We start from the raw sequence: 56218 nt of genomic DNA, 5'->3' as shown, positions 1-56218 counted from the left end.
CCTGAACATCAAGGAGCTGGTGGTCTCCTCCGAGAACGACGAGCCCGTCGTGATGTACCTGCGCAAGCAGGGCCCCGGCACCGTCTCGGCCGCCGACATCACCCCGCCGTCCGGCGTCGAGGTCCACAACCCCGACCTGCACATCGCCACGCTGAACGGCAAGGGCAAGCTCGAGATCGAGCTCACCGTCGAGCGTGGTCGTGGCTACGTCTCCGCGCAGCAGAACAAGTCCTACGACGCCGAGATCGGCCGTGTGCCGGTCGACTCGATCTACTCGCCGGTGCTCAAGGTGACGTACAAGGTCGAGGCGACGCGTGTCGAGCAGCGGACCGACTTCGACAAGCTGATCGTGGACGTCGAGACCAAGCACGCCATCTCGCCGCGTGACGCCCTCGCCTCGGCCGGCAAGACGCTGGTCGAGCTGTTCGGGCTGGCCCGCGAGCTCAACGTCGAGGCCGAGGGCATCGAGATCGGCCCGTCCCCGACGGACGCCGCGCTCGCCGCCGACCTGGCGCTGCCGATCGAGGAGCTGCAGCTCACGATCCGCTCGTACAACTGCCTCAAGCGTGAGGGCATCCACTCGGTGGGCGAGCTCGTCGCCCGCAGCGAGGCTGACCTCCTGGACATCCGCAACTTCGGCGCGAAGTCCATCACCGAGGTCAAGGAGAAGCTCGTCGGGCTCGGTCTGTCCCTCAAGGACAGCCCCGTCGACTTCGACCCGACCGCTGCCGCCGGCTACTACGACGACGGCGACTTCACCGAGGACGAGCTGTCCTGACGCCGGCCCGGACCGGCAGGCGAACGAACGCCGGTCCACTGATCTTCGAGAACTGAGGAGTACAGACCATGCCTACGCCCACCAAGGGTCCGCGGCTCGGAGGCGGACCGGCGCACGAGCGGCACATCCTCGCCAACCTGGCGACGGCCCTGTTCGAGCACAAGCGCATCACCACCACCGAGACCAAGGCCAAGCGGCTCCGTCCGCTGGCCGAGCGTCTCATCACCTTCGCCAAGCGCGGGGACCTGCATGCGCGTCGCCGCGTCATGACGGTCGTCAAGGACAAGGGCGTCGTGCACGAGCTCTTCGCCGAGATCGCGCCGAAGATGGCCGAGCGCCAGGGTGGCTACACGCGTATCACCAAGATCGGCCCGCGCAAGGGCGACAACGCCCCCATGGCGGTCATCGAGCTCGTCCTGGAGCCGGTCAGCCCCAAGCAGGCGACGGTCCGCGAGGCGGAGAAGGCGACGAAGAAGGCCTCGACGCCCAAGAAGGCCCCCGCCGCGGCGAAGGCCCCTGCCGACGAGAAGCCGGTCGCGGCTGACGAGTCGGCCGAGGTCGCTGCCGAGTCCACCGAGGTCTCGGAGCAGGACGCCGACAAGGCCTGAGGTTCGCTCGTACCGCAGGGCCCGGACCGGGGACGGTCCGGGCCCTGCGGCGTTCCGGCCGGCTCACACCATGTCCTGGATGGTTCACGCCATGGCGGTGGTGCCGGCCGCGCCGATGGGTACCGTGGAGGGATGGCGCACGCGGAGGGTCCTGGCCGGGTCCCGGTGGTGTTCGTGCACGGCGCGAGAGCCTCGAGAACCATGTGGCGGCCCCAGGTCGAGGCGGTCCGGCGGACGGGTCGTCCGGCGCTGGCGATCGACCTGCCCGGGCACGGCAGACGGCTCGACGAGCAGTTCGGCGTCGAGGCGGGGCTCGAGGCGATCGACGAGGCCGTGGATCGCGTCGGGGGTCGCGCTGCGGTCGTGGGCATGTCGTTGGGCGGCTACCTCGGGATCGCCTACACGGCGCGGCACCCCGCTCGGGTCGCGGTCCTGCTCGCCTCCGGCTGCAGCACGACACCCAACCGCCGCCTCACCGACGCCTGGCGGGTGCTCGCCGGTCTGATCGGCCGGCTCCCGGACAAGGGCGAGCGGCTCAACCAGGGTCTGGTCGACCGGGCGCTGCCCCCCGAAGGGGCTGCGGCCCTCGCCGAGGGAGGGTTCGCGCTCGACGTGATGGTCGACCTGCTCGCCGCGATGCGTCGGATCGACCCCTTGGCCGACCTCGCCCGCATCACCTGCCCGGTGTGGGTGGTCAACGGCCGCTGGGACCACTTCCGCACGCAGGAGCGGGCCTACGTACGGGCCTGCCCCACGGCGCGCCTGGTGACCGTGCCCCGGGCCACCCACCTGGCCAACCTCGTGCAGCCGGTCGCCTTCACGCGCGTGCTGCTCACCGCCCTGGACGAGGTGGACCCCCCGGTGGTGGTCCCGCACACGCCCGATGCGCACGGCCGGGTCGCCTGAGCAGGCTCAGCCGGGACCGGCCGGCCCGAAGCCGCCCGCGGTCCCGCGCAGGCTCCACGCCCGCACACCCCCGACGATCCCCGCCGAGTTCGGGACGACCACGACGTCGTCGCCCAGGGCCTCCAGAGCGGCCGGTCGGATGCGACGCGAGTTGCCGCCGCCCAGGTAGAGCCGGTCCCAGCGGAAGACCGGGCGCAGCCCGTCGACAGCACGCCGGACCCGGCGGGACCAGGCCCCGTCCCCGAGCCGACGGCGCTCGTGCTCGCCGAGGTAGGAGTCGTAGGTGACGCCACGGCGGACAGGTGCGTGGGAGAGCTCGAGGTGAGGCGCCAGGACGCCGCCGTCGAACAGTGCCGACCCGAGCCCGGTCCCGAGGGTCAGCACGAGCTCGAGCCCGCTCCCCGCGATCACCCCGGCGCCGTGGACCTCCGCGTCGTTCAGGACGAGGGTGGGGTAACCGAGGGCGGCGGTCAGCGCGGCCGACATGTCGGCTCCCGCCCACGCGGTGACCAGGGCCGGGTCCACCCGTGAGCGTGGCCCGGCGACGGTGACGTAGTGGGGCGTGGCGATGACGACGCCGTGGCGGATCATGCCGGGGACCCCGACCGTGGCGCGATCCGCAGGGGGCAGCCGGGCGGCGATGTCGGCCACGGTCTGCACCAGCCGGGACGGTGGCAGCGGGTACGGCGTCGGGACCCGCAGCGCCGGTACGTGCAGGGTCCCCGCGGCGTCCAGGACCGAGGCCTTGATCCCGCCCCCTCCGCAGTCCACCGCCAGGGTGCGCGATCCCGGGGCGGACGCACCGGGGGAGGCCGCCGTCGGCTCGAGCGGGGGTGCGGTCACCCGCGCGACGATAGGCCCGCGGGCGCGCCGTCCGCCAGCAGGGTCGGTGCGGCCCGGATCCCCGGTCGATGACGTCGAGCACCGGCGATGCCGCGCCGCGGCCGCCGGATCGGTACCGTGCACCCTCGTGAGCACGACTTCCGGCACCGGCACGCTGCGGGTGCGCCTCGACCTGTCCTACGACGGCACCGACTTCGCGGGATGGGCGAGCCAGCCCGCGCTGCGTACCGTGCAGAGCACCCTGGAGGGGGCGCTGGGCACGGTGCTCCGGTGCGCCCCGCCCCGGTTGACGGTGGCCGGCCGGACCGACGCGGGTGTCCACGCGCGTGGGCAGGTCGCCCACCTCGAGGTCGAGCCCGAGCTCTGGCACGCCGTGCAGGGTCGGCTCGCGGCTCCACCCGGCCACGCGCTGGTCCGCCGGCTCGCGGGAGTGCTGCCCCGCGACGTCGTCGTGCGACGCGCCTCGGTCGCACCCCCGGGCTTCGACGCACGCTTCTCCGCTATGCACCGGCGATACGCCTACCGCCTGGCCGACGACCTGGCGCTGGTCGACCCGCTCCGTCGCGCCCACGTGGTGCGCAACAGGCTCCCGCTGGATGTCGAGGCGATGGCCGCCGCAGCCGCGTCCCTCGTGGGGGTCCACGACTTCGCCGCGTTCTGCCGTCCGCGACCCGGCGCGACGACGATCCGGGAGCTGCAGGTCCTCGAGGTCGTCCGGCCCACGACCGGCGCCGACGAGGGGCTGGTGGTCGCCACGGTGCAGGCCGACGCGTTCTGCCACTCCATGGTGCGCTCGCTCGTGGGCACGCTCCTCGCGGTGGGGGAGGCACGTCGTCCACCGGGGTGGCCCGTCGAGATGCTCGAGAGCCGGCGCCGCACGGGAGCTAGCCTGGTGGCACCCGCGAGCGGTCTGACGCTCGAGGAGGTCGTCTACCCGACCCCCGACCAGATGGCCGAACGCGCGGTCGAGACACGAGCCCGTCGGACCGCGGCGGACGGGATGGTCGAGCAGGGAAGGCTGGATCGATGAGCACCTCACCGACGGCAGGCGGGCGCAGCGCCGACCGGATCGCCCTGGCCGGTGTCTTCGTCGAGCTCGCGTCGACCCTGGCAGCCCCTTACGTGGTGAGCGACCTCGCCCAGCGCCTCGTCGACGGCTGCGTCGAGCTGATCGACGTCTGGGCGGCCGGTCTGCTCCTGGTGGACCCGGGCTCGACCCCCAAGCTCCTGGCCGCGAGCACCCACGAGGCGCAGGTCCTCGAGCTGGTCCAGGTGCGGTCGGGTCAGGGGCCCTGCCTGGCCGCGATGGAGCGCGACGACCTGGTCGTCGTGGGGGACGTCGACCTGGTCCAGGAGGAGTGGCCGCTGTGGACGCAGGGTGCCCGGATGCTGGGCGTCAAGCAGGCCTACGGGATCCCGTTGCGCACCGACGGCCAGACGATCGGAGCACTCAACCTGTTCCTGAAGACCTCGGGCCCTCTGCCGCCCGAGGACCTCGCCGTGGCGCGGGCGCTCGCGGACGTCGCGAGCGTGGGGATCATCCAGCACCGTGCCCTCGACCACGCGACGACGGTCTCGACGCAGCTGCAGAGCGCCCTGGACTCCCGCGTCGTGATCGAGCAGGCCAAGGGGCGGATCGCCGAGCGTGAGGGCATCACCGTCGCCGAGGCCTTCACGCGTCTGCGTCAGCGTGCGCGTTCCACCTCGCGGCCGCTCAGCGAGATGGCCCGGGAGGTCGTCGACGGCTCCTGAGCGAGGTCGGCCGACGTGCGGCTACAGGCGCTCGGGGTCCTCGTCCTCGTCGATGAGGTGGACGGCGGCCTCCTCCGCGCCTGCACCCCCACCCGCGATGCCCATGTCCTGGGCCATCAGGCTGGTCGCGGTCTCACCTCCCGCCTCGGACTCGGCAGCCGCCAGACGGCCCGCGCGGTCCGCCTCGCGCGCACCGGCGTCCGGCCCTGGGGTGGTCTCCCAGACCTCGGGCTGCTCCTGGGCGAGGCGGTCGTCCAGCGCCTCGCCCTGGTACTGCTCGAGCTGTGTCTCCAGGCGGTGGCCCGGGCGGTGCTCGGGCGGTGAGTACCCCTCGTCCAGGACGCTGTCGACGCCGCGGTCCAGGAGCGTGTCCTCCTGCTCCAGCTGGTTGGTGTCGCCCTCCGCCACCGACTCCGGGTCGGGGGTCGTGGCGGGCGTGTCACCGTAGCTCTGGCTGTCACTGGTCATGTCCCTACGGTGGCACCGGCCGCCGGTGCGCGCATCCGGGGTCCGGCGACCCGGCAGACTAGGGACGTGGGACACGTAGACATCAGTGACGTCGGGTACGTGCTGCCCGACGGTCGGCCTCTGCTGGCGGGGATCGACCTCCGGGTCGCCGACGGGGCCAAGGTGGCCCTGGTCGGGCCGAACGGGGCGGGCAAGACGACCCTGCTGCGGTTGGTCGCCGGTGACGAGCAGCCGCATGCCGGGCGCGTGGTGCGCAGCGGGGGGCTGGGTGTGATGCGTCAGTTCGTCGGGCGGATCGACGACGAGCGGTCGGTGCGTGACCTTCTCGCCTCGCTGGCCCCCGCTGCGGTGCGGGAGGCCGCCGCCGAGCTCTCCCTGGCCGAGACGGCGATCATGGAGATCGATGACACCCCTGCTCAGATGCGCTACGCCCAGGCCCTGGCGGACTGGGCCGACGTCGGCGGGTACGACGCCGAGACCGGCTGGGACCGGGTGACCGACGCGGTGCTCTCGGTCCCTTTCGAGCGAGCGCAGCACCGTGAGGTGCGCACGCTGTCGGGCGGTGAGCAGAAGCGGCTCGTCCTCGAGGCCCTCCTGCGGGGCACCGACGAGGTCCTGCTGCTCGACGAGCCCGACAACTACCTCGACGTGCCGGCCAAGCGCTGGCTCGAGGGCAGGCTCGCGGAGTCGACCAAGACGGTGCTGTTCGTCAGCCACGACCGGGAGCTGCTGTCGCGGTCCGCGACACGGGTCGCGAGCCTCGAGCCGACGGCGGTGGGTTCGACCCTGTGGGTGCACGGTGGTGGGTTCGCCACCTTCGGGAAGGCACGGGAGGACCGACGCTCGCGGCTCGAGGAGCTCACCCGTCGTTGGGAGGAGGAGCACGCCAAGCTCCGTGACCTGGTCAACACCCTCAAGACCAAGTCGGCCTTCAACGACGGGCTCGCCTCGCGCTACCAGGCCGCGCAGACGCGGTTGCGCAAGTTCGAGGAGGCCGGGCCCCCTCAGGTGATGGCGCGCGAGCAGGACGTGCGGGTACGGCTGACCGGCGGGCGGACGGCCAAGCGGGCGGTCGTGGCGCAGGGCCTGGGCCTGACCGGGCTGATGGAGCCGTTCGACCTCGAGGTGTGGTTCGGGGAGCGGGTCGCGGTGCTGGGCTCCAACGGCTCGGGCAAGTCGCACTTCCTGCGGCTGCTCGCGGCAGGGGGCTCCGACCCGGGTCCTGAGCACGCGCCGGTGGACAGCCACCGGGTGGACCCCGTGCGCCACACCGGGTCGGTCGTGCTCGGGTCGCGGGTGCGGCCCGGGTGGTTCGCGCAGAACGACACGCACCCTGAGCTCACCGGCCGCACCCTGCTGGAGATCCTGCACCGGGGGGAGGGCAGCCGTGACGGGATGGGTCGGGAGCCGGCGAGCAAGGCGCTGGACCGCTACGAGCTGGTGGCCGCGGCCGAGCAGCGGTACGAGACGTTGTCCGGCGGGCAGCAGGCCCGGTTCCAGATCCTGCTGCTCGAGCTCGGCGGTGCGACCCTGCTGCTGCTCGACGAGCCCACCGACAACCTCGACCTGCACTCCGCGGAGGCGCTCGAGCGCGGTCTCGCCGCCTTCGAGGGCACGGTCATGGCGGTGACCCACGACCGGTGGTTCGCGCGCACCTTCGACCGCTTCCTGGTCTTCGGCGCCGACGGACGGGTCGTGGAGACCCCGGAGGCGGTGTGGGACACGGGTCGGGTCGACCGGGTCCGCTGACCTGGTCCGGGACGGCTCTCTGGACCCTGTTTTGACCCTCCCCGCCGGGTACGGGTACTCTGGCGTGTCGTTGTGCGTCCCGGTGGTCCTATCCGGCTGAGTGCTCCCACTCGCTCGCCAGGTACCTCCGAAGATGCCGACGCCTGACCTCATCGGCGCACCCGACACGGGAGCGGCCGCTGCGAACTCATTCAGCTACACGAAACGAAGGCTACGACCGTGCGCACGTACACCCCGAAGCCCGGCGACGTCGAGCGGACCTGGCATGTCATCGACGCCACCGACGTCGTCCTCGGCCGGCTCGCCTCCCAGGTCGCCACGCTGCTGCGTGGCAAGCACAAGGCGACGTTCGCGCCGCACGTCGACAACGGTGACTTCGTCATCGTGATCAACGCCGAGAAGGTTGCCCTGACCGGCAACAAGCGCGAGCAGAAGCTGGCCTACCGCCACTCCGGCTACCCGGGCGGCCTGCGTGCCGTCCCGTACTCGGAGCTGCTGTCCAAGCGCCCCGACCGCGCCGTGGAGAAGGCCGTGCGCGGCATGCTCCCCAAGAACTCGCTCGCGAGCAGCCAGCTGAGCAAGCTCAAGGTCTACACCGGCCCCGAGCACCCGCACTCCGCTCAGCAGCCCAAGCCCTTCGAGATCACCCAGATCGCTCAGTAGGCTCCGGCCCGCTGTCACCAGACATCACACAGGACGCGAGGACACCACCAGTGGCCGAGACCACCGTCGACATCGACGTTGAGGGCGATGACACGCCCACCAGCTACACCTCCGAGACCGTTGCGCCCACGGGTCGTGGCCAGAGCCTGACGGCTCCGGCGACGGCGCTGGGCCGGCGCAAGGAGGCCGTTGCACGGGTCCGCCTGGTCCCGGGCACGGGCCAGTGGAAGGTCAACGGGCGCACGCTCGAGGACTACTTCCCCAACAAGGTCCACCAGCAGCTGGTCAACAGCCCGCTCAAGCTCGTGGACGTCGAGGGTCGTTTCGACGTCGTCGCGCGCATCCATGGCGGTGGCGTGAGCGGCCAGGCCGGCGCACTGCGGCTGGGCATCGCCCGTGCCCTCAACGCGATCGACGAGGAGCACAACCGCGCGGCCCTCAAGAAGGCCGGCTTCCTGTCCCGCGACGCCCGCGTCGTCGAGCGCAAGAAGGCCGGGCTCAAGAAGGCCCGGAAGGCGCCCCAGTACTCCAAGCGCTGAGCACCACCCTCTGATCCACGGCCCCGATGGTCTCCATCGGGGCCGTCGGTCTGCCTGGCGAGGGTCGCACCCGCGACCCGGCGGGTGTGCGACAGTCGGTCACGACGAGGAGGCTTCACATGGCACGGTTGTTCGGAACCGACGGGGTCCGGGGCATGGCCAACCGGGACGTCACCGCAGAGCTCGCGCTGGACGTGTCCGTCGCTGCTGCGCACGTGCTCGGCGCCTCAGGAGCGTTCGAGGGTCACCGACCCCGGGCCGTGATCGGGCGGGACCCCCGCGCCTCGGGGGAGTTCCTGTCGGCAGCCGTGGCCGCCGGGCTCGCCAGCGCCGGGGTCGACGTCGTGAACGTCGGGGTGCTCCCCACGCCGGGGGTGGCCTACGTCACCAACGCGCTCGACGTCGACCTGGGTGTGATGCTCTCGGCCTCGCACAACCCGATGCCCGACAACGGCATCAAGTTCTTCACCCGCGGTGGGCACAAGCTGCCCGACGACGTCGAGGACGCCATCGAGGCGCGGATGCGCGAGCCGTGGGAGCGGCCCACCGGTGCCGACGTCGGCCGCATCACCCAGGACACCGGCGAGGCCGAGAACCGGTACGTCGACCACCTGGTGGCGACGCTCCCGGTGCGGCTCGACGGTCTGCGGATCGCGGTCGACTGCGCCAACGGCGCGGCCAGCACGGTCGGCCCGAGCGCGCTCCGTGCCGCGGGCGCGGACGTCGTGGTGATCAACGCCTCACCCGACGGGCGGAACATCAACGAGAAGTGCGGATCGACCCACCCCGAGCAGCTGCAGGCGGTGACCGTCGCCTCGGACGCCCACTTCGGCGTGGCCTTCGACGGTGACGCCGACCGCTGCCTGGCCGTGGATCACACCGGTGCCCTGGTCGACGGCGACCAGATCATGGGGATCCTGGCCGTCGCGCTCAAGGAGCGCGGTGAGCTCTCCCGGGACACCCTGGTGACCACGGTGATGAGCAACCTCGGTCTGCAGCTCGCGATGGCCGACGCGGGCGTGCGCACCGTCCAGACCGGTGTCGGCGACCGGTACGTGCTCGAGGAGATGCGCTCGGGCGGCTACACCCTGGGTGGCGAGCAGTCGGGGCACCTCATCATGTCGAGCCACGCGACCACCGGAGACGGCACCCTGACCGCCCTGCACCTCGCGGCACGCGTCGCGGGCAGCGGTCGCACGCTCGCGGACCTCGCCGGCGCGGTGGTCCGCCTCCCCCAGGTGCTGGTCAACGTGCACGGCGTCGATCGTGGCCGGGCATCCACCGACGAGGGGGTGCTCTCGGCCGTGGCGAGCGCCGAGGAGGGTCTGGGGCGCACCGGGAGGGTGCTGCTGCGGCCCTCGGGCACCGAGCCGGTAGTTCGCGTGATGGTCGAGGCCGCTGCGCAGGACGAGGCCGAGCGGGTCGCCGCCGAGCTGGCCGACGTGGTGCGGGACCGGCTCGCGCTGTGAGGCGGGAGCCGGCGTGAGTGAGACGGACGGCGCGGGTCGGCCGGGTGGCTCCTGGCCCGGTCCGACGGCCGCGGCGCTGCGGGCCCAGGTCGAGCTGCTCCTCGAGGGTCCTCGTCCCCTGCCGATCGTCCAGGCGGGGGAGACGGTGCTGCGCCGACCAGCCCCGCCGTACCGCGGGGAGCTCGACGGCCGACTGCTGGACGAGCTCGTCGAGGCGATGCGCGAGACGATGCGCGCGGCGCCCGGTGTCGGCCTGGCGGCCCCGCAGATCGGGCTCGGCCTGGCCCTCGCGGTGATCGAGGACGCCTGGCCCGTGCAGGACGACCTGGCGCTGGCCCGCGAGCGTGAGCCGGTGCCCTTCAGGGTGCTGGTCAACCCGCGGTACGAACCGGTCGGCGAGCAGCGGGTCGGGTTCTACGAGGGCTGCCTGAGCGTCTCGGGCTGGCAGGCCGTCACCCCACGGTGGCGGAGCGTGCGGCTGACCGGTCGGGACCATGCCGGCGACCTGCTCGACGAGGTGCTGCACGGCTGGCCCGCACGGATCGTCCAGCACGAGACCGATCACCTCGCCGGTCGCCTCTACGTCGACATCGCCGAGATGCGGTCGTTGTGCGCCCCGGGCCACGGCCTGCGGTGGAGCGCCGAGGCCACCCCGCGTGCCGCGGCGCAGGAGCTGGGCTTCTCGCTTCCCTGACCCGCTCGGTCTGCAGGTAGTCCGCCCGGCGGAGGCGCCGCTCGTCGATGTCATCCGAGCGGTGGACGACCTGTGCGGGGACGGTGGCGGACGATCGAGGAGAGGCACGGTCGGGGTCGGCTCAGGGTCTGTTGGGGGTGATAACCCATGGCCCTCACCTGCATGGCCGACCTACCGTGGATCGACCGCACATGATCGTCCGACACGACCCGGGAGCTGAGGCATGGTGCTCGAGGACTGGGTCCTTGCCCTGACCGGCTCGCCATGGGTGCTCCTCGCGCTGTACGCGTTCGCGACCATCGACGGCTTCTTCCCCCCCGTCCCGAGCGAGTCCGTGCTGATCGCCCTGGCAGCCCTCGCGGTCAGCACCGGCGAGCCGAACCTCTGGCTCCTGGTCGCGGTCGGGTCGGCGGGGGCGTTCACCGGCGACCAGATCGCCTACTCGATCGGCCGGCGCATCCCGGTGCACCGACACCCCGCCCTCCAGGGGCCTCGCACGCAACGCACGCTGCGATGGGCCGAGCACGCCCTCTCCAGCCGCGGTGCCTCGTTCATCATCGCCGCCCGGTACGTCCCGGTCGGGCGCGTCGCGGTGAACATGACCGCGGGGTCGGTGGGTTTCGACCGCCGCCGGTTCTCGGTGCTCACGGCGATCGCCGCGGTCACCTGGTCGCTCTACTCGGTGCTCCTCGGGGTGGGTGCCGGGGTCTGGTTCAGGGACAACCCGCTCCTGGCGATCGTGGCCGGGGTCATCGGCGGCGTGCTGCTCGGCCTGCTGATCGAACCGATGATCAAGCACATCGGGCGACGCTCGGCGAGGTGGCCGTTCCGCGGCGCCCGGTCACGCTCAGGCGTCACGGCGGGCGCAGCGGCGCCCGAGAGCGACCCGTCGGGTACGGGGCCGGACGGCGACCGTGCGGGGGAGTCCGGACTCGCGCCCGACGGTTGCCCGGCGTCCTCGGAGATGAGCCGACGCTAGGTGCGCGTCGGCTCGCGGGGTGGACCGGCTGTCAGAGCTTGCGGAGCCGGACGCGCTCGACCGAGTGGTCCGGGCCCTTGCGCAGCACGAGCGTCGCACGTCCGCGCGTCGGCAGGATGTTGCGCTCGAGGTTGGGTGCGTTGATGGTGTCCCAGATCTGCTCGGCGCGATCGATCGCCTCGTCGTCGGACAGCGACGCGAACCGGTGGAAGAAGGAGCGCGGCTGCGCGAAGGCCGTCTGCCGCAGCGACAGGAAGCGGTCCACGTACCACTGGCGCACGTCGGAGGTCCGCGCGTCGACGTAGATCGAGAAGTCGAAGAAGTCGCTGACCGCGAGGCTCGACTGACCGACCGCGGTGGCCCGGGCGGGTTGGAGGACGTTGAGGCCCTCGACCACCAGGACGTCCGGGCGCCGGACCACGACGTGCTCGCCCGGCACGATGTCGTAGCTGAGGTGGGAGTACACGGGGGCCCTGACCTCGGGGCGGCCGGCCTTGATGGAGGACAGGAAGCGCAGCAGCGCACGCCGGTCGTAGGACTCGGGGAACCCCTTGCGCTCCATCAGTCCGCGTCGCTCGAGCTCGGCGTTGGGGTAGAGGAAGCCGTCGGTGGTGATGAGCTCGACCCGGGGGGTCTCGGGCCACCGGGCGAGCAGCTCGCGCAGGATCCGTGCGGTCGTGGACTTGCCGACCGCGACCGAACCGGCGACGCCGATCACGTAGGGGGTGCGCGCCGCGCCCTCCTGGAGGAAGGTCGAGGTCGCGGAGTGCAGGCCACCCGTCGCGTTGACGTACAGCGTCAGCAGCCGGGAGATGGGCCGGTAGACGGCGTCGACCTCGGCCAGGTCGATCGGGTCGCCGAGACCTCGCAGGTGGGCGACGTCGGCGTCGGTCAGCGGCAGGGGCGTCGAGGCGGACAGCCGGCTCCACGCGTCGCGACCGAGGTCCACGTACGGCGTGGCGGGGGTGATCTCACCGGCGGGCACGGGGAGCAGTCTGCCGGATCGCGGCCCGCGCCGGGCGCTCAGCGGGGCTCAGCGGGCCACTAGACTTCCCGCCATGTGCGGAATCGTGGGATACGTCGGTGCTCAGGAGGCCAACGGGCGGCCCCTCGAGGTCGCGATGGGTGGCCTGGCCCGGCTCGAGTACCGCGGGTACGACTCCGCAGGTGTCGCGCTGGTCACGGCCGACCGCTCGCGGCTGGTCACGGCCAAGAAGGCCGGCAAGCTGGTCAACCTGTCCGAGGCGCTCGCGGCCCAGCCCCTTCCGCTGGCGACCGCGTCGATCGGGCACACCCGCTGGGCGACGCACGGGGCGCCGAACGACCTCAACGCGCACCCGCACCTGTCGGCCGACGGATCGATCGCCGTGATCCACAACGGGATCGTCGAGAACTTCGCCGTGCTGCGCGCCGAGCTCGCGTCACGTGGTGTGACGCTCGTCTCCGAGACGGACACCGAGGTCGTCGCGCACCTGCTCGCCGAGACCTACGCGCAGACACCTGACCTGGCCGAGGCGCTGCGGCTCGTCGCCCGTCGGTTGCACGGCACGTTCACCCTGCTCGCGGTGCACGTCGACTCGCCCTCGCTCGTGGTCGGCGCACGGCACGACTCACCGCTGGTCGTGGGGCTGGGCGAGGGGGAGAACTTCCTCGGTTCGGACGTCGCCGCGTTCATCGCGCACACCCGCGAGGCGATGGAGCTGGGTCAGGACCAGGTCGTGTCCATCACTCCCGACGAGGTGCGGGTGATGGACTTCGACGGCAACCAGGTCGAGCCCCGGCGCTTCACCGTGGACTGGGACGCGGCCGCGGCCGAGAAGGGTGGCTTCGCCTCCTTCATGGACAAGGAGATCCACGACCAGCCCCAGGCCGTTGCCGACACGCTGCTGGGTCGTACCGACGCGGCCGGACACCTGGTGCTCGACGACCTGCGGGTCGACGAGGCCGTGCTGCGGCAGGTCGACAAGATCATCGTGGTCGCGTGCGGGACAGCCGCCTACGCGGGGCAGGTCGCCAAGTACGCCATCGAGCACTGGTGCCGGATCCCGGTCGAGGTCGAGCTCGCGCACGAGTTCCGCTACCGCGACCCGGTGGTCGACTCCCGGACCCTGGTGGTGGCGGTCTCGCAGTCGGGCGAGACGATGGACACGCTGATGGCCGTGCGCCACGCCCGTGAGCAGGGAGCCAAGGTCCTGGCGATCGTCAACACCCACGGGTCGACGATCCCGCGGGAGTCCGACGCCGTCCTGTACACCCACGCCGGACCCGAGGTGGCGGTCGCGTCGACCAAGGCCTTCCTCGCGCAGATCACCGCGGCGTACCTGCTGGGCCTGTACCTGGCCCAGCTGCGTGGCACGAAGTTCACCGACGAGGTCACGACGATCCTCGACGAGCTGCGGGCCGTGCCCGAGAAGATCCAGAAGGTCCTGGACGGGGCGGAGACGATCCGCGAGACCGCTCGCGCGATGGCCAGCACGACGTCGGTGCTGTTCCTCGGTCGTCACGTGGGCTACCCGGTGGCGATGGAGGGGGCGCTCAAGCTCAAGGAGCTCGCCTACATCCACGCCGAGGGCTTCGCCGCGGGTGAGCTCAAGCATGGCCCGATCGCGCTGATCGAGGAGGGCCAGCCGGTCTTCGTGGTCGTGCCCTCACCGCGGGGCAGGGACTCCCTGCACAGCAAGGTGATCTCGAGCATCCAGGAGATCCGGGCCCGGGGGGCGCACACGCTGGTGATCGCCGAGGAGGGTGACGACGCGGTGCTCCCGTTCGCCGACGAGGTGTTCTTCGTGCCGCAGACCCCTGTGCTGCTGGCCCCGCTGGTGTCGGTGGTGCCGCTGCAGATCTTCGCCTGCGAGCTCGCGACGGCCAAGGGTCTTGACGTCGACCAGCCGCGCAACCTGGCGAAGTCCGTCACCGTCGAGTGACCGGGCGCGGGTGGTCCCGGTGATCATCGGGGTCGGGATCGACGTGGTCGACATCTCGCGCTTCCTCGCCACCCTCGAGCGGACGCCGGGGCTCGCGGAGCGGTTGTTCACCGAGGAGGAGCGGCAGATGCCGCCGACGTCGCTCGCGGCGCGTTTCGCGGCGAAGGAGGCGATCGCCAAGGCGATGGGTGCCCCGGGGGGGATGTCGTGGCAGGACGCGACCGTGCGCCGCATCGCCGGTGGGCCGCCCGAGGTCGAGCTGCGCGGAACGGTGCTCGCCGCCTCCCGCGAGCGAGGCATCGACCGTTGGCACCTGTCGATCTCCCATGACGCGGGGATCGCGTCCGCTGTGGCGATCGCCGAGCGCGACCCGGGGTGAGCGCCCTCACCGTGTGACGAGCGGTCAGGCGGCCGCGGGTCAGCCGAGCAGTGCCGGCGCGACCTCGCGCTCGAAGAGCTCGATGCCCGAGCGGTCGTAGGCGGCCTCGGCGAAGTAGGTGATCGCGTACGTCATGCCGAGGGCACGTAGCTCGAGCAGCTTCTCGATCAGCTGCTCAGGTGTCCCCACGAGCGGGCCGGTGCGGAACTGCTCGACCGTCTCGTCGGCGCGTGCCGGGACCGTCGTGCGGTAGTGGTCGTCGATCCAGGCGAGACGGTCCTGCACCTCGGCGTCGGTCGAGCCGATCACGACGTTGTAGTTGGCCGAGCGGGTGATCTCGGCGTAGTCGCGGCCCAGGTCGCGGCAGTGGGACTCGAGCACGGTCGACTTGTGCGCGAAGCCCTCGGGCGTGCCGTCGAAGTTGGTGTACTGGGCGTACCGGGCAGCGGTCCGCAGGGTCTTCTTCTCACCGCCACCGGCGATCCAGAACGGGATGCCTCCGGCCTGCAAGGGCTGCGGGTGCACGCGTGCGCCGTCGACCTGGTAGTGGGTGCCCGCCAGGGTCGCCGACCCGGTGTCCCAGGCCTGCTTCATGATCTGCACACCCTCGTCGAGGGCTGCCAGGCGTGCACCTGCGCCTGGGAAGCCGTAGCCGTAGGCGAGCCACTCGTGCTCGTACCACCCGGCGCCGATGCCCATCTCGGTGCGGCCGCCCGAGATGATGTCGACGGTCGCAGCGACCTTCGCCAGGTAGGCAGGGTTGCGGTAGGCCATGCACGTGCACATCTGCCCCAGGCGTACCCGCTGGGTGCTCGCCGCGAACGCCGCCATCAGGGTCCACGCCTCGTGGGTCGCCTCGGTGGTGGGCTCCGGCACGGTGTGGAAGTGGTCGTACACCCAGATCGACTCCCAGGTCTCCCCGGAGTCGGCGTGTGCGGCCAGGCCGTTCATGGTGGCCCACTGGTCCGCGGGGTCGATGCCGGTCAGGTCGAGCCGCCAGCCCTGGGGGATGAAGAGTCCGAAGCGCATCGCCCCAACCTAGTACCGGGGGAGGGCCACAGCACCACGGGTGGCCGCCGACCACGGCCGATGGTGCGGTGGTGAGACGCCGGGCCGCGTGCAGGGGCAGGATGGGCGGATGATCGACGCGCGCACCGCTGCCGACGTCCGGGCGGCCGAGGGGCCGCTGCTCGCCCGCGAGCGCGGCTTCGGTGGAGGGTTGATGGAGCGTGCCTCCTTCGCCCTCGCCACGGCCGTCCTCGGTGAGCTCGCGGCCCTCCGAGGCGACCGCGGGCGCGGGCGGGGCGGGGTGAGCGGGGCACGGGTCGTCGGACTCATCGGTCCGGGCAGCAACGGTGGTGACGCCCTGCACGCGATGGCGTTCCTCGCCCGCCGCGGGGTGGAGGTCCTGGCGGTGCTGACCGCTGGCCGTGCGCACGCCGGTGGTCTGGCGGCGGTACGGGCTGCCGGCGGCAGGGTCGTGAGCGTGGCCGGGGTCGGGGCGCCGGGATCGGACCCCGAGGTGTGGATCGGTGACGCGGTCGTCGAGGCGCTCGGTGCCGACGTGGTGCTGGACGGTCTGCTGGGGATCGGGTCCCGCGGCGGTCTCACCGGGGAGGCCGCCCAGCTGGTCCTGCTGCTCGCCGAGCTCCGGGCGCAGACCGCCGCCGGCCCGGGCACGAGCCCACCGGGTACCCGCGGCGCACCGGTCGTGGTCGCGGTCGACCTGCCGAGCGGGATCGGGGTCGACGACGGGCGCGTGGAGGGTCCGGTGCTCGCCGCGGACCTCACGGTGACCTTCGGCTGCGCCAAGCCCGGACTGCTTCTCCCCCCTGCTGCTCATGCCACCGGGCGGCTCACGGTGGTGGACCTCGGCCTGGGGCCGGTCCTGGAGGAGCAGGGTTCACGGCCGGCGGTCGTGCGGCTCGGTGTGCGCGAGGCGGCAGGGATGTGGCCGGTGCCCCCTGAGACCGCGCACAAGTACCAGCGGGGCGTGGTGGGGGTGGTCGCCGGGGCCGCGGCCTACCCGGGCGCTGCGGTCCTGACGGTGCGGGGTGCCCTGGGAGCCGGGGTCGGCATGGTCCGCTACCTAGGGCCGCCTGACGTGGAGCGGGCCGTCCTGGCCGCCCATCCCGAGGCCGTGGCCGGGGTCGGGAGGGTGCAGTCGTGGGTGCTCGGCCCGGGCATCGACCCGACCGACGCGACCAAGGCGGTCAAGATCACCGGCGCGCTGCAGCAGGCGCTCGCGGACGGGCACCCAGCGGTGGTCGACGCAGGCGCGCTCGGGCTGCTGCACGACAGGGTGGGTCCGCAGGTGGTGCTGACCCCGCACGCCGGTGAGCTCGCGCGCCTGCTCGTCGAGCGGGGGGTCGAGGTCTCCCGGGAGCAGGTCGAGTCCGAGCCCGTGCGCTGGGCACGTGAGGCGCAGGTGCGCACCGGGGCGACGGTGCTGCTCAAGGGGGCCGTGACGGTGGTCGTGGGGCCGGACGAGGTGCTCGCCCAGGCGGATGCACCGCGATGGCTCGCGACGGCTGGGGCGGGTGACGTCCTGGCCGGGCTGCTCGGGGCGATCCTGGCGGGCCGCGCCGACGACGTCCGACGTGACCCCGGCCTCGCCGCGCACCTCGCGGCCCTCGCGGCACTGGTGCACGGCCGGGCTGCTCATCGCGCGTGCCCGGGTGGTCCGGTGACGGCCACCGACGTCGCGGACGCGCTGCCGGCCACGATCGCCGAGCTCCTCGGGGGGGATCGCTGAGACTCGCCGCCCCAGGGGCCGACGGGTGCCGGGCAGACACGCCCCAGATGGGAGACTGGGCGCCGTGAGTGCCTTCCCTGCCCGCGCGGTCGTCGATCTCGCCGCCCTGAGCGCCAACGTCTCCGTGCTGGCCGACCTGGCCCCGGGTGCTGCCGTGATGGCGGTGGTCAAGGCAGACGGCTACGGCCACGGTCTGGTGCCCAGCGCCCGGGCGGCGCTCGCCGGGGGTGCGACGTGGCTCGGGGCCGCGCAGATCGGAGAGGCCCTGGCGCTGCGGGCAGCAGGAGTCGGGGGGCGCGTCCTGACCTGGTTGTACGCCCCCGGCGCCCCGCTGGCTGCCGCGCTGGAGGCGGACGTCGACGTCTCGGTCGCCGCCCCCTGGGCCCTGGAGGAGATCCTCGCAGCAGCGCGGGTGACCGGTCGCACGGCGCGCCTGCACGTCAAGGTCGACACCGGTCTGGGGCGCGGTGGCAGCACCCCGAGGGATCTCGAGGACCTGATCGACCTCGCGCTGGCGGCACAGGCCGAGGGCCTGTGCGAGGTCGTGGGGATCTGGTCGCACCTGGCCTGGGCCGACGCCCCGGACCACCCCACCGTGCTGGCCCAGGCCGCGGTGTTCGACGACGCCGTGGCGCTCGCCGAGAGGCGCGGTGCCCGGCTCGAGGTCAGGCACCTGGCCAACTCGGCCGCGACGCTCACCAACCCGGCGATGCACTACGACCTGGTGCGGCCGGGGATCGCCGTCTTCGGTCTGTCCCCGGTGCCCCGGCTCGGCGGGCCGGGCGACTTCGGTCTGGTCCCGGTGATGCGTCTGGAGGCCGAGCTGGTGCTGGTCAAGGAGGTCCCGGCCGGGCACGGTGTCTCCTACGGGCACCAGTACGTGACGCCCCGGGCCACGGTGCTCGGACTGATCCCGCTCGGCTACGCCGACGGGGTGCCGCGTCACGCCTCGGGCAACGGTGAGACGTGGGGAGGTCCGGTGCAGGTCGGTGGTCGCCGGCTGGGGGTCGCCGGGCGGGTCTGCATGGACCAGGTCGTGCTCGACCTCGGGCCGGGTGCCCGCGAGAGGGCCGGCGACCGCGCGGTGCTCTTCGGCTCGGGGCAGGACGGCGAACCCACCGCGGAGGACTGGGCCCGCGCCGCGGGGACCATCAGCTACGAGATCGTGACGCGGGTCGGCGCCCGTGTCCCCCGGGTGCACGTGGGAGGGGCGCTGTGAGCGCAGATCTGCCGGTGGTGCTGGTCGAGGTCGACCTCCCCGACGCGCCCGCGACACGGGCCTTCGGCCACGAGCTCGCCGGTGCGCTCCGGGCCGGTGACCTCGTGGTGCTCACCGGTGCGCTGGGTGCCGGCAAGACCACACTCACCCAGGGGCTCGGTGACGGGCTGGGGGTGCGTGGCCCGGTGGCCTCACCCACCTTCATCATCGCGCGGGTGCACCCCACGACCGTCGGCGGGCCTGACCTGGTCCACGTGGACGCCTACCGGCTCGGTTCGCTCGAGGAGCTCGACGCCCTGGACCTCGACGCGAGTCTCGAGGAGTCGGTCACGGTGGTCGAGTGGGGCGAGGGGTTGGCCGAGGTGCTGTCCCAGGACCGGCTCGAGGTGACCATCGAGCGCCCGCGTGGCGCCGCGCCGGGGGAGGACCTGCTGGACGCCGAGGTCGGGGTGAGGCGGGTGACTGTCCGTGGGATCGGCCCGCGCTGGTCGGGGACCACCCTGCCGGCCGGTGCCCGGGTGGGAGGATGACCCGCGTGCCCGTGCTCGCCCTCGACACCTCCGCCGACATCGCTGTCACGCTCGTGGGCGACGGCGAGGACCATCCCGTCCTGGCCGCCCGCCGGGTCGTGGGCCAGCGTCGTCACGCGGAGCTCCTGGCCCCGATGATCGCCGAGGTGCTCGCCGAGGCCGGGGTCGACCGGCGCGAGCTGGGTGCCGTGGTCGTCGGTACCGGTCCGGCCCCGTTCACCGGTCTGCGTGCGGGCCTGGTGACCGCGCGCACCCTCGCCTTCGCCCTGGGCGTGCCCGTGCACGGGGTGTGCAGCCTCGACGCGATCGCCGCGGAGGCCTTCGCGACCCAGGGGCAGGGGGTCCACGAGGTGGTGGTGGTGACCGACGCCCGCCGACGCGAGGTCTACACCGCGCGCTACCGGCGCCGCGTCGGTGGCCCGACGACCGTGGTCGAGGTCGAGCAGGTCGCGGCCCCGGCGGTGCTGACCCCCCTCGTGCTGGCCGCTGACGGCGCGCTGGACGCCGCGCTGGTGGTCGGGGCCGGGGTCGACCTGTACCCCGAGCACCTGACCGCACGGCAGGACTCCCCGAGGGTCCCCGACCCGGCCGTTCTCACCCGGCTCGCGATGGCCCGGGTCGCGCGGGGTGAGACGTCGGGCACCGAGCCGCTCTACCTCCGACGTCCCGACGTCACACCGGCCGCGGGACGCAAGCGGGCCACCGGATGAGCGCCGAGGGGCCGGCCGCCGACCGTTCCGCGGCTCGGGCGGGCACGAGACCGGCCCTGCGACAGCTGACCGGCCCTGACGTGCCCCGGGTGGTCGAGCTCGAGCGCGAGCTCTTCGGGCCCTCGGCGTGGAGCGAGGGCATGGTGCGTGCCGAGCTCGAAGCACCAGGACGCTGGTACGTCGCGGTCGACGGTCCCTCGGGCGGGCCGGTGGGGTACGCCGGACTGTGGTTCGACGGCGACGTCGCGCAGGTCATGACCATCGGGGTGGAGCCCGCGGCGCAACGTGGGGGGATCGGCGCGCGGTTGCTGGGCGCCCTCGTCGACCGTGCCCGGCTGCTGGGTGCGACGGCCGTCCTGCTCGAGGTGCGGGTCGACAACGCACCGGCGATCGCGCTCTACGAGCAGCTCGGTTTCACCGTGCTGGGTCGCCGCAGGCGGTACTACCAGCCCGAGGACGTCGACGCGCTGACGATGCGCCTGGTCCTCACGTCGGACGGTGTCGACCCCGGCTGACCGGGGCTGACCGCCGGGCCCTCTACCCTTGGTGCCATGCCGGACACCACCCTCGTGCTGGGGATCGAGACCTCGTGCGACGAGACCGGGGTCGCCCTGGTCCGGGTGGGCGCCGACTCCGACGAGCTGCTGGTCGATGCGGTGGCCAGCTCGGTCGACGAGCACGCGCGGTTCGGCGGGATCATCCCCGAGATCGCCTCGCGCGCACACCTCGAGGCGATGGTGCCGACCCTGCAGCGGGCGCTGTCCGAGGCCGACGTCGACCTGGGCGAGGTGGACGCCATCGCGGTCACCGCGGGGCCCGGCCTGGTGGGACCGTTGACCGTGGGGGCGGCCGCGGCCAAGGCGCTCGCGGTGGGCCTGGGCATCCCCGTCTTCGGGGTGAACCACGTGATCGGTCACGCGGCGGTCGACGAGCTCGTCCACGGTCGGTTCCCCGAGCGGGTGATGGCGCTGGTCGTGTCGGGTGGTCACTCGTCGTTGCTGCTCGTGGACGACATCGCGAGCGACGTGACCGAGCTGGGGCACACCCTGGACGACGCCGCCGGCGAGGCCTTCGACAAGGTGGGTCGGCTGCTGGGCCTGCCCTACCCGGGGGGCCCGCACATCGACAGGCTCGCCCGCGAGGGGGACCCGACGGCGATCCGGTTCCCGCGTGGGCTGACGGCGGCCAAGGACCAGGCCACCCACGCCCACGACTTCTCCTTCTCGGGCCTCAAGACGGCTGTGGCACGCTGGGTCGAGGCCCGTCAGGACGCCGGCGAGGAGATCCCCCTGCCCGACGTCGCGGCGTCGTTCGCGGCAGCCGTGGCCGACGTGCTGACCGCCAAGACGATCGCCGCGTGCCGGCGCCACGACGTCGGGACGCTGGTGATCGGCGGTGGGTTCTCGGCCAACTCCCAGCTGCGCGAGCTCGCGGCCCAGCGGTGCGCGGAGGCCGGGATCGCCGTCCGCATCCCGCCGATCCGCTACTGCACCGACAACGGGGCGATGATCGCCGCGCTCGGGGCCGCTGCGCTGCGCCGGGGGGTCCGGCCGTCGGCCCTGGACCTGCCGGTGGACTCGTCCATGCCGTTGACCACCGTGACCCTGTGAGGTCTGCGGGTCCGGGGCGGGGTCAGCCGAACGCGCGCCAGATGCGCGAGCCACCCAGGAACGCCACGACTCCCGCCCCGACGTAGAGCAGGGCCCACTGCCAGGTGAGGCTCGAGGACACCGACAGCTCGTCCTCGGTGTGGGTGAAGACGGTCTCGGCCCCGAGCGGGTAGGTGGTGATCGAGCCGCCCCCCATGGCCTCGAGGGTGTCCAGGGTGCCGATCGCGTAGGCCGTGCTGAGGTAGAGGATCAGGCCCATGGCGAGTGCGGCCGCGACCGCGCCGGTGGTCTTGCGCGGCAGGCGTCGGCCGAGCTCGGCGATGTACCGCTCAGCCAGGACCACGGGGTGCCCGAGGTCACGCAGAGCCTGCGCCATGCCGACGTCCTGCGCGGCGAGCACGAGATCGGCGTGCAGCTCGCGTCGGATCTGCCGCGTCTGGCGGCCCGGGTAGTCCTGCATGGCCCACCCGAAGCGGGTCAGGTACCAGCGCGCGTGCAGCCGGTCGGTCAGGGTCAGGGTGGTGGTGGTCATCAGGACTCCTTGTCCACAGGTTCAGGGGGGTTCGGTCGGCTCCCGGGGAGGCTCGTGCCGGTCCCCAGCGGTCCTTGCCGGCCCAGCACGGCGCTGACGGTGCGGGCGAGGTCGTCCCAGCCTGCGACCGCGGCCGCGAGGGCCGCGGCCCCGTTCGTCGTCGGTCGGTAGTACTTGCGGGCCGGGCCCGCGGTCGAGGCGACCAGGCGTGCGGAGATCAGGCCCTCGCGCTCGAGCCTGCTCAGCACGGGGTAGACGGTCCCGGTGGTGATGTCGGTGAGCCCGGCGGCCTGCAGTCGCGTGACGAGCTCCCACCCGTAGGACTCCTGCTCGGTGAGCAGGCGGAGCACCAGCAGGGGCAGGACGCCCTTGAGGAGCTGTGGGTCACGGCTGGGGGGCATGGTTCAAGGCTATACCCGGTACTCGGTATTGCCAACTACCGAGGTGCGGGGGACCGATGCGGATGGTCTCGCCGGGTGGGGCGACCTACAGCGGGCGGCCGGCGCGCATCTCGGCGACCAGCGAGGCCACCACGGCGTCGAGCTCGCCGGCGTTGCGCCGGGCCACGGCACGCTGACGCTGGTACCCGGCGCCCTTGCGCAGGATGGTCCGCACGCTGTCCAGCTCGGCCGAGCAGCCGAGCCGCTCGGCGGTCGGCTCGAGCTCGCGCAGCAGGCGCGCCACGGCGTCGGTCACCAGCTCCTCGTTGCCAGCGGCGTCCAGGATGATGATCGCGTCCATGCCGTAGCGGGCCGAGCGCCACTTGTTCTCCTGCACGAACCACGGCTGGACCCGCGGCAGCTCCTTGCCCTGGTCGAGCATCGTCGAGAAGTGCTCGACCAGGCAGTGGGTCAGGGCCGCGAAGGCGAGCACCTCGGTGAGGTTGGAGGCTCCGTCGCACACGCGCATCTCGATGGTGCCGAGCCGGGGAGCCGGTCGGACGTCCCACCGGATCTCGTCGAACTGGTCGATCACACCGGTGTGCAGCATGTCGGCGGTGTAGGACTCGAGGTCCTCCCAGCGGTCGAACTGCACCGGCAGGCCCGCGGTCGGCAGCTGCTGGAAGATCAGCGCCCGGTTCGACGCGTAGCCGGTGTCCTTCCCGCCCCAGAACGGTGAGGATGCCGAGATCGACTGCAGGTGCGGCAGGCAGGTCAGCACGGCGCTGAGGATCGGCAGGACCTTGGCGCGGTCCTCGATCCCGACGTGCACGTGCACGCCGTAGATGAGCATCTGCCGACCCCACCACTGGGTGCGGTCGATGAGGGTCGCGTAGCGCTGCTTGTCGGTGACCTTCTGGTTGCGCCACCTCGCGAAGGGGTGGGTCCCGGAGCACATCAGCTCGACCCGCAGGGGGTCGGTCACCGCCCGGATCTCGGCGATGCTGCGCTCGAGGTCCGCGCCGGCCTCGGCGACCGTGCGGCACACCCCGGTGTTGATCTCGACCGTGTTGAGCAGCAGCTCCTGGCGGATGGTGGGGTGCTCGCTGCCGTCGGCCGGGGCCACGGCGTCGAGCACGGTCTGGGCCACCTGGCGCAGGTCGCCGCTGTCGCTGTCGACCAGGGCGAGCTCCCACTCGACCCCGATGGTCGATCGCTCGGACGAGGCGAAGGGGATCTCCATCAGACCGGCTCGACCACGAGGACCTGCTGGTTGCCGGCGACCCGGGTGAGGACCACTGTCGCCTCGGCGTCGCCGCGGAGGTCGAGCTGCTTGCGGAGCTGCTCGGGAACCACGGCCGTGCCCCTCTTCTTGATGGTCAGCCGGCCGACGCCCCGTTCGCGCAGCGCGGTCCGCAGCCGCTTGAGGCCGAACGGCATCACGTCCAGGACCCGGTACGGCGTCGCCGAGCCGGTGGCTGCCAGGTGGTCGGAGGTCACGTAGGCAATGGTGCTGTCCAGGAGTCGTCCGTGCACCTGCTCGGCGGTGACCGCCACCAGGCCGGCACGGATCACCGCGCCGTCCGGCTCGTAGAGGTACGCGCCCACGGGCCCGACGGGGGGTGGCTCGAGACCGTCCGCGGGGGCGCGGACGGTCGTCGCGGTGGTCCCGCGCAGCACCAGGGCGCTCCGGCCGGGGCCGTCCGGGGCGAGCGGACCGAACCAGAGCCCCGCCTCGACCACGTCGCCGTCGACGCTGACCCACTGGGCCTCGGCGTCGACCGGTACCGCGGCGTGGTCGATCGCGGGCCCGACCTTGACCCCGAGGGCAGGCACGGTCTCGCGCAGGGCGAGCACCCGGTCCAGGGAGGGCTCGTAGGCCGACGGGTCGTGCCGGCGTCGGCCCGAGGCCGTGCGGCGGGCCGGGTCGGCGAAGATGCCGTCGATGCCCTCGGCGGCCAGGTCGAGGGTGAGCCCGTCGGCGTGCCGCACCTCGGCGTCGGGGAAGTGGCGCAGGTTGACCGTCGCGATGGCCGCCGTCATCTCGTCGACGTCGACCGCCAGGACCCGGAGCCCGAGCGCCGCGAAAGCCATGGCGTCCCCGCCGATCCCGCAGGTGAGGTCCGCGACGTGCGTGCTGCCGGCCGCGAAGTACCGTCGTGCGTGCCGTGCGCCGACCACGAGCCGGGTGGACTGCTCGAGGCCCGCGGGGGTGAAGAGCATGCCGTCGGCGAAGTCGTCGAACTTGCTGTGCGCCCGGGCACGGAGCCGGGACTGCGTCAGGGCGGCCGCGACCAGGGTCGGGTCGATGCCCTCGCGCTGGAAGCGCTCGGAGATCGTCATGGCCAGGCGCTCGTCGTACGGGGGGAGGGCGCCCAGCAGGGCCCAGCCCGTCGGGCTCAGCAGGAGGGACAGTGCCGCGGGATCCACGCCTGCGATCCTTGCACGGACGCGCCGTCGGGAGGGTGCCGCGGCCGATGGCTGGCACTCGTGTTGACCGAGTGCTAACCGACGCCTAGATTTCAGGGTGGCACCTCTCACCTGAGAGGGGCCGGAACCATCAGCTGCACGGTCGGGCCGACCGGCACCCGCGACGACGGGCGGCCTCGCCCTGGCGGCCATGAACACTGTCCGTTCCCACGAACTCGAAGGGGAGGTCCGCTGTGTCGGTCTCCATCAAGCCGCTCGAGGACCGTGTCGTCGTCCGTACTCTCGAGGCAGAGCAGACGACGGCATCCGGTCTGGTCATCCCGGACACCGCGAAGGAGAAGCCCCAGGAGGGCGAGGTCCTGGCGGTCGGACCGGGTCGTATCGACGACAAGGGTCAGCGCGTGCCGCTCGACCTCGCGGTGGGTGACAAGGTCATCTACAGCAAGTACGGCGGTACCGAGGTCAAGTACGCCGGCGAGGAGTACCTCATCCTCTCGGCGCGTGACGTCCTGGCGGTCGTCGTCAGCTGACGACCTCCGCGCACGACAGCGCCCCGCCCCCCGGAACGTCGGGGTGGCGGGGCGCTGTCGTGCGTGCTGCGGTGCGAGGCGCGCCGAGAGGCGCCGACCGCGCCTCCGGCCCTGTCAGCCGGCCTTGGCGACGGCGGCCCGCTGGCTCAGCACGGCCGAGCGCTCCTCCTCGGACAGCCCGCCCCACACGCCGTAGGGCTCCCTGACGGCCAGCGAGTGCTCGCGGCACATCTGCAGGACGGGGCACGTCGAGCAGACGGCCTTGGCGGACTCTGCCCGGCGACGCCGGGCAGCCCCCCGCTCGCCCTCGGGGTGGAAGAAGAGCGTCGGGTCGGCCTCGCGGCACTTCCCCTCGTACTGCCACTCCCACAGGTCCATCACCGGACCGGGCAAGCGCGAGATCTCCGTCATGAGTCCTCCAGAAGAGTGTGGTGCCGGCCGGTCACTCCGGCGAACAACGACCAACCTAGAACCGATTCAGAAGTTGGTCAAGCCTCTTGGTCAATCCGCTTCGCCAGGCGACAGGGGTGCGGTCAGGGTCGGGTGGAGCCGGCGCGGTCTGCTGTCGCGCGCATCGATCGCGACCGGGTTGTGAGCTCCCGGGCTGGTCATCGCGCCACAACCTCGGCAGAATCGCTTCATGGTCACGACGGGCTCCGACGACACCGGGAGCTCGAGAGCACCCTCCGGGCCGGGCGCGGCACCACGGTTGGCCGGTGAGCGGGCTCCATCCCTGACGGTCGCCGCGGTCGCCCGTCGCCTGGGTGTCGCCCCCGCCACGCTGCGCACCTGGGACCGTCGCTACGGGCTGGGACCCTCGGAGCACCTCGCAGGCTCGCACCGCCGCTACTCCTCGACCGATGTCGCCCGGCTGCTGGTGATGCGACGCCTGACGATGGAAGGGGTCGCGCCCTCCGAGGCTGCCCGCACCGCCCGGACCGGCCACGACATCGGGGACCCCGGGGTGGTGGCCGCACCCGAGATCGTCGACGCGTTCGCCGACGCCGTCCCGATGGCACCCGACCCGGGTGCGCTGGTCGCCGCGACGCTGCACTTCGACAACGCGGCAGCCCGATGGATGCTCGCCCGGGTGCACCCCCGCGACGTCCTGGCATGGTGGAACGAGCTCGTCCAGCCGGCGCTGGAGGAGCTCACCCGGCGCACCGTGCTGGGCGGTCCGGGGGAGTCCCCCGCCCCGTCCCTGCGTGCGGCGGCGTTCGCCGAGCTCCGCAGCCGGGCAGCGGTGAGCAGTGCGCGGTCTCGCGCTCCGGGCCCCGGTGAGAGCACCACCGCACGTGAGGCGCTGCGCGCCGACGCCCCGGCTGTCCTGCTCGTGCCCGGCGGCTCCGACGCCGAGCTTCCCCTGCACGTGCTGGCGACAGCCCTGCAGGAGAGCGGTGTCCGTGCCCGGGTGCTCACCGGTGGAGGTGCCCGTGCGGTCACGTCCGCGGTGTCCACGGTGCAGCCGTCGGCGGTGCTCGTGCACGTCCCGGACTCCGAGGGGCAGGAGGGGCATGCCGACCTGCTGACCTCGGTGGTCGAGACCGACCGGGACCTGCCGCTCTTCGTCCACCGCGCCGGGTCGGCCCCGCTCTCGATCCCCTCCGGGGCCGCGGTCCACCGGGTGCGCACCATGACCGGTGCGCTGCACGAGATCCTGGCAGTCATCGGGTGAGCGCGGCGTGGCGGACCGTCGGGCGCCGTGATGCTTCACCCGCGGCGCGGACTAAGGTTCCCGGCCCTCCAGGCCGATGATCCTCTAGGCACGGGGACGACCCTCGTGCACGCCCGACGGAGCCAACGCTCGGTCGCGCCGCACCGGAGGGAGGCTGATGGCTGGCGTCGTCGTGTGCCATGGCTCGTCCGCCGTGCGCGAGCGCATCGTCGCTGCCGCCCACGGGGTCCCGGCCCTGGTCCCGGCGCGTGCTGCAGCGACCGCGGAGGAGCTGGTCGCCCTGGCGCGCAGGTCGGCCCCCGCACTGGTGCTGCTCGACGCGCACCTCCCCGGCTCCGGTGCTCTCGAGGCCATCCGCCGACTGCGTGGCGTCAGCACCCTGCCGGTGGTGATCATGCTGGCTGTCATGGGCGACGAGGCAGTCCTGGACCGGGCGATCGCACTCGGAGCGCGGGGGTACCTCGCACCGGACGTCGACCGCAGCGAGCTCGCGGCGGTTGCCGCCCACAGCCTCGGATCGACGGTGCTGCCCCAGCAGGCAGGTCCGGACCGACCCCGCACGACTGACAACGGACCGGAGCTGATCGACGTGACCACGGTGACCCGTACCCCGGGCGTCCCGCCCGTCGAGCTGACCCGTCGTGAGCTCGAGGTGCTCGCCGGGATGAGCCACGGCCGTTCGAACTCCCAGATCGGATCCGACCTGTACCTCTCGGAGGACACGGTCAAGACCCACGCCCGACGGCTCTTCCGCAAGCTCGGCGCAGCCGACCGGGCGCAGGCGGTCGCCATCGGGCTGCGGCAGGGTCTCATCCGCTGACTTCGCCCGGCGTTCACCCTGGACCGGGCGCGGGGTCCCCCGGCAGGTTGCGTACTATCGCCGGGTGAGCGCTGACGAGCAGAACTCGACCGTGGTGAACGATCCCTTCGGCCTCCTGGGCCTGACCTACGACGACGTCCTGCTGCTTCCGGGGGAGAGCGACGTCATCCCCTCCGAGGTCGACACGACGGCACGCCTGACCCGTGGCATCTCCGTGGCGGTGCCGCTCCTCTCCGCCGCGATGGACACCGTGACCGAGGCCCGCATGGCGATCGCCATGGCCCGCCAGGGCGGGATCGGGGTGCTGCACCGCAACCTCTCGATCGAGGACCAGGCGCAGCAGGTGACGCTGGTGAAGCGGTCCGAGTCGGGCATGGTCTCCGACCCGGTGACCATCAGCCCCGAGGCCACCCTCGCCGAGCTCGACGCGCTGTGCGGCACCTACCGGGTGTCCGGGCTGCCCGTGGTGGGCGAGGACCGGACGCTGCTGGGCATCATCACCAACCGAGACCTGCGCTTCGTGCCGGCCGCCGACTTCACCCGGCTCAAGGTCCACGAGGTCATGACCCCCATGCCGCTGATCACCGGACCGGTCGGGATCAGCAGCGACGAGGCCGCGGCGCTGCTCGGACGGCACAAGATCGAGAAGCTGCCGCTCGTCGACGGCGCCGGGCGTCTCGCCGGGCTGATCACCGTCAAGGACTTCGTCAAGATCGAGCAGTACCCGCAGGCCACCAAGGACGACGAGGGTCGGCTCCGCGTCGCGGCCGGGGTCGGCTTCTACGGTGACGCCTGGGAGCGGGCGATGGCCCTGGTCGAGGCGGGAGTCGACGTGCTCGTGGTGGACACCGCCCACGGCCACGCCCAGGCGATGCTCGCGATGATCCGCCGGCTCAAGACCGACCCGGCCTCCCGGGGCGTCCAGGTGGTGGGCGGCAACGTCGCTACCCGTGCCGGGGCCCAGGCCCTGGTCGACGCGGGCGTCGACGCCGTCAAGGTGGGCGTCGGACCGGGCTCGATCTGCACCACCCGCGTGGTCGCGGGGGTCGGCGTCCCCCAGGTGACGGCTATCCATGAGGCCGCGAAGGCGTGCAAGCCCGCCGGGGTGCCGGTCATCGGCGACGGTGGGCTGCAGTACTCGGGCGACATCGCCAAGGCCCTGGTCGCGGGAGCCGACACCGTGATGCTCGGGTCCCTGCTCGCCGGCTGTGAGGAGAGCCCGGGCGACCTGGTCTTCGTCAACGGCAAGCAGTACAAGCACTACCGGGGCATGGGCTCGCTCGGTGCGATGGCCTCGCGGGGGCGTGTCTCGTACTCCAAGGACCGCTACTTCCAGGCCGACGTCGCGAGCGACGAGAAGATCGTCCCCGAGGGCATCGAGGGCCAGGTGCCGTACCGCGGCCCGCTCCAGGCGGTGGCGCACCAGCTCGTCGGTGGGCTGCAGCAGTCGATGTTCTACGTGGGGGCACGTACCCTGCCGCAGCTCCAGGAGCGGGGTCGCTTCGTGCGGATCACGGCCGCCGGGCTCAAGGAGTCCCACCCGCACGACATCCAGATGACCATCGAAGCACCGAACTACTCCGGCCGGTGAGCACAGCCTCTCGCCCCACGGGTCGGCACACCGAGATCGACATCGACGCGGTCACCGCACTCGTGGAGCACGTGGCCGCGACCGTCGTGACCCCGCGGTTCCGTACCCTGCTCGCGGGGGACATCTCCGAGAAGGGCCCCGGCGACCTGGTCACCGTGGTGGACACCGAGGCCGAGCGGGTCCTGACCCTGGGACTGGGTGAGATCGCCCCGGGCACCCCGGTGGTCGGCGAGGAGGACGCCTCGGCCCGCCCCGAGATCCTCGGCGTGCTCGACGGTGCACCGATGTCGTGGGTGGTGGACCCGCTCGACGGGACACAGGCCTTCGTGGACGGCTCGCCCGACCATGCCGTCATGGTCGCGCTGCTCGAGCACGGGGAGGCCGTCGCGGGATGGATCTGCCTGCCGCAGCACGGTGCGACCTTCGTCGCCCAGCGCGGCTCCGGTGCCTACCGCAACGGTGTGCGTCTGACCCGCGCACCGACCGCCCAGGAGCCCGGTGACCTGCGCGGTGGGGTGGCCGCCTGGTACCTCGAGGCCGAGGTGCGGGCCCGCATCGAGCAGAACCTCCAGCGGCTCGGACCGCAGGCCGTGACCAGCGCGCGTCTGTGGTCGGGGTTCTCCTACGCGCAGGTGGCCGACGGCGCCCAGGACTTCCTCGTGTACTCACGGACCTCGCCGTGGGACCACGCCCCCGGTGCGGTCCTGCTGCGGGAGACCGGTGGGGTGTCGCGTCGGTTCGACGGTCGTGACTACCGTCCCGGGGAGTCGGGCCGTGGGCTCCTGGCCGCTGCTGACACCCCGTCCTACGACAGGGTGCGCTCGGTGCTCGGGCTGGACCGGTAGGACCCTCGCCGGGCGAGCCGACGACCACGTGCCGTCCCCGGTGCGGCGGTCAGACCAGGACGGCCTCGGGCAGCCGGATCGGCCAGGCCGACTCGGCGCCGGGTCCGGTCAGGCCCTGCGCGGTCCGCCAGGAGTTGAAGCCCTCGGCCCAGGCGCGGTGGGCCGTCGTCTGCCGGTCGTGCAGGTCGTCGAGGTCCAGGGCAGCGATCTCGGGATAGCGCTGCACGATGGCACCCAGGACGTCGAGGGTCGCCAGGACGTCGACGTCCGCGGAGTGCAGGTCGGCGACGGACTGCACCCCGTAGAAGCCGCAGAGGTCACCCAGCCGACGCTTGCCTCGCCGGAACCGGTCGAGGTGGCGGTCCAGGACCAGCGGGTCGATCACGACCCTGATGTCGCGGGAGATCCTCTCGGCGAGCGTCGGCAGCCCGTGCCGGACGAGCTCGTGGTCCAGCAGCGACAGGTCGAAGGAGGCGTTGAAGGCGACCAGCGGCTCCCCGCGCAGGAGCGCCTGGCTCAGGAGGTCGGCGATCTCCTCGAGGGCGCCTGCGGGCCTGCGCCCGTGCAGGCGAGCGTGGTCGGTGGTGATGCCGTGGATCTCCGCGGCCCCTTGCGGGATCTCGACCCCGGGGTCGATCAGCCAGGAGGAGATGGTCGTCGTCGTGCCCTCGCGACGCACGACGGCCGCGGTCACGATGCGGTCGGTCGTGACGTCGACCCCGGTCGTCTCGGTGTCGAAGCCGACCACGGCACCGTCGCTCCACCTCATCGGCGCACCACCCTCTCTGTGACCGCAGCGTGCCAGGTGCTACCGACAGTCGAGGGCGGGCCACGCCGGGACGCCCCGGACCGGTCGCGCAGCGCCGTCGCCAGAGCGCCGTCCTGCCGGGCGCGGACACCGCGGACGCGGACACCGCCGGGCGCGGGCCGCCGCCGCCGGTAGCCTGTGGGCGTGAGCAACGAGATCGAGATCGGCCGTGGAAAGCGCGGTCGCCGCGCGTACTCCTTCGACGACGTCGCGGTGGTGCCCTCGCGGCGCACCCGCGACCCCGAGGAGGTCTCGGTCGGCTGGCAGATCGACGCCTACCACTTCGACCTCCCGGTGGTCGCCGCTCCGATGGACTCGGTGATGAGCCCCGAGACGGCCGTGGCCCTGGGCAAGCACGGTGGTCTGGGCGTGCTGGACCTCGAGGGGCTGTGGACCCGTTACGAGGACCCCACGCCGCTGCTGGCCGAGATCGTCGAGCTGGACGGCGCGGACGCGACGGCCCGCATGCAGGAGATCTACGCCGCGCCGATCATCCCCGAGCTCATCACCCAGCGGCTCCAGGAGATCCGGCGCAGCGGCGTCACGGTCGCCGGAGCGCTGTCCCCGCAACGCACCCAGCAGTACTGGAAGCACGTGGTGGACGCCGGGGTCGACCTGTTCGTGATCCGTGGCACGACGGTCTCGGCCGAGCACGTCTCCGGGCGGGCCGAGCCGCTGAACCTCAAGCGCTTCATCTACGAGCTCGACGTGCCCGTGATCGTCGGCGGTGCCTCGACGTACACCGCGGCGCTGCACCTGATGCGCACCGGTGCGGCGGGGGTCCTGGTGGGCTTCGGCGGGGGTGCGGCCCACACCACACGGGTCTCGCTGGGCATCCACGCCCCGATGGCGACCGCGGTGGCCGACGTGGCCGCGGCGCGACGTGACTACCTCGACGAGTCGGGTGGCCGGTACGTCCATGTCATCGCGGACGGCGGCGTGGGCCGGTCGGGCGACCTGGTCAAGGCCGTGGCCTGCGGGGCTGACGCCGTGATGCTCGGTGCGGCGCTCGCCCGGTCGGCGCAGGCGCCCGGTCGTGGCCTGCACTGGGGTCCTGAGGCGCACCACCCCGAGCTGCCGCGCGGTGAGCGGGTCGAGGTCGGGACGGCCGGGACGCTCGAGCAGATCCTCTTCGGCCCGGGTCACCAGGCCGACGGCACGCTCAACCTCGTCGGGGCGCTGCGTCGCGCGCTGGCCACCACGGGGTACTCCGACCTCAAGGAGTTCCAGCGGGTCGAGGTCGTCGTCTCGCCGTACCAGCCGTACTGAGGCGCCCAGGTGCTGTCGTCGAGACCTCGATGACCCCCGTGGGCGTCGACTGCCCCCGCCGCTGACCCCCTGACCGACCGCGGAGAGCCGCGTGGGCGGTCCCTTCGGCGTGCCCGACCGCGGCTCCGCGAGCAGACCTCGCTGGTGCCGTCACCCTCGACCCCGCCGCGCCCCGAGCGGGACCTGGGTCCCACCGGGGTACTCGTGGGCGCCCCTCGGACGCGTCCTGCCACCGTGAGTGCACACGTTTCGGACACAACTCCTTGACATCAGACAGAAACGGGCCTAGACAAAGGGATTGCAACATCTGAACGGGCAGAATCTCACGGCGATGGAGCCACGGTGTACGCGACGGAGCGACAGCAGCAGATCCTCAACCAGGCGCGCCTCGACGGCCGCGTCGAGGTCAAGGACCTTGCCGACGCGCTCGAGGTCACCCCGGAGACGGTCCGTCGCGACCTGACCTCCCTCGAACGGCGCGGCCTGCTGCGCAGGGTGCACGGCGGGGCCATCCCGGTCGAGCGGCTCGGCATCGAGCCCGCGGTGGCCGACCGCGAGGGACGGATGGCAGCGCAGAAGGACCGGATCGCCAAGGCAGCCCTCGACGAGCTGCCGGACGGCGGCTCGATCATCCTGGACGCGGGCACCACCACGGTCCGTCTCGCGCAGCTGCTGCCGACCGACCGCGAGATCACCGTGGTGACCCACGCCCTGCCGATCGCGAGCCTGCTCGCCGCCCGGCCCAACGTCTCGCTGCACCTCCTGGGTGGCATCGTGCGCCACCGCACCCTGGCCGCGGTGGGGGACTGGGTGCTGCGGGCCATGCAGGACGTCTTCGTCGACGTGGCCTTCGTCGGCACCAACGGGATCACGGCGGCCCGCGGGCTGACGACCCCCGACCTGACCGAGGCAGCGGTCAAGCGGGCGCTGGTCGCCGGGTCGCGCCGCACGGTGGTCCTGGCCGACCACACGAAGTTCGGGCGCGAGGACTTCGCGCGGTTCGCGGGCCTCGAGCGCGTGGACACCGTGATCAGCGACCTCGAGCTCGCCGACGAGATGGTCGACGAGATCGAGGCCGCCGGCCCCCGGGTGGTGCGCGCATGATCCTCACCGTCACCCTCAACCCGAGCCTGGACCGCACCGTCGTGGTCGACCGGCTGGTGCGGGGCCAGGTCCTGCGGGCGCAGAGCACGCGCCTGGACCCCGGGGGCAAGGGGGTCAACGTCACGCGGGCGCTGCTCGCCAACGGGGTGCCGAGCCGTGCCGTGCTCCCGGTGGCGGGGGCCGAGGGCGACCAGCTCGTCGGACTGCTCGACGCCGAGCGGGTGGCGACCGACATCGTCCCTGTCTCGGGGCGCACCCGGTCGAACATCACGGTCGCCGAGGTGGACGGGACGGTCACCAAGCTCAACGAGCCCGGCCCGTCGCTGACCGTCGAGGAGCTCGACCTGGTCCTGGACCGGGCGCTGGCCGGCGCGTCGCCCGGCGGATGGGTGGTCCTGTGCGGGAGCCTGCCGCCCGGTGCACCCGCGGACCACTACGCCCGGATGACGGAGCGGCTGACCGCGGCCGGGCTGCGGGTCGCGGTCGACACCAGCGGACCCGCCCTCGCCCAGGTGCTCGCGGCGGGTCCCCACCTGATCAAGCCCAACGCCGAGGAGCTCTCCGAGGCGGTGGGCCGTCCGCTCGGTTCGCGCGCCGAGGTCGTCGACGCCGCCCAGGAGCTGCGGGGCACCGGCGTGGGACGCGTGCTGGTCAGCCTGGGTCCGGCCGGTGCGCTGCTGGTCGACGGGTCGGGCGTGACCGTCGGTGAGTCGTTCGCCCCCAGCCCCCGGAGCAGCGTGGGGGCCGGGGACGCGTTCCTGGCCGGGTTCCTCGCGGCGCTCCACGTCCACGGCGACACCTCGAACGGGTCGACCCGATCCGCGCTCACCCAGGCGCTGGCCTGGGGCGCGGCCGCCGTCCAGCTCCCCGGCAGCCGGATGCCCGGCCCGGGCGACATCGACCCCGCAGCAGCGCGCCTGCTGCCTGATGAGCTCCTCCGCGGGCGGCTCGCCGAGCCGCTCGTGGGGACAGGGTGACCACCCCTTCACCCCGCACCACCGCACTCCCCAGCAGATCCGATCATCCAGCCCAACTGGCACGAAGGAGTTCCAGACATGAGCGAGTACACACCCACGGTCACCGGGACGGGGGCCAAGGCGAGGGTCCAGAAGGTCGGCGGCTACCTCGCCGGCATGGTCATGCCGAACATCGGCGCCTTCATCGCCTGGGGCCTGATCACGGCCATCTTCATCGAGGTCGGCTGGTTCCCGGTCGACCGCATCGGCGGCTTCGGTGACTACGTTGCGACCGACGCCGGCGTCGGTCTGACCGGGGTCGGCCTCGTCGGTCCGATGATCTACTACCTGCTGCCGCTGCTCATCGGCTACACCGGTGGCCGCATGGTGCACGGCCAGCGAGGTGGCGTCGTCGGTGCGATCGCCACGGTCGGCGTGATCGTCGGCACCGGGGTGCCGATGTTCCTCGGTGCGATGGCCATGGGCCCGCTCACCGCCTGGATCGTCAAGAAGATCGACGAGTTCGTCCAGCACCGCACCAAGGCCGGCTTCGAGATGCTGGTCGACAACTTCACCGCGGGCATCGTCGGCGCCGCGATGGCGATCGCCGGTCTGGTCGCCATCGGCCCGATCGTCGACACCATCATGGGCTGGGCCGAGCGGGGCGTGGGCTTCCTGGTCGACAACAGCCTCCTGCCCCTGGCCTCGTTGATCATCGAGCCCGGCAAGGTCCTGTTCCTCAACAACGCGATCAACCACGGGGTGCTGACGCCGCTGGGCGCCGCGCAGTCCCAGGCCGACGGCAAGTCGATCCTCTTCATGCTCGAGACGAACCCCGGCCCGGGCCTGGGCATCCTGCTGGCGTTCATGTTCTTCGGACCGCGCCTGCTGCGCCCCTCGACCCCCGCGGCGATCGTCATCCACTTCTTCGGTGGCATCCACGAGATCTACTTCCCGTACATCCTGATGAAGCCGCAGCTCGTGGCGGCGGCCATCCTCGGCGGCGCGGCGGGGATCCTGACCAACATCATGACCGGATCGGGGCTCGTCGCCTCCCCGGCGCCGGGGAGCATCTTCGCCTACATGCTCATGACGCCCCGGGGTGGCCACCTCGCGGTGCTGCTCGGGATCGCCGTGGCCGCGGCCGTGAGCTTCGTCGTCGCGGCGCTGCTGCTCGGTCTGGGACGCAAGGAGCCGGCCGAGGCCGACGACGACGGTCCCGCCGCTTCCGAGGAGCTCGAGGCCGCCCGTGCCGAGGCCGCTGCCCGCAAGGCCGCGTCCAAGGGCGCCGTCCCCGCGGCAGGCACTGCCGCCTCACCCGGCCCGACGGCCTGACCGACATCCCGACCACCTGAGGAGACCCGATGACCACCATCGACGGAACGACCGTCAAGAAGCTCGTCGTCGCCTGCGACGCCGGGATGGGCAGCAGCGTGATGCTGGCCTCGACGGTGCGCAAGCAGCTCGCGAAGAACGGGGTGACGGTCGAGCACACCTCGGTCCAGGAGATCCCGGGCGACGCCGACGTGATCCTGACCCACGCGGGGCTCGCCGAGCGCGCCCGTGGCGTCGCCGGTGGGACACCGGTGGTCGCGTTCAACTTGTTCCTGGGGGACCCGGCGGTGACGAAGGTCGTCACCGCGATCCAGAAGGGCCAGACGATCGATGTCTGACGTCGACCCGGCCGCCCTGCTCTCGCCAGGCGCCATCCGCCTGGCCGAGCGGGCGGCCGACCGGACTGAGGCCATCCGGCTCACCGGGCAGGCGCTGGTGGACTGCGGCGCCGTCGAGCCCGCCTACGTGCCCGCCATGCTCGAGCGCGAGGAGTCGGTCTCCACCTACATCGGCGAGGGAGTGGCGATCCCGCACGCGACCCTGGCCGGCAAGGACGCGGTGCTGCGGGACGCCCTGTGCTTCCTGCGGTTCCCGGACGGGGTGGACTGGGCCGGTTCCCAGGTGAACGTCTGCATCGGCATCGCGGCGAAGGGTGACGGCCACGTCGACATCCTCGCCGAGCTGGCGCAGATCCTGATCGACCCGGAGCGGGCCGCGGCACTGCGGGCGGCAGAGTCCGCCGAGACGGTGCTGGCCATGCTCACCCCCGCTCCGGAGGAGACCCCGGAGCCCACCGAAGAAGGAGAACGATGAGAGTCGCACGTTTCCACGCCCCCGGCGATGTCCGCCTGGACGACGTCCCCGAGCCGTCGCCCGGTGCCCTGGAGGTGAAGATCCGGGTGCGTGCCTGCTCGATGTGCGGCACCGACGTGAAGATCTCCAGGTTCGGCCACCACCACATCCACCCGCCGCGTGTCATGGGCCACGAGATCGCCGGGGAGGTCGTCGAGGTCGGTGGCGAGGTCGGCGGCTGGGAGGTCGGGGACCGTGTGCAGGTCATCGCGGCCATCCCCTGCGGCGAGTGCGCCTTCTGCGCCAAGGGTCAGATGAACATCTGCCCGGACCAGGTCTCGATGGGCTACCACTTCGACGGGGGCTTCGCCGAGTACATGGTGGTCCCCCAGAACGTGCTCAAGGTCGACGGGCTCAACCGGATCCCCGAGGGGCTGAGCTTCGCCGAGGCGAGCGTCGCCGAGCCCCTGGCCTGCGCGCTCAACGCGCAGGAGCTCGTGAGGATCAACCCCGGTGACGACGTCGTGGTGGTGGGTTCGGGGCCGATCGGGTGCCTGCACGTGCGCCTGGCACGCTCCTACGGTGCCGCGCGGGTGTTCCTCGTCGAGCTGAGCCGTGAGCGTCTGGACATGGCCGCCGGCCTCGTCCACCCCGACGCTGCGATCTGCAGCGAGGACGAGGACGCGGTCGAGCGCATCCGCGAGCTCACCGACGGGCGCGGCGTGGACGTGGCGATCACCGCGGCCGCCTCGGGTGCTGCGCAGGAGCAGGCGTTGCAGATGCTCGCGCGCGGTGGTCGGATCAGCTTCTTCGGCGGTCTGCCCAAGGACAAGCCCACGATCACGCTCGACTCGAACCTCGTGCACTACAGCGAGCTCACGATCGTCGGCGCGAACGGCTCGAGCCCGGAGCACAACAAGCGGGCCCTGCAGCTCATCGCCGACGGCAAGGTCCCGGTCAAGGACCTGATCACGCACCTGCTGCCGCTCGAGCAGACGCTCGAGGGCATCGGGATCGTCTCCCGCGGCGAGGCGATCAAGGTCACCATCGAACCCTGAGCGCCGGGCACGGTGCACCTCTCGGCGTCGGGCTGGTCAGCCCGGCGCCGACGGTGTGCCCGGGTGGGCGACGAGAGCATGATGGAGGGGGCGGCGACCGTGTGACTGCCGTCACATCCTGTTGACAACGGACACAAACGGAACTATACAAAGAGATAACAACATCCGAACGGATAGCGGAGCGGGCGTGTACGCAACGGAGCGACAACAGCAGATCCTGGCCCGCACGCGCAGCCAGGGCCGGGCCGAGGTCAAGAGCCTCGCCGAGATCCTCGACGTCACCCCTGAGACCGTGCGCCGCGACCTGACCGCGCTCGAGCGGCGGGGCCTGGTGCAGCGCGTGCACGGCGGGGCGGTGCCGGTGGACCGGCAGCCCTTCGAGCCGGCGCTGGCGGACCGCGAGGGCCGCATGGCCGCCCACAAGGACCGGATCGCCAAGGCGGCCCTCGACGAGCTGCCCGACGGCGGGTCGATCATCCTGGACGCGGGGACCACGACCGCCCGGCTCGCCCAGATGCTCCCGAGCGGCATCGAGCTCACCGTGGTCACCCACGCGCTGCCCGTCGCGATGCTGCTGGCCAACCGCCCGGGCATCCGCCTGCACCTGGTCGGCGGGCACGTCCGGCCCCAGACCCTGGCCGCCGTGGGCGGATGGGCCCAGCAGGCGATCGCCGAGATCCACGCCGACGTCGTCTTCCTCGGCACGAACGGGATCTCGGTCGAGCGTGGCCTGACCACGCCCGACCTGACCGAGGCGCAGGTCAAGCACGCGCTGGTCGGTGCCGCCCGACGCACCGTCGTGCTGGCCGACCACACCAAGGTCGGCCGCGCCGAGTTCGCGCACGTCGCACCGCTCGACGTGGTCGACACGCTGATCACCGACTCCGACATCGACCCCGACCTGGCCGAGGACCTCGAGGCAGCCGGTGTGGCGGTGGTGCGGGCGTGATCATCACCGTCACCCCCAACCCGAGCCTGGACCGGGCCTTCGACCTCGCGTCCCTCGAGGTCGGCGAGGTCAACCGGGCCATCGGCGTGCACGTCCACGCCGGGGGGAAGGGGATCAACGTCTCCCGCGCCCTGAGCCGGCAGGGCATCGCGACCCTCGCCGTGCTGCCCGTGGGCGGCCCCGACGGCGCGCAGCTGCTCGACGAGCTCGCCGCGCAGGAGGTCCCGACGCACGCCGTGCCGATCAGCGGCGCGACCCGCAGCAACGTGACCCTGGTGGACGGCGCCGGGGTCACCACGAAGGTCAACGCCCCCGGGCCCGGCCTGACGCCCCACGAGGTCGATGCCCTCCTCGAGGCGATCGACGCCGAGCTCGTCCGCGGTCCCCGGTGGGTCGTGGCCGCCGGGAGCCTGCCCGAGGGCGCACCCGACCTCTTCGCACGGCTGCTCGAGGTGGCGCGCCGCCGCGGGGTCCGACTGGCCCTGGACACCTCGGGGGCCCCGCTGCGTGACGCCACCCGCGCAGGGGGCATCGGCGTGGCCAAGCCCAACGACGAGGAGCTCTCCGAGCTGGTCGGCAGCCGGCTCGAGACCGTGGGGGAGGTCCGCGACGCCGCGCACGAGCTCATCGCCGCAGGGACGGCCTCGGTGCTCGTGAGCCTCGGCGTGCACGGCGCCCTGCTCGTCGAGAAGGGGGGCTGCTGGTGGGCCGGCGCTCCCGCGCTGGTCCCGCTGTCGACCGTCGGCGCGGGGGACGTGACCCTCGCCGGGTACCTCGCGGTCGAGGGCCCCGGCCCCGACCGGCTGCGCAGGGCGGTCGCCTGGGGCCGTGCCGCAGTCCTGCTGCCCGGCAGCGACGTCCCCCACCCCTCCCAGACCGAGCTCGCGGCCGTCACGGTCGTGGACAGTCCGGACCCGCACACCCCACTGAAGGAGCTGTGACGTGAGCACCACACCGCTGATCACCGCCGACCTCGTCGCCCTCGACCTCGAGGCCGCAGACCGCGACGAGGCCACCCGCGCCCTGGTCGACCTGCTGCACGCCCAGGGCAGGGTCACCGACCCCGACGGCTTCCTCGCCGACGTCCGCGCACGTGAGGCCCAGATGGCGACCGGGATGCCCGGTGGCATCGGGCTGCCGCACGCACGCTCGGTCCACGTCACGGTGCCGAGCCTCGCGGTCGCGACCGTGCCCGCAGGCGTCGACTTCGGCGCCCCCGACGGCCCCGCGACCCTGATCTTCCTCATCGCCGCCCCTGCCGAGGGCGACGGCGACCACCTGACGATCCTCGCGGCACTGGCCCGTCGGATCGTCCGTGAGTCCTTCCGCACCTCGCTGCTCGAGGCACCCGACGCGGCCACGGTGGCCGAGATCATCACCAGAGAGGTCGTGCTGCCATGAAGTTCGTCGGAGTCTCCTCCTGCCCCACCGGGATCGCCCACACCTACATGGCCGCCGAGGCCCTCGAGCAGGCGGCCCTCGCCGCCGGCCACGAGATGCACGTCGAGACGCAGGGCGCGGCGGGGTCGGTGGCCCTGGACCCGCAGCTCATCGCCGAGGCCGACGCGGTCGTCTTCGCGGCGGACCTCGAGGTCAAGGACCGCGAACGGTTCGCGGGCAAGCCGATCGTCGACGTGGGCGTGAAGAAGGCCGTCCACGACCCGACCGCGGTCATCGCCGCTGCCGTCGAGGCCGCCGAGGCTGAGGTCGCGCGGGTCGCCGCGGGCGGAGCCGCAGCCGCCCCGGTGGCCGCGCCGGCGACCAAGGTCAGCGCGAACGCCGGAACGGGCGCACGGATCCGCCAGTGGCTCATGACGGGCGTCTCGTACATGATCCCGTTCGTCGCCGCGGGCGGGATCCTCATCGCGCTCAGCTTCATGATCGGCGGCTACGAGATCGTCGACACGGACATCGTGACCGACGTCATCGAGGGCTTCTCGATCACCTCCTCGCTCAGCTGGGGGGCGCTGCTCTTCCACGTCGGCGCTGCGACGTTCGCGTTCCTGGTCCCGGTGCTGGCCGGCTTCATCGCCTACGCGATCGCCGACCGTCCTGGGCTGGCCCCCGGCTTCGTCGGTGGGGCGCTGGCCCTGGTCGTCGGTGCAGGGTTCCTGGGCGGTCTGGCCGCAGGCTTCATCGGTGGCTTCATCGCCCTGTGGATCAGCCGGTGGAAGGTCCCCAAGGGCGTCCGCGGCGTGATGCCCGTCGTCGTGACGCCACTGATCGCGACCTTCCTGACCGGGCTGGCGATGCTCGTCGTCGTCGGGCCGCCGCTCAAGGCCGTGTCCGACGGCCTGACCAGCTGGCTCGGAGGTCTGTCCGGATCCAACCTCATCCTGCTGGGTGTGCTGCTCGGCCTGATGATGGCCTTCGACATGGGCGGACCGGTCAACAAGGTCGCCTACGCCTTCGCCGCGACAGGCCTGACCGCGGCGGGCACGGCCGCGCTGGCCGGGGCGCCCGAGTTCCGCATCATGGCGGCCGTGATGGCCGCCGGGATGACCCCGCCGCTTGGTCTCGCCCTGGCCACCGCGGTGCGCGGTGCGCTCTTCACCGAGGCCGAGCGGGAGAACGGCAAGGCCGCGTGGCTGCTCGGTGCCTCCTTCATCACCGAGGGTGCCATCCCGTTTGCGGCCGCCGATCCGCTGCGGGTCATCCCCTCGCTCATGCTCGGCTCGGGCATCACCGGCGGGATCGTCATGGCCTTCGGTTCCGGCCTGCGGGCCCCGCACGGCGGAGTCTGGGTGACGCCCCTGATCAGCCAGCCGTTCGGGTTCATCGTCGCGGTGATCGTCGGTACCGTGATCACCGCCCTGGCCGTGATCCTCGTCAAGGGCCTGCGTCGCCCCCCGGCCACCGACGCTGTCGTCGCAGGTCAGGAGGACCGCTCAGCAGTCACCGCCTGACCCTCGCACCACCTCCCACCGGCGGCGGCCCGCCCGTCGCCGGTGGGGGACCATCCCTTCGAGAACGGAACCGACCATGCCGCACCGCACCGTTGCCGTCGCCTCGCGCGTCGGACTGCACGCCCGCCCCGCCGCGCTCTTCTCGCAGGCGGCCGCTGCCAGCGGTCTGCCCGTGACCATCGCGCACGGCGACCGACCGCCCGTCGACGCCTCGAGCGTCCTGATGGTGATGACCCTGGGTGCCAAGCACGGCGCCGAGGTCACCATCGCCGCCGAGGGCGACGGCGCGGACGAGGTGCTCGACCGCCTGGCCGAGCTGCTCGAGACCGACCTGGACGCCCCGGAGCAGTCGTGACCACCCCCGACCCGCGCGAGCTGCACGGCTTCGGGGTCGGGCGGGGTGCGGCGGTCGGTCCGGTCGCCCGCGCCCACCCCGCACCGCACGTGGCCCAGGACCTCCCCGCCCCGCTGGACCTCGAGGCGGCGAAGGCCGCCGCCGAGGCCTCCTTCGCGGCGGTCGGGAAGGGCCTCCAGGCCCGCGCCGACGAGGCGGCCGGGACCCTCGCCGAGGTCCTGGGCGCCACGGCGTTGATGGCCAAGGACCCCGCGCTGCTGGCGCAGGTGCGCACCCGGATCGACGGTGGAGCGGCAGCGGTCGTCGCCGTGGACCGCGCCATCACCGAGTTCAGCGACATGTTCCTGGCCGCGGGCGGGTACCTCGCCGAGCGGGTGACCGACCTGCGCAGCGTGCGCGACCGGGTCGTGGCCCACCTCGAGGGACTGCCCGAGCCCGGTGTGCCCACCCTGAGCCGGCCGAGCGTCGTCGTCGCGGACGACCTCGCGCCGGCCGACACCGCGGCTCTCGAGCTCGACAAGGTCCTGGCGATCGTCATCGAGCACGGCGGCCCCACGGGGCACACCGCGATCATCGCCGGTCAGCTGGGGATCCCGTGCGTGGTGCGGGTCATCGGTGCGACGTCGCTCCAGGACGGGGTCGAGGTCGCGGTCGACGCCGCCACCGGGACCGTCGTGGTCGGGCCCGACGACGACGTCCGGCAGCGGGTCGAGGCGCGGCGGACCGCGCTCGCGGCCCTCGAGCAGGACACCGCGCCCGGGGCCACGGCGGACGGGCACGCGGTCGCGCTGCTCGCCAACATCGGCACCGCGGAGGACGCCGAGCGGATCGCCGACGTCGCGGTCGAGGGGGTCGGGCTCTTCCGTACCGAGGTGCTCTTCCTGGGACGGACGTCGGCGCCCACCGAGGACGAGCAGGCCGAGGTGTACGCGCGGGTGCTCACCGCCCTGGGCGGTCGCAAGGTGGTCATCCGCACCCTGGACGCGGGGGCGGACAAGCCGCTGGCCTTCGTCACCCAGGCGGGTGAGGAGAACCCTGCCCTCGGGGTGCGGGGCTTCCGCCTGGTGCGGACCGCCGAGGACCTGCTGCGCACCCAGCTCGCGGCGATCGGTCGGGCCGCGGCCCAGACCGGCCAGGAGCCGTGGGTGATGGCACCGATGGTCGCCACGGTCGACGAGGCCGCGCAGTTCGCCGCGATCGCGCGCGACTGCGGGGTACGCACCGTGGGAGTCATGGTCGAGGTCCCCTCAGCGGCGCTGCGGGCCCGCGACGTGGTGCAGGAGGTCGACTTCGTCTCGCTCGGGACCAACGACCTCGCGCAGTACACGATGGCCACCGACCGGCTGCGGGGCGAGCTGGTGGACCTGCTCGACCCGTGGCAGCCGGCCGTGCTGGACCTGGTGGCGATCACCGCTCGCGCCGGTGCCGAGGGCGGCACCCCCGTGGGGGTCTGCGGCGAGTCCGCAGCCGACCCGGTGATGGCGCTGGTCCTGACCGGCATGGGGGTGACGAGCCTGTCGATGTCTCCCGCGGCGGTGGCCGGGGTGCGGTTCGCCCTGGGCCGTCACAGCCTGGAGACCTGCCAGCGGATCGCCGAGGCAGCGACGGCCGGGCGGACCGCGACCGAGTCACGGGCGGCGGCACTCGAGCTCGTCGACCCGCAGGTGCGTGAGGTGCTGGCCCTGGGCTGAGGACCCGGAGCGACGACCCCGTCCGGCCGGCCCGGGCGGGGTCGTAGCCTGGGTCGCATGACACCTGACGCCGACGTCATCGACCCCGAGGTCGACCCGCGCGCCACGTGGGCGGTGGACCCGCAGGAGGTACGGCGGCTCGCCGAGCACGTGGTGACCTCGCCGGGAGCCGGGGTGCACCTGACGCGCAGCCCCCTCACGGACGCCCCGCTGGCCCAGGTCCCGCTCTCCACCCCGGAGGACGTGGGTTCGGCGGTCGCCCGGGTCCGGCTGGCCCAGCGGCTGTGGGCGCGGACCCCGCTGCGCGGGCGGGCCAGGGTGCTGCTGCGGGTCCACGACCTGGTGCTGGACCGGCAGTCGGAGGTGCTCGACCTCATCCAGCTCGAGTCGGGCAAGGCCCGCGCGAGCGCCTACGAGGAGGTCGCCGATGTCGCCCTGGTGGCGCGCCACTACGCCCGCGGGGTCGAGCGGTACCTCGCCCCGCGCCGGGTCCGGGGGCTGGTGCCGGGCCTGACCGGCGTGACGATCCATCGGCACCCGGTCGGTGTGGTGGGGGTCGTGGCGCCGTGGAACTACCCGTTGACCCTTGCCCTCGGCGACACGCTCACCGCGCTCGCGGCCGGCAACGGCGTGGTCGTCAAGCCGGACCTCCAGACCTCGTTGACGACCCTCTGGGCCGTGGACCTGCTGCTCGAGGCGGGCCTGCCCGAGGGTCTCGTGCAGGTGGTGACCGGGGACGGCCCGGGGGTCGGCGCACGCCTGGTGGACAGCGTGGACCACGTCGTGTTCACCGGGTCGACGGCGACCGGGCGCACCGTGGCCGAGAGTGCCGGCCGGCGTCTGGTCGGCGCGACGCTCGAGCTCGGCGGCAAGAACGCGCTGTACGTGGCCGACGACGCGGCCCCCGACATCGCGGCCGAAGGGGCCGTGCGAGCCTGCTTCGCCAACACCGGCCAGCTGTGCGTGTCGGTCGAGCGGATCGTGCTGCACGAGGGTGTCGCCGACGCGTTCCTGGCGGCCTTCGTGCCCCGCGTGCGGGCGCTGCGCCTGGGCGCCGGCCTGGACTACTCGGCCGACGTCGGCTCTCTCACCTCCGCCGCACAGCTCGAGCGGGTCCAGGACCATGTCGAGGACGCCCTCGCCCGCGGCGCGACCGTGCTCACCGGGGCGGTCCACCGTCCCGACGTCGGACCGCTCTTCTACGAGCCCACGGTGCTGTCCGACGTCCCTCCGGACGCGGTGCTGTCCACCGAGGAGACCTTCGGCCCCGTCGTGTCCGTGCAGCGGGTGCGCGACGACGATGACGCCCTCGCGGTGATCAACGGCAGCGACCACGGGCTCAACGCGAGCGTGTGGACCGCCGACGTCGCCCGCGGTCGTCGTCTCGCGGTCCGCATCGAGGCCGGCACCGTCAACGTCAACGACGGCTACACCGCGGTCTGGGGCTCGACGGCCGCCCCCATGGGTGGCGTCAAGGACTCGGGGCTGGGGCGTCGGCACGGTGCCGAGGGGATCTGGTCGACCACCTGGACCCAGACGGTCGCGGTGCAGCGTGGCACCCACGGTGGGTGGGGCCTGGGCCGGCTCTACGCCCTGCCGGCCGAACGGTGGACCAGGGTCTTCACCGGCGCGCTACGGGTGATGAAGGCACTCGGGCTGCGCTGAGGGCGGGTCCACCGGGGTGCGGTACCCCACGCGGTTGCCGTTCGGGTGCTCGGGCGCACCGGTGCGCAGCCTGTCGCGGCCAGACTCGACCGACGCACGGGTCACCACGCGGTCGCGCCCGCCGGCCTTGGCCGCGTAGAGGTAGGTGTCCGCACGGGCCATGAGCCGGTCCGCGGGCTCGCCGGGGTCGCGGGTCGCCGCACCGATGCTGATCGTGACGGTCAGACCCGGGGCGAGGTCCTCCCACCGTGCCCCGGAGATCGCGGCACGGATCCGTTCGCAGACGGTGTCCACCCGCGCGGGACCGTCCTCGGTCGCCGCGAGAAGCACAGCGATCTCCTCACCACCGATCCGGGCCACCAGGTCGGTGCCTCGCACGGCGGCCGCGACGATGCGGCCCACCCGGCGGAGCACCTCGTCACCCACCCCGTGCGAGTACCGGTCGTTGACACCCTTGAAGTCGTCAAGATCGGCCAGGACGCAGGTCAGGTCGGAGTCGGCCGAGGCCGTGCGCGCCGCGAGAGCCGTGTCGAAGCTGCGGCGGTTCGCGAGCCCGGTCAGCGGGTCGTGGGTCGCGTCGTAGGCGAGCTCGCGGTTGATCACCTCGAGGTGCTCGGAGCGCACCCGCTGCAGCTCGGCGGCGACCCGGGCGCGCTCGAGGTCCAGCTGGGCGTTGACCGCCCGGCCGCGGCGCTCGGCCGCGTCCTCACGCTGCTTGAGCGTGGCGGTGAGCAGCTCGCGGTGGGCGGCGAGGGCAGCACCGAGGTCACCGCGCTGCTCGTGGACGGTGACGAGCTCGGTGAGCAGGTGCACCCGCTCGAACGTGCGCTGCAGGCCGTCGCTGACCCGCAGCCCGGTCTCGAGGGCGGCGACCGCCTCGTCGAGCTCTCCGCGCAGACGATGCAGCCGTCCGCGGCCCGAGGCGAGCGAGATCGCCAGGTGCGGGGTGTCGACCAGCCCTGCCATCGCGGCGACCTCGTCGAGCGGTTGCTGGGCCTCGTCGAGCCGACCGCAGGCCATCAGCGCGAGGGCCTCCTTGACCAGCGTCTCGGCGACGAGCCGGGGGTTGCCGCCCACGGCGCGTCCGTGCGCGACGGCCTTCCGGGCGGTCACGACCGCCCCCTGCGCCAGGCGATCCGCGCCGGCCGGGTCCTCGGCGACCAGCTCCGCGCTCAGGGTGACGTCGAGCGACGCGAGGTGGGACAGGCTCGCGCACATCCCGTGGTGGTCGTTCATCTCGACGAACATCGAGTGGGCCTCGCGCAGCAGGTCCCGCGCCCGGTCCAGGAACAGGCCCATCTCCTCGAACGTCACACCCAGGTTGTTCAGCGAGGCTGCGATCCCGTAGGTGTCACCGATCTCGCGGCGGAGCTCCAAGGACTGCTCGAGCAGCTCGATGGCGGTGGCGTTGTCCCCGAAGCCGCTGTGGACCGCACCGAGGCCCCCGACGACCCGGGCCTCCCACCGCTGGTCGCCGAGCTCGCGGGCGACTCCCAGGGCGTGCTCCATCGCCGCCATCGCCTCGTGGTCCTGCGAGAGCAGGTAGTGGGAGAACCCGGCGTAGTAGGAGATCTGCATCTCGGCGAGACGGTCGCCGGCTGCCCTGGACAACGCCAGGCCTCTGGCCGCACCTTCGACACACGCCGCGGGGTGGGAGCTGCTCGTCTCGTCGGCGTGCGCGACCGCACGAGCCAGCTCGGTCGTGCTGCTCGTCATGGCACCCCCTGGGTGGGCTCTGGACAGCCTGCTCCTGGTACCTATCGACCACGACGCCTCGCGCGTGAGGGCTCGGGCCTGTGACGTTGCCGGGCCCAGGCCCAGGCCCAGGCCCAGTCCCGGGCCCGGGGTGAGGCCGCGCCCGGGCTCAGGCCTCCCGGGCGATGGTGGCCAACGCCTCGCGCGCGATCTCGAGCTCCTCGTTGGTGGGCACGACCAGCACGGTGACCTCGGCGCCGTCAGGGGAGATGACCGTGTCGGTCTTCTTGCGGCCCTCGTTGCGGACCGGGTCCACCTGGATGCCGAGCCGCTCGAGCCCGGTCAGGGAGAGCTCGCGGACGACGTCGTCGTTCTCGCCCGCACCGGCGGTGAAGACGACGGCGTCGACCCGGCCGAGGTGGGCGTAGTACGCACCCACGTAGTGCTTGAGCCGGTGGCAGTAGACGTCGAGCGCGAGTCGGGCGTCCTGGTCGCCGGCGGCGATCGCGTCGTGGATGTCGCGCATGTCGCTCGCGCCGGCCAGGCCGAGCATGCCCGAGCGTCGGTTGAGCAGCGCGTCGATCTCGTCCGTGCTCATCCCCGCGACCCGCTGGAGGTGGAAGATCACGGCCGGGTCGATGTCCCCCGAACGGGTCCCCATCACCAGGCCCTCGAGCGGGGTCAGCCCCATCGACGTCTCGACCGAGCGGCCGCCGCGCACAGCGGTGATCGACGCCCCGTTGCCGAGGTGGGCGATGATCACGTTCACGTCGGCCGGGTCCTTGCCGAGCAGCTCGGCGGTGCGCTGCGTGACGTAGGCGTGCGAGGTGCCGTGGAAGCCGTAGCGCCGGATGCCGTGCTCGCGGGCCACGTCGCGGTCGATCGCGTAGGTGTACGACTCAGGAGCGAGGGTCGCGTGGAAGGACGTGTCGAAGACCGCGACGTGCGGCAGGTCGGGGAAGGCCCGGCGCGCGGCCCGGATGCCGTCGAGGTTCGGCGGGTTGTGCAGCGGGGCGAGGGTCGACAGCTCCTCGATCGCGGACTCGACCTCGTCGTCGATCACGGCCGGGCCCGAGAACCGGGCGCCACCCTGGACCACGCGGTGACCGACGGCCGCGAGGTCCTTCGGGTCGAGCTGCGGGCCGTGGGCCGCGAACAGCTCGAGGATCGTCGCGATCCCGGCCTCGTGGTCGACGACCGGCTGCTCGAGAACCGTCTTGCCCTGCGGTCCCTCGTGCTTGATCGCCCCGACCGGCTGGCCGATCCGCTCGAGCAGACCGGTGGCCAGCGACTCCCCGGACACCCCGTCGAGCAGCTGGTACTTGATCGAGGACGAACCGGAGTTGATGACGAGGACCTTCGAGCTCACGGGTTTGCTCCTTGTGCGGCCTCGAGCGAGGCCAGGGACTGGGCCTGGATGGCGGTGATGGCGACGGTGTTGACGATGTCCCCGACGAGCGCGCCGCGGGAGAGGTCGTTGACGGGCTTGCGCAGACCCTGCAGGACCGGGCCGATGGCCACGGCCCCGGCAGAGCGCTGCACGGCCTTGTAGGTGTTGTTGCCGGTGTTGAGGTCGGGGAAGATGAAGACGGTCGCGCGTCCGGCCACGGTCGAGTCGGGCATCTTGGTCTGGGCGACCGAGGCGTCCACCGCGGCGTCGTACTGGATGGGCCCCTCGACGCTCAGGTCGGGCCGGCGCTCGCGGACCAGGGCTGTCGCCGCGCGGACCTTCTCCACGTCGGCCCCGGTGCCCGACTCCCCGGTCGAGTAGGACAGCATCGCGATGCGCGGTTCGATGCCGAACTGCGCGGCGGTCTCGGCCGAGGAGATCGCGATGTCGGCGAGCTGCTCGGCGGTCGGGTCCGGGTTGACCGCGCAGTCGCCGTAGACCAGCACGCGGTCCTCGAGGCACATCAGGAAGACGCTCGAGACGATCGACACGTCCGGGACCGTCTTGATGATCTCGAACGCCGGCTTGATCGTGTGGGCGGTGGTGTGGATCGCCCCCGAGACCATGCCGTCAGCCAGCCCCTTCTGGACCATCATCGTCCCGAAGTAGGAGACCGAGCCGACGATCTCGCGGGCACGCTCGACCGTCATGCCGCGGTGCTTGCGCAGCTCGGCGTAGTCCTCGGCGAAGCGCTCGTGCAGCTCCCCGTCGCGGGGGTCCACGACGGCCGCCTCGGCGATGTTCAGACCCAGCTCGGTGGCCCGGGCCCGGATCGTGACCTCGCTGCCGAGGATCGTCAGCTGGGCGACACCGCGCTGCAGCAGGGTGCTCGCGGCCCGCAGGATGCGGTCGTCGCTGCCCTCGGGGAGCACGATGTGCTTGCGGTCGCCGCGGGCGCGGTCGAGCAGCTCGTACTCGAACATCAGCGGGGTGACGACCGAGGGGCGCGAGACGTCGAGGCTGGCCAGCAGGGTCTCGCCGTCGACGTGCTTCTCGAACAGGGCGAGTGCGGTGTCGACCTTGCGCTGGGAGTCGGCCGAGAGCCGGCCGCGGGTGGCCGCGGCGGCGCTCGCGGTGCGGAAGGTCCCGAGGTCGGTGCGGATGATCGGCAGTCGTTGCCCGAGGCCGCCGACCAGCCGGGCGACCGGGGGCGGAGGGTAGAAGCCACCGTTGAGGATGATCCCGGCCAGGGAGGGGAAGCCCTCGGCCGCGTGCGCGGTGAGCAGCCCGAGGAGGATGTCCGACCGGTCCCCGGGCGTGATGATCACAGCCCCGTCAGTCAGCTTGTCGAGCAGGTGCTCGATCGACATGGCGCCCACGAGCAGGTCCAGGGCCTCGCGGGAGAGGAGCTCCTCGTCGCCTGCCGCGAGCCGACCGCCCACGGCCTCCATCAGCGCGCGCACCGTCGGGGCGTTGAGCAGCTGGTCCTCGGGCAGGGTCCAGGCAGGCAGGCTCTTGCCCAGGGCGGCCCGGACGGTCACGAGCTCCTCGGGGGCGCAGCGGTTCGCCACGACCCCGATGACCTGGGCGTGGTGGGTGCGCAGCTCGGCGACGCATACGTCGACGATCTGGCGCACCTCGTCGGGTCGGCGCTCGGCCCCCCGCACGACCAGCAGTGCGGGGGCGCCGAGGTTGGCCGCGATCCGTGCGTTGTACGACAGCTCGGTCGGCCCTGCGACGTCGGTGTAGTCGGTACCGACGATCACCACGACGTCGCACTTGCGGTCGACCTCGTGATACCTCGAGACGATCCGCGAGAGCGCGGCGTCGGGGTCGGCGTGCACCTCCTCGTAGGTGACGCCCACGCACTCCTCGTACGTCAGGTCGACGCCGTCGTGCGCGAGGAGCAGCTCGAGCACGTAGTCGTCGTGGTGGGTCGAGCGCGCGACGGGGCGGAAGACCCCGACCCTCTGCACGCTGCGGGTCAGCAGGTCCAGGACGCCCAGGGCGATCGTCGACTTGCCGGTGTCGCCCTCGGCCGAGGTGATGTAGATGCTTCTCGCCACGATGTGGTCCGTACCGTTCTCTTCGTCCGTGCGTTGCTTCCCGTGCTCGACCCGACCTGCCGGGACCTACTCGTTGTCACCGCCGGTGACAGCGGTGGTGGTCACGGAGTCCCTGGCAGGGCCGCCGTCCTGGGTTGCAGTCTCCCCTACGTCGGGCCAGACCCAGTCACGGATCTCGGGGACGTCCTCGCCGTGCAGGCGGGTGTACTGCCGGGCGTGCAGGCGCGCGTCGACCATCTCCTGACGCAGCCCCGCGGCCCTCGAGCCCAGCCCGGGGACCCGGTCGATGACGTCGATCACCAGGTGGAAGCGGTCGAGGTCGTTGAGCATCACCATGTCGAACGGCGTGGTGGTGGTGCCCTCCTCCTTGTACCCGCGCACGTGCAGGTTGCCGTGCCCGGCCCGGCGGTAGGTGAGGCGGTGGATCAGCCACGGGTACCCGTGGTAGGCGAAGATGATCGGCTTGTCGGCGGTGAACAGGGTGTCGAAGTCGCGGTCGCTCAGCCCGTGCGGGTGCTCGCGCTCGTCCTGCAGGCGCATCAGGTCGACCACGTTGACCACCCGGACCTTGAGGTCGGGCAGGTGCCGGCGCAGCAGGTCCGCGGCGGCGAGCACCTCGAGGGTCGGGACGTCGCCCGCGCAACCCAGCACGACGTCGGGGGACTCCCCACGGGTCTCGGTGCCGGCCCACTCCCAGATGCCCAGTCCGCGCGCGCAGTGCGCGACCGCCTCGTCCATGGTCAGGAAAGTCGGGGCGGGCTGCTTGCCGGCCACCACCACGTTGACGTAGTCGCGGCTGCGCATGACGTGGTCGTAGGTGGCCAGCAGGGTGTTGGCGTCCGGCGGGAGGTAGACCCGGACGATCTCGGCCTTCTTGTTGACCACGTGGTCGATGAAGCCGGGGTCCTGGTGGGAGAAGCCGTTGTGGTCCTGGCGCCACACGTGCGAGGTCAGCAGGTAGTTGAGCGACGCGATGGGTCGACGCCACGGGATCTCGCGGGTGACCTTGAGCCACTTGGCGTGCTGGTTGACCATCGAGTCGATGATGTGGATGAACGCCTCGTAGCAGCTGAAGACGCCGTGGCGCCCGGTCAGCAGGTACCCCTCGAGCCACCCCTGGCACTGGTGCTCGGACAGCATCTCCATGACGCGTCCGGCGCGCGCGAGGTTGTCGTCCTGGGGGATGATCTCGGCCGCCCAGGCCTTGTCGGTGACGTCGAAGACGGCCTGCAGACGGTTGGACGCGGTCTCGTCGGGGCCGAAGAGCCGGAAGTTGTCCGGGTTCGCCTCGACGACCGCCGCGAGCCACTGGCCGAGCACCTTGGTCGCCTCGGCGATCGTGGCACCCGGGGTGGCGACGTCGACCGCGAAGTCGCGGAAGTCGGGCAGCCTCAGGTCGTGCAGCAGCTGGCCGCCGTTCGCGTGCGGCGTCGCGCTCATCCTCAGCGTGCCCTCGGGGGCGAGCCGGGCGACGTCGGGCACCAGGGCACCGGTCGCGTCGAAGAGCTCCTCGGGGCGGTACGAGCGCAACCACCCGTCCAGCACCTGGAGGTGGGCGTCGGTGTCCCGGGCGCTGGCCAGCGGGACCTGGTGCGAGCGCCAGGAGTCCTCGACCTGCTTGCCGTCGATGACCGGCGGGCAGGTCCACCCCTTGGGGGTGCGCAGGATGATCATCGGCCACAGCGGTCGCTCGGTGAGCGTCCCCTCGCGTGCGGACGCCTTGATCTGGCTGATCTGGTTGAGCACCTCGTCCAGCACCTGAGCCATCCGCTGGTGCACCGCGGTCGGGTCCTCGCCGTCGAAGCCGCCCGAGACCACGTACGGGGTGTGCCCGTAGCCGCGCATCAGCTCGAGGAGCTCGCTCTCGGGGATGCGGGCCAGGACGGTGGGGTTGGCGATCTTGTAGCCGTTGAGGTGCAGGATCGGCAGCACGACCCCGTCGTTGACCGGGTCGACGAACTTGTTCGAGTGCCAGCTGGTCGCGAGCGGGCCGGTCTCGGCCTCGCCGTCGCCGACGACCGCAGCGACCAGCAGGTCGGGGTTGTCGAAGGCCGCGCCGTAGGCGTGCGAGAGGGCGTAGCCGAGCTCACCGCCCTCGTGGATCGAGCCGGGGGTCTCGGGGGCGACGTGGCTGGGGATGCCGCCGGGGAAGGAGAACTGGCGGAACAGCTTGCGCATGCCCTCGGTGTCGGTCGTGATGTCGGTGTAGACCTCGGAGTAGGTCCCGTCGAGATAGGCGTTGGCCACCAGGCCCGGTCCACCGTGTCCCGGTCCGGTCACGTACAGGGTCGACTGACGGCGTTCCCCGATGACGCGGTTGAGGTGGGCGTACAGGAAGTTCAGGCCCGGAGTGGTGCCCCAGTGGCCGAGCAGGCGCGGCTTGACGTGGTCGCGGTGCAGCGGCTCGGCGAGCAGGGGGTTGTCCAGCAGGTAGATCTGGCCGACCGAGAGGAAGTTCGACGCGCGCCACCAGGCGTCCACCCGGCTCAGGGTCGCGTCGTCGAGCGGTTCGACCTCGCGCGAGGGCCAGCCGGAGGGGACTTCGAGGACTGTGGTCATCGTGACGACTCCAGGGCTGGGAGCGGGCACGGCGGGTGCACCCCGTCGTGTGTGCCCAGCCTGCCGGGCGCCCCACCAAAGACATGGGACGTTTGGCCCCGAGGCGGCTCGTCACCCCGCGTGCGCCGGTGTGACATGGGACACCAGGCCATGGCACCACATGTGCGGGTGCGGCGCAGCAGGTGGGTCTCACGAGTCCAGTGCTGCAGGTAGCGTGGTGGGGTGAGTCCGAGGGCGCCGTCGTACCTCCGCACCGCGCTGACCCCACGGATGCTCGTGCTGCTGGTGCTCCTGCTCGCCGCGGCCGCGGTGTGCGGACGGCTCGGGGTGTGGCAGCTCGACCGTGCCCAGGTGCGCGGGGAGGCCGCCGCGCGGGCCGAGGTGGCTGCGGTCGAGCCGCTCGACGACGTGCTCGCACCCCAGACCACCTTTCGCGGTGACCTGGTCGGTCGCCAGGTGACGGTGTCCGGCCAGTTCGAGGGGACCACCCTGCTGGTCCCGGGCCGGGCGCTGGACGGCGAGACCGGCTACCTCCTGCTCGACGCCCTGCGGGTCGCACCCGTGACGGGCACCGCCGGGACCGGCGAGGCCGCGTCCGGGCCGGTCCTGGCCGTGGTGCGCGGCTGGGTCGACGAGACGGCCGCGCGGGACGTGCCCCGACCCCCCGCCGGGGAGGTCGACCTGCTCGGCTACCTCCAGGCCGGCGAGGCCGCCGGGGAACGAGGCCTGCCCCCCGGTCAGGTCGAGGCGGTCAGCCCGGCCCAGCTGGTGAACCGCTGGGGCGGCCCGATCTACTCGGGCTACCTGGTGCTGGTCGAGCCGCTGCCCGGCCAGTCTGCCGAGGTCGCCCTGCTGCCCCCGCCCGGCGGTGGCGGGGGCGGGCTGGACCTGCAGAACCTGGCCTATGCCGTGCAGTGGTGGATCTTCGGCGGGTTCGCCGTGCTGCTCTGGCTCCGGATGGTCCGGGACGAGGCCCGCGCCGAGGTCGAGGACGAGGACGGTCCCGGCGAGCCGGACGGTCCCGACGAGCCGGCCGGCCCGGGCGAGGACTCGACGCAGCGGGTCGGTGAGCGCAGCGGTCGGTCGGCGGACGAGCTCAGTCGCCTGACGACCCCGACGGTCGGCGGCGCAGCGACTTGACGTCGCGTCGTTGACGCTCGGCGGTGACCCGGCGCGTCCGGGAGGCTCGGCTCGGCCGCGCCGGGCGCCGAGGGGCGGCCGGTGGTCGCAGGGCTTCGTCGACCAGTGCTGTGAGCCGGGCCAGGGCGGCCTCGCGGTTGCGACGTTGGGCGCGGTGCTCGGAGGCGGTGACGGTGAGCACCCCGTGGCGGAGCCGACCCTCCAGGTGCGCCAGAGCACGGGCGCGCCGGGCCTCGTCCAGAGCAGGGCTGCCCGCCACGTCCCAGGAGAGCTCGACCCGGGAGTCGGTGGTGTTCACCCCTTGCCCGCCGGGCCCGCTCGAGCGGGAGAACCGCCAGCTCAGCTCGGCATCGTCGACGACGATCCCGCACTGCAGACGGAGTGGACCCAGCACGGGTACCACCCTGCCCGTCCGGGGGCCGCCGACGCCAGCGGATACCCGGGCGGGCAGGGTGGCACGTGGTCAGTCGTGCTGCCAGGAGTGCCACAGGTCGGCGTAGCCGCCTCCGGCCGCGACCAGCTCGTCGTGCGGGCCGATCTCGGTGATCCGCCCGCCGTCGACGACCGCGACGCGGTCCGCGTCGTGGGCTGTCTGCAGGCGGTGGGCGATCGCGACGACCGTGCGGCCCTCCAGGACAGCGGAGAGCGACCGCTCGAGGTGCCTGGCAGCCCGCGGGTCGAGCAGCGAGGTCGCCTCGTCGAGCACGAGCGTGTGCGGGTCGAGCAGGACGAGCCGGGCCAGCGCCACCTGCTGAGCCTGGGCGGGGGTGAGGGTCAGCCCGCCCGACCCGACCGCGGTCATCAGGCCGTCGGGAAGCGCGGTGACCCACTCCTTGGCGTCCACCGCCTCCAGGGCACGCAGCAGCTCCTCGTCGTCGGCCGAGATCTTGGCCAGGCGCAGGTTCTGCTCGATGGTCCCCACGAAGACGTGGTGCTCCTGGGTGACCAGCGCGACGTGCCCGCGCAGCTCCTCGAGCGGCAGGTCGATGAGGGGTACCTCGCCCACGGTCACCCGACCACCGGTCGGCGGGTGGATGCCCGCGAGCATGCGACCCAGCGTGGACTTGCCCGCACCGGACGGGCCGACCACGGCGAGCCGCTCTCCGACCCGCAGGTCCAGACCGATGCCGTGCAGCACGTCGTGGCCCTCGCGGTAGGCGTAGCGCACGTCCTGGGCGACCACGTGCTCGTCGCTCGGGATGCCCTCACGGGTCTCGCGGTCGGGGCGCACCGAGTCCACGCCGATGATCCGCGCCAGGGAGGTCGCGCCGACCTGGATCTCGTCGAGCCAGAAGATCAGCTCGCCGATGGGGTGGATGATCTGCAGCGCGTAGAGCGCGATCGTGGTGACCGCACCGATCGTCGCGCCACCCGTCGAGATGAGGTACGCCCCCCAGGCGACGACCGCGATGATCGGCAGGATGAAGGACAGGTCGACCCCCGGGAACAGCACGGTGCGCAGCCGCAGCGTGTAGCTCTCGGCGGCGAAGGCCTCCCGCAGGTCGTCGTCCACCCGGGCACGACGGCGCGGGCCCAGGCCCAGGGCGTCGATCGTCCGGGCGCCCTCGACCGACTCGGTGATGGTGCCGTTGAGGGTCGCGTAGGCCGCGGACTCGCGCAGGTAGCCCGCCGGGGCCCGCCGCAGGTACCACAGGGTGGTTGCCAGGAGCAGCGGGACACCCACGAGCATCGCGACCGCGACCGCGGCGTTGACCACGAAGGCCGCCACCAGGGTCAGCACGATCGTCGCCGTGGTCACCAGGACCCGCGGGACACCGAACCGCACGCTGTGCTGCACCCGGTCGATGTCGTTGGTGGTGCGACCGACCAGGTCACCCGTGCCGGCCCGCTCGACCGTGGACAGCGGCAGGCGGGTCACCGTGCCGATGAACTGCTCACGCAGCGTGGCGAAGACGGTCTCGCCGAGGATCATCGCGGCCCGCTGGGCGTAACGGATCAGGACGGTCTGGGCGAGGACGGCCACGACCAGCAGGAGCACCGCCTGGTCGACGAAGGTGGTCGTCGTGCCCTGGGCGACCGCGTCGACCATCCGGCCGAGCAGCCACGGACCGGCCAGGCCGGTCGTGGCAGCCAGGGTGTGC

Annotated in this window: 55 protein-coding genes (2 of these 55 running past the window's edge); 39 read left to right on the top strand and 16 right to left on the bottom strand. The window is 72.6% G+C overall.

Annotated features, from left to right (window positions below; translation table 11 throughout):
• From M1R94_RS03155 to M1R94_RS03145, 3 genes are all read left to right on the top strand, one after another.
• Positions 1-778: the 3' portion of a DNA-directed RNA polymerase subunit alpha gene (locus M1R94_RS03155; protein WP_249380212.1), read on the top strand. It extends 230 nt beyond the left edge of the window; only the last 778 of its 1008 coding nucleotides appear in the window; the start codon falls outside the window, past its left edge; it ends in the stop codon at positions 776-778.
• Between the two features lie 68 nt (positions 779-846).
• Positions 847-1386 (top strand): 50S ribosomal protein L17, encoded by a 540-nt coding sequence (gene rplQ, locus M1R94_RS03150; RefSeq protein ID WP_249380211.1) that lies wholly within the window; start codon positions 847-849, stop codon positions 1384-1386.
• 132 nt (positions 1387-1518) lie between these two features.
• On the top strand, positions 1519-2292 hold the full coding sequence (locus tag M1R94_RS03145) for an alpha/beta fold hydrolase (protein ID WP_249380210.1): 774 nt from the start codon (positions 1519-1521) through the stop codon (positions 2290-2292).
• Between the two features lie 6 nt (positions 2293-2298).
• Here the strand turns inward: M1R94_RS03145 and M1R94_RS03140 are convergent, their stop codons facing one another.
• Positions 2299-3069, bottom strand: coding sequence for an ROK family protein (locus tag M1R94_RS03140; protein WP_249380290.1), 771 nt, complete (start codon positions 3067-3069; stop codon positions 2299-2301).
• Between the two features lie 193 nt (positions 3070-3262).
• Between M1R94_RS03140 and truA the strand changes: the two genes are divergently transcribed.
• Entirely contained in the window at positions 3263-4165 is a 903-nt protein-coding gene (gene truA, locus M1R94_RS03135; protein ID WP_249380209.1) for a tRNA pseudouridine(38-40) synthase TruA, read from the top strand.
• A complete protein-coding gene (locus tag M1R94_RS03130; RefSeq protein ID WP_249380208.1) occupies positions 4162-4887 on the top strand; it encodes a GAF and ANTAR domain-containing protein in 726 nt (241 codons plus the stop codon). The genes truA and M1R94_RS03130 overlap by 4 nt, the downstream gene beginning before the upstream one ends.
• 21 nt (positions 4888-4908) lie before the next feature.
• Here the strand turns inward: M1R94_RS03130 and M1R94_RS03125 are convergent, their stop codons facing one another.
• The gene (locus tag M1R94_RS03125) at positions 4909-5355 is read right to left on the bottom strand and encodes a DUF5709 domain-containing protein (protein ID WP_249380207.1); all 447 of its coding nucleotides are present in this window, start codon (positions 5353-5355) and stop codon (positions 4909-4911) included.
• 66 nt (positions 5356-5421) lie between these two features.
• Between M1R94_RS03125 and M1R94_RS03120 the strand changes: the two genes are divergently transcribed.
• The 6 genes from M1R94_RS03120 (at position 5422) to M1R94_RS03095 (ending at position 11448) form a co-directional block, all read left to right on the top strand.
• Entirely contained in the window at positions 5422-7104 is a 1683-nt protein-coding gene (locus M1R94_RS03120) for an ABC-F family ATP-binding cassette domain-containing protein (protein WP_249380206.1), read from the top strand.
• A gap of 219 nt (positions 7105-7323) precedes the next feature.
• Positions 7324-7767: a 50S ribosomal protein L13 gene (rplM, locus tag M1R94_RS03115; protein ID WP_249380205.1), complete on the top strand. Its 444-nt coding sequence runs from the start codon at positions 7324-7326 to the stop codon at positions 7765-7767.
• Positions 7768-7817: 50 nt separating this feature from the next.
• Positions 7818-8306 (top strand): 30S ribosomal protein S9, encoded by a 489-nt coding sequence (rpsI, locus tag M1R94_RS03110; protein ID WP_249380204.1) that lies wholly within the window; start codon positions 7818-7820, stop codon positions 8304-8306.
• A gap of 119 nt (positions 8307-8425) precedes the next feature.
• Positions 8426-9775, top strand: a complete 1350-nt coding sequence (gene glmM, locus M1R94_RS03105; RefSeq protein ID WP_249380203.1) for a phosphoglucosamine mutase — start codon at positions 8426-8428, stop codon at positions 9773-9775.
• Between the two features lie 13 nt (positions 9776-9788).
• Entirely contained in the window at positions 9789-10469 is a 681-nt protein-coding gene (locus M1R94_RS03100) for a peptide deformylase (RefSeq protein ID WP_308199865.1), read from the top strand.
• 223 nt (positions 10470-10692) lie between these two features.
• On the top strand, positions 10693-11448 hold the full coding sequence (locus tag M1R94_RS03095; protein ID WP_249380202.1) for a DedA family protein: 756 nt from the start codon (positions 10693-10695) through the stop codon (positions 11446-11448).
• Positions 11449-11479: 31 nt separating this feature from the next.
• Here M1R94_RS03095 and coaA read toward each other — a convergent pair whose 3' ends face one another.
• Entirely contained in the window at positions 11480-12433 is a 954-nt protein-coding gene (gene coaA / locus M1R94_RS03090) for a type I pantothenate kinase (protein ID WP_249380201.1), read from the bottom strand.
• A 73-nt stretch (positions 12434-12506) separates the two neighbouring features.
• Between coaA and glmS the strand changes: the two genes are divergently transcribed.
• Positions 12507-14372: a glutamine--fructose-6-phosphate transaminase (isomerizing) gene (glmS, locus tag M1R94_RS03085; RefSeq protein ID WP_249380200.1), complete on the top strand. Its 1866-nt coding sequence runs from the start codon at positions 12507-12509 to the stop codon at positions 14370-14372.
• 19 nt (positions 14373-14391) lie between these two features.
• Positions 14392-14751 (top strand): holo-ACP synthase, encoded by a 360-nt coding sequence (locus M1R94_RS03080; RefSeq protein ID WP_249380199.1) that lies wholly within the window; start codon positions 14392-14394, stop codon positions 14749-14751.
• Between the two features lie 39 nt (positions 14752-14790).
• Here the strand turns inward: M1R94_RS03080 and M1R94_RS03075 are convergent, their stop codons facing one another.
• Positions 14791-15780 (bottom strand): TIGR03560 family F420-dependent LLM class oxidoreductase, encoded by a 990-nt coding sequence (locus tag M1R94_RS03075; protein ID WP_249380198.1) that lies wholly within the window; start codon positions 15778-15780, stop codon positions 14791-14793.
• Positions 15781-15889: 109 nt separating this feature from the next.
• Here M1R94_RS03075 and M1R94_RS03070 point away from each other — a divergent pair, with 109 nt between their 5' ends.
• The 6 genes from M1R94_RS03070 (at position 15890) to tsaD (ending at position 21575) form a co-directional block, all read left to right on the top strand.
• The gene (locus tag M1R94_RS03070) at positions 15890-17506 is read left to right on the top strand and encodes a bifunctional ADP-dependent NAD(P)H-hydrate dehydratase/NAD(P)H-hydrate epimerase (RefSeq protein WP_249380197.1); all 1617 of its coding nucleotides are present in this window, start codon (positions 15890-15892) and stop codon (positions 17504-17506) included.
• Between the two features lie 64 nt (positions 17507-17570).
• The gene (gene alr, locus M1R94_RS03065; protein ID WP_374109421.1) at positions 17571-18725 is read left to right on the top strand and encodes an alanine racemase; all 1155 of its coding nucleotides are present in this window, start codon (positions 17571-17573) and stop codon (positions 18723-18725) included.
• Positions 18722-19255: a tRNA (adenosine(37)-N6)-threonylcarbamoyltransferase complex ATPase subunit type 1 TsaE gene (tsaE, locus tag M1R94_RS03060; RefSeq protein ID WP_249380196.1), complete on the top strand. Its 534-nt coding sequence runs from the start codon at positions 18722-18724 to the stop codon at positions 19253-19255. The genes alr and tsaE overlap by 4 nt, the downstream gene beginning before the upstream one ends.
• A complete protein-coding gene (gene tsaB / locus M1R94_RS03055) occupies positions 19252-19965 on the top strand; it encodes a tRNA (adenosine(37)-N6)-threonylcarbamoyltransferase complex dimerization subunit type 1 TsaB (RefSeq protein WP_249380195.1) in 714 nt (237 codons plus the stop codon). The genes tsaE and tsaB overlap by 4 nt, the downstream gene beginning before the upstream one ends.
• Complete coding sequence (gene rimI, locus M1R94_RS03050; RefSeq protein ID WP_249380194.1) at positions 19962-20480, top strand: ribosomal protein S18-alanine N-acetyltransferase; 519 nt, start codon at positions 19962-19964, stop codon at positions 20478-20480. The genes tsaB and rimI overlap by 4 nt, the downstream gene beginning before the upstream one ends.
• A 36-nt stretch (positions 20481-20516) precedes the next feature.
• Positions 20517-21575, top strand: a complete 1059-nt coding sequence (gene tsaD / locus M1R94_RS03045) for a tRNA (adenosine(37)-N6)-threonylcarbamoyltransferase complex transferase subunit TsaD (RefSeq protein WP_249380193.1) — start codon at positions 20517-20519, stop codon at positions 21573-21575.
• Positions 21576-21597: 22 nt separating this feature from the next.
• On the opposite strand, the gene M1R94_RS03040 is transcribed toward tsaD, so the two are convergent.
• The 4 genes from M1R94_RS03040 to M1R94_RS03025 all read right to left on the bottom strand — a co-directional run bounded on the left by M1R94_RS03040 (position 21598) and on the right by M1R94_RS03025 (position 24917).
• Positions 21598-22107 (bottom strand): hypothetical protein, encoded by a 510-nt coding sequence (locus M1R94_RS03040; protein WP_249380192.1) that lies wholly within the window; start codon positions 22105-22107, stop codon positions 21598-21600.
• A complete protein-coding gene (locus M1R94_RS03035) occupies positions 22107-22508 on the bottom strand; it encodes a PadR family transcriptional regulator (protein ID WP_249380191.1) in 402 nt (133 codons plus the stop codon). Before M1R94_RS03035 ends, M1R94_RS03040 begins: the two co-directional genes overlap by 1 nt.
• A gap of 85 nt (positions 22509-22593) precedes the next feature.
• Positions 22594-23730, bottom strand: coding sequence for a glutamate--cysteine ligase (locus tag M1R94_RS03030; RefSeq protein WP_249380190.1), 1137 nt, complete (start codon positions 23728-23730; stop codon positions 22594-22596).
• Positions 23730-24917, bottom strand: a complete 1188-nt coding sequence (locus M1R94_RS03025) for a class I SAM-dependent methyltransferase (protein WP_249380189.1) — start codon at positions 24915-24917, stop codon at positions 23730-23732. The genes M1R94_RS03030 and M1R94_RS03025 overlap by 1 nt, the downstream gene beginning before the upstream one ends.
• Before the next feature lie 233 nt (positions 24918-25150).
• On the opposite strand from M1R94_RS03025, the gene groES reads away from it, so the two are divergent.
• On the top strand, positions 25151-25447 hold the full coding sequence (gene groES / locus M1R94_RS03020; protein ID WP_249380188.1) for a co-chaperone GroES: 297 nt from the start codon (positions 25151-25153) through the stop codon (positions 25445-25447).
• A 114-nt stretch (positions 25448-25561) separates the two neighbouring features.
• Here the strand turns inward: groES and M1R94_RS03015 are convergent, their stop codons facing one another.
• Positions 25562-25858: a WhiB family transcriptional regulator gene (locus tag M1R94_RS03015; RefSeq protein WP_249380187.1), complete on the bottom strand. Its 297-nt coding sequence runs from the start codon at positions 25856-25858 to the stop codon at positions 25562-25564.
• Between the two features lie 229 nt (positions 25859-26087).
• On the opposite strand from M1R94_RS03015, the gene M1R94_RS03010 reads away from it, so the two are divergent.
• The 4 genes from M1R94_RS03010 to M1R94_RS02995 all read left to right on the top strand — a co-directional run bounded on the left by M1R94_RS03010 (position 26088) and on the right by M1R94_RS02995 (position 30378).
• Positions 26088-27122, top strand: coding sequence for a MerR family transcriptional regulator (locus M1R94_RS03010; RefSeq protein WP_249380186.1), 1035 nt, complete (start codon positions 26088-26090; stop codon positions 27120-27122).
• 157 nt (positions 27123-27279) lie between these two features.
• Positions 27280-27942, top strand: coding sequence for a LuxR C-terminal-related transcriptional regulator (locus M1R94_RS03005; protein WP_249380185.1), 663 nt, complete (start codon positions 27280-27282; stop codon positions 27940-27942).
• A gap of 64 nt (positions 27943-28006) precedes the next feature.
• Entirely contained in the window at positions 28007-29533 is a 1527-nt protein-coding gene (gene guaB / locus M1R94_RS03000) for an IMP dehydrogenase (protein WP_249380184.1), read from the top strand.
• Positions 29530-30378 carry an inositol monophosphatase family protein gene (locus M1R94_RS02995; RefSeq protein ID WP_249380183.1) on the top strand — a complete coding sequence of 283 codons (849 nt, stop codon included), beginning with the start codon at positions 29530-29532 and terminating at the stop codon, positions 30376-30378. Before guaB ends, M1R94_RS02995 begins: the two co-directional genes overlap by 4 nt.
• A gap of 49 nt (positions 30379-30427) precedes the next feature.
• Here the strand turns inward: M1R94_RS02995 and M1R94_RS02990 are convergent, their stop codons facing one another.
• Positions 30428-31147: an exonuclease domain-containing protein gene (locus M1R94_RS02990; RefSeq protein ID WP_249380182.1), complete on the bottom strand. Its 720-nt coding sequence runs from the start codon at positions 31145-31147 to the stop codon at positions 30428-30430.
• Positions 31148-31330: 183 nt separating this feature from the next.
• Between M1R94_RS02990 and M1R94_RS02985 the strand changes: the two genes are divergently transcribed.
• The 14 genes from M1R94_RS02985 (at position 31331) to M1R94_RS02920 (ending at position 45266) form a co-directional block, all read left to right on the top strand.
• Positions 31331-32455, top strand: coding sequence for a GuaB3 family IMP dehydrogenase-related protein (locus M1R94_RS02985; protein ID WP_249380181.1), 1125 nt, complete (start codon positions 31331-31333; stop codon positions 32453-32455).
• A gap of 342 nt (positions 32456-32797) precedes the next feature.
• Positions 32798-33559: a DeoR/GlpR family DNA-binding transcription regulator gene (locus M1R94_RS02980; protein WP_249380180.1), complete on the top strand. Its 762-nt coding sequence runs from the start codon at positions 32798-32800 to the stop codon at positions 33557-33559.
• Positions 33556-34536, top strand: coding sequence for a 1-phosphofructokinase (pfkB, locus tag M1R94_RS02975; protein ID WP_249380179.1), 981 nt, complete (start codon positions 33556-33558; stop codon positions 34534-34536). Before M1R94_RS02980 ends, pfkB begins: the two co-directional genes overlap by 4 nt.
• A 78-nt stretch (positions 34537-34614) precedes the next feature.
• Entirely contained in the window at positions 34615-35850 is a 1236-nt protein-coding gene (locus M1R94_RS02970) for a PTS transporter subunit EIIC (protein ID WP_249380178.1), read from the top strand.
• A 29-nt stretch (positions 35851-35879) separates the two neighbouring features.
• Positions 35880-36188, top strand: a complete 309-nt coding sequence (locus M1R94_RS02965) for a PTS sugar transporter subunit IIBC family protein (protein WP_249380177.1) — start codon at positions 35880-35882, stop codon at positions 36186-36188.
• Positions 36181-36663 (top strand): PTS mannitol transporter subunit IIA, encoded by a 483-nt coding sequence (locus tag M1R94_RS02960; RefSeq protein ID WP_249380176.1) that lies wholly within the window; start codon positions 36181-36183, stop codon positions 36661-36663. The genes M1R94_RS02965 and M1R94_RS02960 overlap by 8 nt, the downstream gene beginning before the upstream one ends.
• Positions 36660-37700, top strand: coding sequence for a zinc-dependent dehydrogenase (locus M1R94_RS02955; RefSeq protein ID WP_249380175.1), 1041 nt, complete (start codon positions 36660-36662; stop codon positions 37698-37700). The genes M1R94_RS02960 and M1R94_RS02955 overlap by 4 nt, the downstream gene beginning before the upstream one ends.
• A gap of 187 nt (positions 37701-37887) precedes the next feature.
• Positions 37888-38649, top strand: a complete 762-nt coding sequence (locus tag M1R94_RS02950) for a DeoR/GlpR family DNA-binding transcription regulator (RefSeq protein ID WP_249380174.1) — start codon at positions 37888-37890, stop codon at positions 38647-38649.
• The gene (locus tag M1R94_RS02945; protein ID WP_249380173.1) at positions 38646-39590 is read left to right on the top strand and encodes a 1-phosphofructokinase family hexose kinase; all 945 of its coding nucleotides are present in this window, start codon (positions 38646-38648) and stop codon (positions 39588-39590) included. Before M1R94_RS02950 ends, M1R94_RS02945 begins: the two co-directional genes overlap by 4 nt.
• Before the next feature lies 1 nt (position 39591).
• Positions 39592-40050, top strand: a complete 459-nt coding sequence (locus tag M1R94_RS02940) for a PTS sugar transporter subunit IIA (RefSeq protein WP_249380172.1) — start codon at positions 39592-39594, stop codon at positions 40048-40050.
• Positions 40047-41555, top strand: a complete 1509-nt coding sequence (locus tag M1R94_RS02935; protein ID WP_249380171.1) for a PTS fructose transporter subunit IIC — start codon at positions 40047-40049, stop codon at positions 41553-41555. The genes M1R94_RS02940 and M1R94_RS02935 overlap by 4 nt, the downstream gene beginning before the upstream one ends.
• A 76-nt stretch (positions 41556-41631) precedes the next feature.
• Entirely contained in the window at positions 41632-41910 is a 279-nt protein-coding gene (locus M1R94_RS02930) for an HPr family phosphocarrier protein (protein ID WP_249380170.1), read from the top strand.
• Positions 41907-43601, top strand: coding sequence for a phosphoenolpyruvate--protein phosphotransferase (gene ptsP, locus M1R94_RS02925; RefSeq protein WP_249380169.1), 1695 nt, complete (start codon positions 41907-41909; stop codon positions 43599-43601). Before M1R94_RS02930 ends, ptsP begins: the two co-directional genes overlap by 4 nt.
• Positions 43602-43658: 57 nt before the next feature.
• Entirely contained in the window at positions 43659-45266 is a 1608-nt protein-coding gene (locus tag M1R94_RS02920; protein WP_249380168.1) for a succinic semialdehyde dehydrogenase, read from the top strand.
• Here M1R94_RS02920 and M1R94_RS02915 read toward each other — a convergent pair.
• The 4 genes from M1R94_RS02915 to M1R94_RS02900 form a co-directional block, all read right to left on the bottom strand.
• Positions 45234-46982, bottom strand: a complete 1749-nt coding sequence (locus tag M1R94_RS02915) for a diguanylate cyclase (RefSeq protein ID WP_249380167.1) — start codon at positions 46980-46982, stop codon at positions 45234-45236. The genes M1R94_RS02920 and M1R94_RS02915 overlap by 33 nt on opposite strands.
• A 148-nt stretch (positions 46983-47130) precedes the next feature.
• A complete protein-coding gene (locus tag M1R94_RS02910; protein ID WP_249380166.1) occupies positions 47131-48330 on the bottom strand; it encodes an acetate/propionate family kinase in 1200 nt (399 codons plus the stop codon).
• Positions 48327-50417 carry a phosphate acetyltransferase gene (pta, locus tag M1R94_RS02905; RefSeq protein ID WP_249380165.1) on the bottom strand — a complete coding sequence of 697 codons (2091 nt, stop codon included), beginning with the start codon at positions 50415-50417 and terminating at the stop codon, positions 48327-48329. Before pta ends, M1R94_RS02910 begins: the two co-directional genes overlap by 4 nt.
• Before the next feature lie 66 nt (positions 50418-50483).
• Entirely contained in the window at positions 50484-52976 is a 2493-nt protein-coding gene (locus tag M1R94_RS02900; protein ID WP_249380164.1) for a phosphoketolase family protein, read from the bottom strand.
• A gap of 222 nt (positions 52977-53198) precedes the next feature.
• Here M1R94_RS02900 and M1R94_RS02895 point away from each other — a divergent pair, with 222 nt between their 5' ends.
• On the top strand, positions 53199-54116 hold the full coding sequence (locus M1R94_RS02895) for an SURF1 family protein (protein WP_249380163.1): 918 nt from the start codon (positions 53199-53201) through the stop codon (positions 54114-54116).
• Here M1R94_RS02895 and arfB read toward each other — a convergent pair.
• Together arfB and M1R94_RS02885 are read right to left on the bottom strand one after the other, a co-directional pair.
• Complete coding sequence (gene arfB, locus M1R94_RS02890; RefSeq protein ID WP_249380162.1) at positions 54073-54510, bottom strand: alternative ribosome rescue aminoacyl-tRNA hydrolase ArfB; 438 nt, start codon at positions 54508-54510, stop codon at positions 54073-54075. The genes M1R94_RS02895 and arfB overlap by 44 nt on opposite strands.
• Positions 54511-54579: 69 nt before the next feature.
• Positions 54580-56218, bottom strand: partial view of an ABC transporter ATP-binding protein gene (locus tag M1R94_RS02885; protein WP_249380161.1) — the 3' portion only. Its footprint extends 95 nt past the window's final position; only the last 1639 of its 1734 coding nucleotides appear in the window; its start codon lies off the right edge, out of view; it ends in the stop codon at positions 54580-54582.

The sequence above is a fragment of the Actinotalea alkalitolerans genome, assembly GCF_023369855.1.
GTDB lineage: Bacteria > Actinomycetota > Actinomycetes > Actinomycetales > Cellulomonadaceae > Actinotalea.
Note: the sequence above shows the minus strand (reverse complement) of the source record. Positions and strands in the feature narration are given on the sequence as shown.

Bases quoted from the DNA above. Each gene is read 5' to 3' on its own strand.
- M1R94_RS03130 (WP_249380208.1), top strand. From the start codon at position 4,162: ATGAGCACCTCACCGACGGCAGGCGGGCGCAGCGCCGACCGGATCGCC.
- M1R94_RS02955 (WP_249380175.1), top strand. From the start codon at position 36,660: ATGAGAGTCGCACGTTTCCACGCCCCCGGCGATGTCCGCCTGGACGAC.
- M1R94_RS03075 (WP_249380198.1), bottom strand. From the start codon at position 15,780: ATGCGCTTCGGACTCTTCATCCCCCAGGGCTGGCGGCTCGACCTGACC.
- M1R94_RS03125 (WP_249380207.1), bottom strand. From the start codon at position 5,355: ATGACCAGTGACAGCCAGAGCTACGGTGACACGCCCGCCACGACCCCC.
- rimI (WP_249380194.1), top strand. From the start codon at position 19,962: ATGAGCGCCGAGGGGCCGGCCGCCGACCGTTCCGCGGCTCGGGCGGGC.
- M1R94_RS03070 (WP_249380197.1), top strand. From the start codon at position 15,890: ATGATCGACGCGCGCACCGCTGCCGACGTCCGGGCGGCCGAGGGGCCG.
- M1R94_RS03040 (WP_249380192.1), bottom strand. From the start codon at position 22,107: ATGACCACCACCACCCTGACCCTGACCGACCGGCTGCACGCGCGCTGG.
- M1R94_RS02965 (WP_249380177.1), top strand. From the start codon at position 35,880: ATGACCACCATCGACGGAACGACCGTCAAGAAGCTCGTCGTCGCCTGC.
- M1R94_RS03035 (WP_249380191.1), bottom strand. From the start codon at position 22,508: ATGCCCCCCAGCCGTGACCCACAGCTCCTCAAGGGCGTCCTGCCCCTG.
- M1R94_RS03010 (WP_249380186.1), top strand. From the start codon at position 26,088: ATGGTCACGACGGGCTCCGACGACACCGGGAGCTCGAGAGCACCCTCC.
- M1R94_RS02915 (WP_249380167.1), bottom strand. From the start codon at position 46,982: ATGACGAGCAGCACGACCGAGCTGGCTCGTGCGGTCGCGCACGCCGAC.
- M1R94_RS03095 (WP_249380202.1), top strand. From the start codon at position 10,693: ATGGTGCTCGAGGACTGGGTCCTTGCCCTGACCGGCTCGCCATGGGTG.
- M1R94_RS03145 (WP_249380210.1), top strand. From the start codon at position 1,519: ATGGCGCACGCGGAGGGTCCTGGCCGGGTCCCGGTGGTGTTCGTGCAC.
- tsaB (WP_249380195.1), top strand. From the start codon at position 19,252: ATGACCCGCGTGCCCGTGCTCGCCCTCGACACCTCCGCCGACATCGCT.
- M1R94_RS03015 (WP_249380187.1), bottom strand. From the start codon at position 25,858: ATGACGGAGATCTCGCGCTTGCCCGGTCCGGTGATGGACCTGTGGGAG.
- M1R94_RS02990 (WP_249380182.1), bottom strand. From the start codon at position 31,147: ATGAGGTGGAGCGACGGTGCCGTGGTCGGCTTCGACACCGAGACGACC.
- pfkB (WP_249380179.1), top strand. From the start codon at position 33,556: ATGATCCTCACCGTCACCCTCAACCCGAGCCTGGACCGCACCGTCGTG.
- glmM (WP_249380203.1), top strand. From the start codon at position 8,426: ATGGCACGGTTGTTCGGAACCGACGGGGTCCGGGGCATGGCCAACCGG.
- M1R94_RS02930 (WP_249380170.1), top strand. From the start codon at position 41,632: ATGCCGCACCGCACCGTTGCCGTCGCCTCGCGCGTCGGACTGCACGCC.
- M1R94_RS02900 (WP_249380164.1), bottom strand. From the start codon at position 52,976: ATGACCACAGTCCTCGAAGTCCCCTCCGGCTGGCCCTCGCGCGAGGTC.
- M1R94_RS02920 (WP_249380168.1), top strand. From the start codon at position 43,659: ATGACACCTGACGCCGACGTCATCGACCCCGAGGTCGACCCGCGCGCC.
- rplQ (WP_249380211.1), top strand. From the start codon at position 847: ATGCCTACGCCCACCAAGGGTCCGCGGCTCGGAGGCGGACCGGCGCAC.
- M1R94_RS02935 (WP_249380171.1), top strand. From the start codon at position 40,047: ATGAAGTTCGTCGGAGTCTCCTCCTGCCCCACCGGGATCGCCCACACC.
- M1R94_RS02960 (WP_249380176.1), top strand. From the start codon at position 36,181: ATGTCTGACGTCGACCCGGCCGCCCTGCTCTCGCCAGGCGCCATCCGC.
- M1R94_RS03030 (WP_249380190.1), bottom strand. From the start codon at position 23,730: ATGGAGATCCCCTTCGCCTCGTCCGAGCGATCGACCATCGGGGTCGAG.
- M1R94_RS03005 (WP_249380185.1), top strand. From the start codon at position 27,280: ATGGCTGGCGTCGTCGTGTGCCATGGCTCGTCCGCCGTGCGCGAGCGC.
- tsaD (WP_249380193.1), top strand. From the start codon at position 20,517: ATGCCGGACACCACCCTCGTGCTGGGGATCGAGACCTCGTGCGACGAG.
- M1R94_RS02970 (WP_249380178.1), top strand. From the start codon at position 34,615: ATGAGCGAGTACACACCCACGGTCACCGGGACGGGGGCCAAGGCGAGG.
- glmS (WP_249380200.1), top strand. From the start codon at position 12,507: ATGTGCGGAATCGTGGGATACGTCGGTGCTCAGGAGGCCAACGGGCGG.